53 protein-coding genes and 1 tRNA gene (2 of these 54 running past the window's edge) are annotated in these 57,671 nt (G+C 70.5%); 35 read left to right on the top strand and 19 right to left on the bottom strand.

Translation table 11 applies throughout. From position 1 onward, the window contains the following. Together ABZ904_RS01590 and ABZ904_RS01585 are read left to right on the top strand one after the other, a co-directional pair. Window positions 1-375 carry the end of a phosphoribosyltransferase family protein gene (locus ABZ904_RS01590; protein WP_359391748.1) on the top strand. It extends 927 nt beyond the left edge of the window, so 375 of the gene's 1,302 nt are visible here — the last part of the coding sequence; the start codon falls outside the window, past its left edge; it ends in the stop codon at window positions 373-375. A 139-nt stretch (window positions 376-514) separates the two neighbouring features. Further along, the gene (locus ABZ904_RS01585) at window positions 515-1,645 is read left to right on the top strand and encodes a CapA family protein (protein WP_361820492.1); all 1,131 of its coding nucleotides are present in this window, start codon (window positions 515-517) and stop codon (window positions 1,643-1,645) included. Between the two features lie 13 nt (window positions 1,646-1,658). Here the strand turns inward: ABZ904_RS01585 and ABZ904_RS01580 are convergent, their stop codons facing one another. From ABZ904_RS01580 to ABZ904_RS01570, 3 genes are all read right to left on the bottom strand, one after another. Beyond that, the gene (locus ABZ904_RS01580; protein ID WP_360994349.1) at window positions 1,659-2,129 is read right to left on the bottom strand and encodes a DUF5709 domain-containing protein; all 471 of its coding nucleotides are present in this window, start codon (window positions 2,127-2,129) and stop codon (window positions 1,659-1,661) included. Between the two features lie 138 nt (window positions 2,130-2,267). Then, window positions 2,268-3,995, bottom strand: a complete 1,728-nt coding sequence (polX, locus tag ABZ904_RS01575) for a DNA polymerase/3'-5' exonuclease PolX (RefSeq protein WP_361820488.1) — start codon at window positions 3,993-3,995, stop codon at window positions 2,268-2,270. 83 nt (window positions 3,996-4,078) lie between these two features. After that, window positions 4,079-4,163 (bottom strand) — tRNA-Leu (locus ABZ904_RS01570). Between the two features lie 188 nt (window positions 4,164-4,351). Between ABZ904_RS01570 and ABZ904_RS01565 the strand changes: the two genes are divergently transcribed. The 3 genes from ABZ904_RS01565 (at window position 4,352) to ABZ904_RS01555 (ending at window position 7,010) form a co-directional block, all read left to right on the top strand. Further along, window positions 4,352-5,677, top strand: coding sequence for a M20/M25/M40 family metallo-hydrolase (locus tag ABZ904_RS01565; protein ID WP_361820485.1), 1,326 nt, complete (start codon window positions 4,352-4,354; stop codon window positions 5,675-5,677). A 190-nt stretch (window positions 5,678-5,867) separates the two neighbouring features. Then, window positions 5,868-6,101 (top strand): chaplin ChpH, encoded by a 234-nt coding sequence (gene chpH / locus ABZ904_RS01560; protein WP_359391753.1) that lies wholly within the window; start codon window positions 5,868-5,870, stop codon window positions 6,099-6,101. Window positions 6,102-6,272: 171 nt separating this feature from the next. Next, complete coding sequence (locus ABZ904_RS01555) at window positions 6,273-7,010, top strand: chaplin (protein WP_359391754.1); 738 nt, start codon at window positions 6,273-6,275, stop codon at window positions 7,008-7,010. 219 nt (window positions 7,011-7,229) lie between these two features. On the opposite strand, the gene ABZ904_RS01550 is transcribed toward ABZ904_RS01555, so the two are convergent. Next, entirely contained in the window at window positions 7,230-7,418 is a 189-nt protein-coding gene (locus tag ABZ904_RS01550) for a DUF5703 family protein (protein ID WP_250077660.1), read from the bottom strand. A gap of 47 nt (window positions 7,419-7,465) precedes the next feature. On the opposite strand from ABZ904_RS01550, the gene ABZ904_RS01545 reads away from it, so the two are divergent. Continuing rightward, window positions 7,466-8,155: a hypothetical protein gene (locus ABZ904_RS01545; protein ID WP_359389564.1), complete on the top strand. Its 690-nt coding sequence runs from the start codon at window positions 7,466-7,468 to the stop codon at window positions 8,153-8,155. Between the two features lie 426 nt (window positions 8,156-8,581). On the opposite strand, the gene ABZ904_RS01540 is transcribed toward ABZ904_RS01545, so the two are convergent. Continuing rightward, window positions 8,582-10,789, bottom strand: a complete 2,208-nt coding sequence (locus ABZ904_RS01540; protein ID WP_361820481.1) for an ATP-dependent RecD-like DNA helicase — start codon at window positions 10,787-10,789, stop codon at window positions 8,582-8,584. After that, complete coding sequence (locus ABZ904_RS01535; RefSeq protein ID WP_360994360.1) at window positions 10,786-11,769, bottom strand: aldo/keto reductase; 984 nt, start codon at window positions 11,767-11,769, stop codon at window positions 10,786-10,788. Before ABZ904_RS01535 ends, ABZ904_RS01540 begins: the two co-directional genes overlap by 4 nt. Window positions 11,770-11,929: 160 nt before the next feature. On the opposite strand from ABZ904_RS01535, the gene ABZ904_RS01530 reads away from it, so the two are divergent. After that, entirely contained in the window at window positions 11,930-12,985 is a 1,056-nt protein-coding gene (locus ABZ904_RS01530) for an LLM class F420-dependent oxidoreductase (RefSeq protein ID WP_360994363.1), read from the top strand. Between the two features lie 213 nt (window positions 12,986-13,198). Continuing rightward, complete coding sequence (locus tag ABZ904_RS01525) at window positions 13,199-13,987, top strand: ferritin-like domain-containing protein (protein ID WP_359389575.1); 789 nt, start codon at window positions 13,199-13,201, stop codon at window positions 13,985-13,987. A gap of 34 nt (window positions 13,988-14,021) precedes the next feature. Here the strand turns inward: ABZ904_RS01525 and corA are convergent, their stop codons facing one another. Further along, complete coding sequence (corA, locus tag ABZ904_RS01520) at window positions 14,022-15,020, bottom strand: magnesium/cobalt transporter CorA (protein WP_360994366.1); 999 nt, start codon at window positions 15,018-15,020, stop codon at window positions 14,022-14,024. Between the two features lie 167 nt (window positions 15,021-15,187). Here corA and ABZ904_RS01515 point away from each other — a divergent pair, with 167 nt between their 5' ends. The 4 genes from ABZ904_RS01515 to mshC all read left to right on the top strand — a co-directional run bounded on the left by ABZ904_RS01515 (window position 15,188) and on the right by mshC (window position 18,705). Continuing rightward, window positions 15,188-15,874 carry a histidine phosphatase family protein gene (locus ABZ904_RS01515; protein ID WP_359389582.1) on the top strand — a complete coding sequence of 229 codons (687 nt, stop codon included), beginning with the start codon at window positions 15,188-15,190 and terminating at the stop codon, window positions 15,872-15,874. A gap of 109 nt (window positions 15,875-15,983) precedes the next feature. Continuing rightward, window positions 15,984-16,574 carry a DUF3090 domain-containing protein gene (locus tag ABZ904_RS01510; RefSeq protein WP_359389585.1) on the top strand — a complete coding sequence of 197 codons (591 nt, stop codon included), beginning with the start codon at window positions 15,984-15,986 and terminating at the stop codon, window positions 16,572-16,574. After that, window positions 16,538-17,356, top strand: coding sequence for an SCO1664 family protein (locus ABZ904_RS01505; protein ID WP_360994371.1), 819 nt, complete (start codon window positions 16,538-16,540; stop codon window positions 17,354-17,356). The genes ABZ904_RS01510 and ABZ904_RS01505 overlap by 37 nt, the downstream gene beginning before the upstream one ends. A 119-nt stretch (window positions 17,357-17,475) precedes the next feature. Continuing rightward, complete coding sequence (gene mshC / locus ABZ904_RS01500) at window positions 17,476-18,705, top strand: cysteine--1-D-myo-inosityl 2-amino-2-deoxy-alpha-D-glucopyranoside ligase (protein WP_359389590.1); 1,230 nt, start codon at window positions 17,476-17,478, stop codon at window positions 18,703-18,705. Window positions 18,706-18,887: 182 nt separating this feature from the next. On the opposite strand, the gene ABZ904_RS01495 is transcribed toward mshC, so the two are convergent. The 8 genes from ABZ904_RS01495 to ABZ904_RS01460 all read right to left on the bottom strand — a co-directional run bounded on the left by ABZ904_RS01495 (window position 18,888) and on the right by ABZ904_RS01460 (window position 28,390). Further along, complete coding sequence (locus ABZ904_RS01495) at window positions 18,888-19,859, bottom strand: PAC2 family protein (protein ID WP_359389593.1); 972 nt, start codon at window positions 19,857-19,859, stop codon at window positions 18,888-18,890. A 177-nt stretch (window positions 19,860-20,036) separates the two neighbouring features. Continuing rightward, on the bottom strand, window positions 20,037-20,708 hold the full coding sequence (locus ABZ904_RS01490; protein WP_359389596.1) for a FadR/GntR family transcriptional regulator: 672 nt from the start codon (window positions 20,706-20,708) through the stop codon (window positions 20,037-20,039). A gap of 120 nt (window positions 20,709-20,828) precedes the next feature. After that, on the bottom strand, window positions 20,829-22,172 hold the full coding sequence (locus ABZ904_RS01485) for an amidohydrolase (protein ID WP_359389599.1): 1,344 nt from the start codon (window positions 22,170-22,172) through the stop codon (window positions 20,829-20,831). Continuing rightward, a complete protein-coding gene (locus tag ABZ904_RS01480; RefSeq protein WP_360994377.1) occupies window positions 22,169-22,930 on the bottom strand; it encodes a nucleoside phosphorylase in 762 nt (253 codons plus the stop codon). The genes ABZ904_RS01485 and ABZ904_RS01480 overlap by 4 nt, the downstream gene beginning before the upstream one ends. Before the next feature lie 273 nt (window positions 22,931-23,203). Then, window positions 23,204-24,811, bottom strand: coding sequence for a glycerol-3-phosphate dehydrogenase/oxidase (locus ABZ904_RS01475; RefSeq protein ID WP_359389605.1), 1,608 nt, complete (start codon window positions 24,809-24,811; stop codon window positions 23,204-23,206). Window positions 24,812-24,817: 6 nt separating this feature from the next. Next, entirely contained in the window at window positions 24,818-26,356 is a 1,539-nt protein-coding gene (gene glpK, locus ABZ904_RS01470; RefSeq protein WP_359389608.1) for a glycerol kinase GlpK, read from the bottom strand. 97 nt (window positions 26,357-26,453) lie between these two features. Continuing rightward, window positions 26,454-27,242 (bottom strand): MIP/aquaporin family protein, encoded by a 789-nt coding sequence (locus ABZ904_RS01465; RefSeq protein WP_359389611.1) that lies wholly within the window; start codon window positions 27,240-27,242, stop codon window positions 26,454-26,456. A 383-nt stretch (window positions 27,243-27,625) separates the two neighbouring features. Then, window positions 27,626-28,390, bottom strand: a complete 765-nt coding sequence (locus tag ABZ904_RS01460; RefSeq protein WP_359389614.1) for an IclR family transcriptional regulator — start codon at window positions 28,388-28,390, stop codon at window positions 27,626-27,628. Between the two features lie 270 nt (window positions 28,391-28,660). Here ABZ904_RS01460 and metH point away from each other — a divergent pair, with 270 nt between their 5' ends. The 3 genes from metH to ABZ904_RS01445 all read left to right on the top strand — a co-directional run bounded on the left by metH (window position 28,661) and on the right by ABZ904_RS01445 (window position 35,231). Beyond that, window positions 28,661-32,185 (top strand): methionine synthase, encoded by a 3,525-nt coding sequence (gene metH, locus ABZ904_RS01455; protein WP_359389617.1) that lies wholly within the window; start codon window positions 28,661-28,663, stop codon window positions 32,183-32,185. Window positions 32,186-32,503: 318 nt separating this feature from the next. Beyond that, entirely contained in the window at window positions 32,504-33,205 is a 702-nt protein-coding gene (locus ABZ904_RS01450; protein ID WP_359389620.1) for an HAD family phosphatase, read from the top strand. A 421-nt stretch (window positions 33,206-33,626) separates the two neighbouring features. Continuing rightward, entirely contained in the window at window positions 33,627-35,231 is a 1,605-nt protein-coding gene (locus ABZ904_RS01445) for an ABC transporter substrate-binding protein (protein ID WP_359389623.1), read from the top strand. 222 nt (window positions 35,232-35,453) lie between these two features. On the opposite strand, the gene ABZ904_RS01440 is transcribed toward ABZ904_RS01445, so the two are convergent. Continuing rightward, window positions 35,454-36,125: a response regulator transcription factor gene (locus ABZ904_RS01440; RefSeq protein WP_220294710.1), complete on the bottom strand. Its 672-nt coding sequence runs from the start codon at window positions 36,123-36,125 to the stop codon at window positions 35,454-35,456. A gap of 14 nt (window positions 36,126-36,139) precedes the next feature. Further along, window positions 36,140-37,096 carry a RecB family exonuclease gene (locus tag ABZ904_RS01435; protein WP_361820469.1) on the bottom strand — a complete coding sequence of 319 codons (957 nt, stop codon included), beginning with the start codon at window positions 37,094-37,096 and terminating at the stop codon, window positions 36,140-36,142. A 257-nt stretch (window positions 37,097-37,353) separates the two neighbouring features. Between ABZ904_RS01435 and ABZ904_RS01430 the strand changes: the two genes are divergently transcribed. From ABZ904_RS01430 to ABZ904_RS01420, 3 genes are all read left to right on the top strand, one after another. Next, window positions 37,354-38,853, top strand: a complete 1,500-nt coding sequence (locus ABZ904_RS01430) for a site-2 protease family protein (protein ID WP_361820466.1) — start codon at window positions 37,354-37,356, stop codon at window positions 38,851-38,853. Window positions 38,854-38,962: 109 nt separating this feature from the next. Next, entirely contained in the window at window positions 38,963-39,865 is a 903-nt protein-coding gene (locus tag ABZ904_RS01425) for a tRNA (adenine-N1)-methyltransferase (protein WP_359389633.1), read from the top strand. 219 nt (window positions 39,866-40,084) lie between these two features. Next, on the top strand, window positions 40,085-40,660 hold the full coding sequence (locus ABZ904_RS01420) for a hypothetical protein (RefSeq protein WP_361820463.1): 576 nt from the start codon (window positions 40,085-40,087) through the stop codon (window positions 40,658-40,660). Between the two features lie 118 nt (window positions 40,661-40,778). Here ABZ904_RS01420 and ABZ904_RS01415 read toward each other — a convergent pair whose 3' ends face one another. Then, window positions 40,779-41,081 (bottom strand): ferredoxin, encoded by a 303-nt coding sequence (locus ABZ904_RS01415; protein ID WP_359389639.1) that lies wholly within the window; start codon window positions 41,079-41,081, stop codon window positions 40,779-40,781. A gap of 248 nt (window positions 41,082-41,329) precedes the next feature. On the opposite strand from ABZ904_RS01415, the gene arc reads away from it, so the two are divergent. The 6 genes from arc to prcA all read left to right on the top strand — a co-directional run bounded on the left by arc (window position 41,330) and on the right by prcA (window position 47,436). Continuing rightward, window positions 41,330-43,096 carry a proteasome ATPase gene (gene arc, locus ABZ904_RS01410; RefSeq protein WP_359389642.1) on the top strand — a complete coding sequence of 589 codons (1,767 nt, stop codon included), beginning with the start codon at window positions 41,330-41,332 and terminating at the stop codon, window positions 43,094-43,096. Between the two features lie 232 nt (window positions 43,097-43,328). Then, window positions 43,329-44,840: a depupylase/deamidase Dop gene (gene dop / locus ABZ904_RS01405; RefSeq protein WP_359389645.1), complete on the top strand. Its 1,512-nt coding sequence runs from the start codon at window positions 43,329-43,331 to the stop codon at window positions 44,838-44,840. Window positions 44,841-45,022: 182 nt separating this feature from the next. Next, window positions 45,023-45,241, top strand: coding sequence for a ubiquitin-like protein Pup (locus ABZ904_RS01400; protein ID WP_020939002.1), 219 nt, complete (start codon window positions 45,023-45,025; stop codon window positions 45,239-45,241). A 275-nt stretch (window positions 45,242-45,516) separates the two neighbouring features. After that, the gene (locus tag ABZ904_RS01395) at window positions 45,517-45,825 is read left to right on the top strand and encodes an endonuclease VII domain-containing protein (RefSeq protein ID WP_361820616.1); all 309 of its coding nucleotides are present in this window, start codon (window positions 45,517-45,519) and stop codon (window positions 45,823-45,825) included. Beyond that, a complete protein-coding gene (gene prcB, locus ABZ904_RS01390) occupies window positions 45,777-46,622 on the top strand; it encodes a proteasome subunit beta (protein ID WP_359389649.1) in 846 nt (281 codons plus the stop codon). The genes ABZ904_RS01395 and prcB overlap by 49 nt, the downstream gene beginning before the upstream one ends. Window positions 46,623-46,683: 61 nt before the next feature. Next, window positions 46,684-47,436 carry a proteasome subunit alpha gene (gene prcA / locus ABZ904_RS01385; protein ID WP_359389652.1) on the top strand — a complete coding sequence of 251 codons (753 nt, stop codon included), beginning with the start codon at window positions 46,684-46,686 and terminating at the stop codon, window positions 47,434-47,436. Window positions 47,437-47,526: 90 nt separating this feature from the next. Here prcA and ABZ904_RS01380 read toward each other — a convergent pair whose 3' ends face one another. After that, the gene (locus tag ABZ904_RS01380) at window positions 47,527-48,540 is read right to left on the bottom strand and encodes a LacI family DNA-binding transcriptional regulator (RefSeq protein ID WP_361820457.1); all 1,014 of its coding nucleotides are present in this window, start codon (window positions 48,538-48,540) and stop codon (window positions 47,527-47,529) included. 150 nt (window positions 48,541-48,690) lie between these two features. Between ABZ904_RS01380 and ABZ904_RS01375 the strand changes: the two genes are divergently transcribed. The 11 genes from ABZ904_RS01375 to ABZ904_RS01325 all read left to right on the top strand — a co-directional run. Further along, complete coding sequence (locus ABZ904_RS01375; RefSeq protein WP_361820454.1) at window positions 48,691-49,950, top strand: MFS transporter; 1,260 nt, start codon at window positions 48,691-48,693, stop codon at window positions 49,948-49,950. A 9-nt stretch (window positions 49,951-49,959) separates the two neighbouring features. Then, a complete protein-coding gene (pafA, locus tag ABZ904_RS01370; RefSeq protein WP_359389661.1) occupies window positions 49,960-51,321 on the top strand; it encodes a Pup--protein ligase in 1,362 nt (453 codons plus the stop codon). Between the two features lie 127 nt (window positions 51,322-51,448). Further along, window positions 51,449-52,450 (top strand): FKBP-type peptidyl-prolyl cis-trans isomerase, encoded by a 1,002-nt coding sequence (locus ABZ904_RS01365; protein ID WP_359389664.1) that lies wholly within the window; start codon window positions 51,449-51,451, stop codon window positions 52,448-52,450. A gap of 70 nt (window positions 52,451-52,520) precedes the next feature. Continuing rightward, window positions 52,521-52,892, top strand: coding sequence for an FKBP-type peptidyl-prolyl cis-trans isomerase (locus ABZ904_RS01360; RefSeq protein ID WP_359389668.1), 372 nt, complete (start codon window positions 52,521-52,523; stop codon window positions 52,890-52,892). Window positions 52,893-53,248: 356 nt separating this feature from the next. After that, the gene (locus tag ABZ904_RS01355; RefSeq protein WP_359389671.1) at window positions 53,249-54,226 is read left to right on the top strand and encodes a WYL domain-containing protein; all 978 of its coding nucleotides are present in this window, start codon (window positions 53,249-53,251) and stop codon (window positions 54,224-54,226) included. Window positions 54,227-54,243: 17 nt separating this feature from the next. Further along, a complete protein-coding gene (locus ABZ904_RS01350; RefSeq protein WP_359389674.1) occupies window positions 54,244-55,272 on the top strand; it encodes a WYL domain-containing protein in 1,029 nt (342 codons plus the stop codon). A gap of 107 nt (window positions 55,273-55,379) precedes the next feature. Then, window positions 55,380-55,613, top strand: a complete 234-nt coding sequence (locus ABZ904_RS01345; protein ID WP_359390225.1) for a hypothetical protein — start codon at window positions 55,380-55,382, stop codon at window positions 55,611-55,613. 10 nt (window positions 55,614-55,623) lie between these two features. Then, window positions 55,624-55,818, top strand: coding sequence for a hypothetical protein (locus ABZ904_RS01340; protein WP_361003082.1), 195 nt, complete (start codon window positions 55,624-55,626; stop codon window positions 55,816-55,818). Window positions 55,819-56,156: 338 nt separating this feature from the next. After that, window positions 56,157-56,435 carry a Sec-independent protein translocase subunit TatA gene (tatA, locus tag ABZ904_RS01335; protein ID WP_361003085.1) on the top strand — a complete coding sequence of 93 codons (279 nt, stop codon included), beginning with the start codon at window positions 56,157-56,159 and terminating at the stop codon, window positions 56,433-56,435. 46 nt (window positions 56,436-56,481) lie between these two features. Beyond that, window positions 56,482-57,426: a twin-arginine translocase subunit TatC gene (gene tatC, locus ABZ904_RS01330; RefSeq protein WP_359389683.1), complete on the top strand. Its 945-nt coding sequence runs from the start codon at window positions 56,482-56,484 to the stop codon at window positions 57,424-57,426. A gap of 152 nt (window positions 57,427-57,578) precedes the next feature. After that, on the top strand, window positions 57,579-57,671 hold the 5' end (the start) of the coding sequence (locus ABZ904_RS01325; protein WP_361003089.1) for a DEAD/DEAH box helicase. Its footprint extends 2,715 nt past the window's final position; only the first 93 of its 2,808 coding nucleotides appear in the window; it begins with the start codon at window positions 57,579-57,581; its stop codon lies off the right edge, out of view.

Raw genomic sequence — 57,671 nt, 5'->3', positions numbered from 1 at the left:
TGGCTGCGCGGACGGCCCCCGGCCGAGGGGCTCGCCATCGGCTACTTCGGCGCCAGCACCGGTGCGGCCGCCGCGCTGTGGGCCGCCGCCGAGCCCGGTGCGCGCATCGCGGCGGTCGTCTCCCGAGGCGGCCGGCCCGATCTCGCCGGGCCGCGGCTGCCCGAGGTGACGGCCGCCACCCTGCTGGTCGTCGGGGGTGCCGACCCGACGGTGCTGGACCTCAACCGGCAGGCGCAGGCCCGGTTGCACTGCGAGAACCGGCTCGCGGTGGTTCCCGGTGCCACGCACCTGTTCGAGGAGCCCGGCGCGCTGGAGGCGGTGACCGACCTGGCCCGCGACTGGTTCACCGACCACATGGCACCCGCGCACGTGTAGCGGGGAGCGCTGTCTCTCGCACGGCGACCGTGAGCGCCATGGCGGGGAGGCACGTCGGCCTGATCACCCTCACACGTGTACCGGGGACCAGGGAGGCCGGTCCCTCGCACGGTGACCGCGAGCGCCATAGCGTGGGAGCGTGCACGAGGGCCCGGTCACCCTGTTCCTCGCCGGTGACGTGATGCTCGGCCGGGGCGTCGACCAGATCCTCCCGCACCCCGGGGACCCGGCGCTGCGGGAGTCGTACATCCATGACGCCCGGGCCTACGTCGAGCTGGCCGAGGCGGCCAACGGGCCGATCCCGCGGCCGGTCGGGTTCCCCTGGCCCTGGGGCGAGGCGCTGCCGGTCCTGGAGGCCGCCGCGCCCGACGTGCGGGTGCTGAACCTGGAGACCTCGGTGACCCAGGACGGGGAGTTCGCGCCCGGCAAGGGCGTCCACTACCGCATGAACCCGGCCAACCTGCCGTGTCTGGCGGCGGCCCGCCCGGACGTCTGCGTGCTGGCCAACAACCATGTGCTCGACTTCGGCAGGCGCGGCCTGGACGAGACGCTCGACTCCCTGGCGGGGGCGGGCCTGCGCACGGCGGGAGCCGGCCGGGACGCGGCCGCGGCCGGGCGGCCGGCGGTCGTCCCCCTGGGCACCGGCGGGCGCGTGCTCGTGATCTCCCTCGGGATGGCGTCCAGCGGCGTCCCTTACGACTGGGCCGCCACCGGTGACCGGTCCGGTGTGGAGTTCGCCGAGGGCCCCTCTGCCGCGGTCGCCGCCGCGCTCGCCGACCGTCTGCGGCAGCTGAAGCGCCCGGGCGACATCGCGGTCGCCTCCATCCACTGGGGCTCCAACTGGGGATACGGCGTCTCCCGCACCGAGGTGCGCTTCGCCCACACGCTCGTCGACGCGGGCGTGGACATCGTGCACGGGCACTCCTCCCACCATCCGCGGCCGCTCGAGGCGTACCGGGGCCGACTCGTCCTGTACGGCTGCGGCGACCTCGTGGACGACTACGAGGGCATCGGCGGCTACGAGCGGTACCGCGACGACCTCCGGCTGCTGTACCTGGTGTCGGTGGATCCGGACACCGGCCGGCTGGACGGTGTCCGGATGGTGCCGCTCCAGGCCCGCAGAATGCGGCTGGAACACGCCTCGGCCGAGGACACCGAGTGGCTGCGCGCCGTCCTCGACCGGTGCGGCCGGGAGTTCGGCACCCACGTCGACCGTGACCACGACGGCACGCTGACCCTCCGTCTCCCACCCGCGGAGCGGCCCGGGTGACGGTGATCGCCCGTCACAGCTGTGTCGCGTCGCCGCCCGGCACGTCGTCCTCGTCGACGATGTGCACGGCGGCCTCCTCCGCCGTCCGGGCACCGCCGTCGATCCCGGCGTCCTGTCCGACAAGGCCCGCACCGGAACCGGAACGGGCACCCTCGTCCGGCGCGACGAGCCGCCCGGCATCCCGGCCGCCGGCCCCCTCGCCCCACGCTTCCCCCGCACCGTCGGCCATGTCCTCGACCCCGTCGCCCTGTTGGCCCGGCGCATCGGGCACTTCCCGGGCCAGCCGCTCGTCCAGCGTCTCGCTCCGCCGCTGCTCGGCGGCCGTGGTACCCCGCTGGTTCACCGCCAGAGGCTTCTCGGGCGGCGAGAAGCCCTCCTCCATGGGCTCCACACCGCGGTCGTCCAGGGTGTCCGCGGAGTCGAGCAGGCCGCTGTCCGCCACCACGTCCTCGTCGTCCTGCGGCTGGTAGACCTCGTCACCCATGCTGTACTCCGTCACTTCCACACCGCCTCACACATTGCGTCCCACGAGTACCGCGACCCCTGTCGGGTCTCCGGTCTGCCGTACAGCAAACGCGCACCCGCTGCCTCCGGCCTCGGCGGTCGCCGCCCGGTCCCGCCGTCAACTCGCCCTGCCCTTGCGCAGGAACCGGCGAAGGCTGCGCAACGGCCAGGTGTTGATCACATCGTCGGGCGTGAGCCAGCCGCGCTGCGCGGTGCCGACGCCGTAGCGCAGGAGGCCGAGGTGCAGAACGGAGTGGGCGTCGGAGTTCACGGCGAACTTCGCGCCCAGTTCCCGCGCGCGCAGGATGTCCTCGTCGCACAGGTCCAGGCGGTCCGGCTGCGCGTTGATCTCCAGCGCGGTTCCGGTGCGGGCGCAGACGGCGAACACCTCGTCCCAGTCGGCGTCCACCCCGGACCGTTTGCCGATCAGCCGGGTGGTCGGGTGGCCGAGGACGTTGACATACGGGTTCTCGCAGGCTCGTATCAGCCTGCGGGTCATCTCCTTGCGGCCCAGGTCGAAGTGGGAGTGCAGGGAGGCGACGCAGACGTCGAAGCCGGCGAGGAACTCGTCGGGCCAGTCCAGATCTCCCTCGGGGCCGATGTTGAGCTCGGTACCGTGCAGCAGCCGCATCCGGCGGCGGGTGCCGTCCAGTGCCCGCACCTGCTCCCGCTGGGCGAGCATCTTCTCGTCCGTCATCCGCTGCATGTACAGATTGGGCGCGTGGTCGGTGATCGCGTAGTACGCGTAACCGCGTTCGGCGGCGGCCGCCACCATCTCCTCCAGCGGCGCGAGACCGTCGGTGAGATCGGTGTGGGTGTGCAGATCGCCGCGGATGGTCCGCTCGGTCACTAGGTCCGGCAACTCGCCGCGCAGGGCCGCCTCGATCTCACCCCGGTCCTCACGAAGCGTGGGCGGTATCCAGGGCAGGCCCAGCCGGGCGTACACCTCCTCCTCGGAGCGGGAGGCGACCGACCGCCCGCTGTCCACCTCGAACAGGCCGTATTCGGAGAGCTTCAGACCCTGGCGCACGGCGATGGTCCGGGTGCGGATGTTGTGCGCCTTGGACCCGGTGAAGTACTGCTGCCCGGCGCCCCACGAGTCCGGCGGCAGCACCCGCAGGTCCACCTGGACGCCCTTGGTGGTGCGGACCGATGTCTTCTTCGAGCCGTGCGCGATGACCTCGGCGGTGGACGGCAGCCCGGCGAGCGCGTCCATGAACGGCGCGGACCGCCCGGCCGCGACGAGGACGTCGATGTCGCCGATGGTCTCCTTCATACGGCGCAGGGACCCCGCGTACGCGCAGCGCTTGCAGCCGGTCACCGCGGAGAGCTCCGCGACGATCTCCTCGGCCGTCTCCAGGGCCAGATGCAGCGGGATACGGCCGCCCGCCTGCTGCATCAGGGAGATGCCGTGCAGGATGTTCTCCTGCGTCTTCTCGCCGAAGCCCTTGAGGTCGCGCAGTGCGTCCGCGTCGATCGCGGCGGCCAGCTCGTTCACCGAGGAGATGTGCAGGTCCTCGTAGAGTCTCAGCGCCTTCTTCGGGCCCAGCGTGGGGATGGTGATCAGCTCCCGCACCCCGGCGGGGATCCGCGCCCGGCGCTCCTCGACCACCGCCATGGTGCCCGTGCGCAGGTATTCGGCCACCTTCTCGGCGATCGACCGGCCCACGTTCGGAATGTCCCGAAGTGCGTCGGGGTCCAGCCGGGAGATGTCCGCGGGGTGGCCGCCGATCGCCCGCGCGGCCTTCTCGTAGGCGCGCACCTTGAAGGCGTCGCCTCCCGTGATCGAGATGAGGTCCGCGTACTCCTGAAGGAGCGCCTCGACCTCTTCGTTGGGCCGGGCCACACTTCAGAGTCTAGGAACCGGCCGGGCGCCGGCCAAACGCGAAGGGCGTCGACCTGAGACAGGTCGGCGCCCTTCGCCATGTGTGTCCGAGGGGGGACTTGAACCCCCACGCCCGATAAAGGGCACTAGCACCTCAAGCTAGCGCGTCTGCCATTCCGCCACCCGGACAAGGTGTCTGTCGTGCGGGCCCCGCCCGCGGCGACGAAGGAAACATTACCAGGCTTTCGGGGGCGTTCGATCACACCCCGTTCCGTCGTGAACGGGGTGTGACGGACCTCCCGCCGCCTTGGGGTGCGGCGGGGGTCGGAGAGAGGATGTGGGGGACCACCAGCAGCTGTGAAGTGGGAGGAAGCAGCGTGACCGACACGGACACGGCCAGGAGCGTCACAGGCGAGGACGAGGTCGTGGACCTCTGCCGTGAGCTGATCCGGATCGACACCAGCAACTACGGCGACCACGACGGCCCCGGCGAGCGCGGGGCGGCGGAATACGTGGCCGAGAAGCTCGCCGAGGTGGGCCTCGAACCGCAGATCTTCGAGTCACACCCGGGCCGTGCCTCCACGGTGGCCCGCATCGAGGGAGAGGACCGCTCGCGGCCCGCACTGCTGATCCACGGCCACACCGACGTGGTACCGGCCAACGCGGTGGACTGGACGCACGATCCGTTCTCCGGCGAGATCGCCGACGGGTGCGTATGGGGACGCGGCGCGGTCGACATGAAGGACATGGACGCCATGACGCTGGCGGTCGTGCGCGACCGGCTGCGCAGCGGGCGCAAGCCGCCGCGGGACATCGTCCTCGCCTTCCTCGCCGACGAGGAGGCCGGCGGGACCTACGGCGCCCGGTACCTCGTGGACAAGCACCCCGGTCTCTTCGAGGGCGTCACCGAGGCGATCGGCGAGGTCGGCGGGTTCTCCTTCACGGTCAACGAGAAGCTGCGGCTCTACCTCGTGGAGACCGCGCAGAAGGGCATGCACTGGATGAAGCTCACCGTGGACGGCACCGCCGGCCACGGTTCGATGATCCACAAGGACAACGCCATCACGGAGCTGTCCGAGGCCGTCGGGCGCCTCGGCCGCTACTCGTTCCCGGTGCGCGTGACCAAGACGCTGCGGCACTTCCTCGACGAACTCGGCGACGCGCTCGGCACCGAACTCGACCCCGAGAACATGGACGACACGCTCGCCAAGCTCGGTGGGATCGCCAAGCTGATCGGCGCCTCGTTGCAGAACACCGCCAACCCGACCCAGCTGGGCGCCGGCTACAAGGTCAACGTGATCCCGGGCCAGGCCACCGCGCATGTCGACGGGCGTTATCTGCCGGGCTACGAGAGGGAGTTCCTCGCCGACCTCGACCGCATCCTCGGCCCGCGGGTCAGGCGCGAGGACGTGCACACGGACAAGGCCCTGGAGACCACGTTCGACGGCGCGCTGGTCGACGCCATGCAGACCGCGCTGTCGGCCGAGGACCCCATCGCCCGCGCCGTGCCGTACATGCTCTCGGCCGGCACCGACGCCAAGTCCTTCGCCGATCTCGGCATTCGCTGTTTCGGCTTCGCGCCGCTGAAGCTGCCGCCCGAGCTGGACTTCGCGGGCATGTTCCACGGCGTCGACGAGCGCGTCCCGGTGGACGCGCTGAAGTTCGGTGTGCGGGTCCTCGACCGATTCATCGACGCGTCCTGAAGCAGACTGCCCAACTGCCTTGGTTCCGTCCCGGTTTGCGTGCTGAAACGAGACTGCACTATTCGCCCGTGCGTACGGACGCCGACCGGGACGGGTGAATGCGACCATAAGCTCGTAGCTCCATTACTCCCTCCTCGTTACTCGTGGTGTGGTCCGAGGCTTGGATCGCATTTGCCAACAAGGAGGAATAATGATCAAGAAGGTCGTCGCTGCTGCGGCTGCCACCGGTGGTCTGGTTCTCGCGGGTGCGGGTCTGGCCGTCGCCGACTCGGGTGCCCAGGGTGCCGCCGTGCACTCCCCGGGCGTTCTGTCGGGCAATGTCGTCCAGGTCCCGGTGCACGTCCCGGTGAACGTCTGCGGCAACACGATCTCGGTGATCGGGCTGCTGAACTCCGCCTTCGGCAACACCTGCGTCAACAAGTGACGTTGTGCCCCCACCCCATGAGGGGTCTCACCCCGTGAGGGGCTGAGCCCGTCGGCCCCGGAGTGCCTGCCATGCGCTCCGGGGCCGGCCGGTTCCTCCGCGTCCGCGCCCTGCAGCCGCGCGGCCGCGTTCCACAAGGTCCATGACTAGGTCGAAGACAGGGAATCAGCAATGCGACAGGTCACCCGCAAGGGCCTGATGACCGTGGCCGCGGCGACCGGCCTCCTCGCCGTCACCGGCGGTTACGCGCACGCCGACTCGGGAGCGCACGGATCGGCCAGCGACTCGCCCGGCCTGCTGTCGGGCAACACCGTGCAGGCGCCGGTGCACATTCCGGTCAACGTCTGCGGCAACACCGTGAACGTGATCGGGCTCCTCAACCCGGCGGCCGGCAACGCCTGCGCCAACACGGGCGGCAGCGGCCACACCGGTGGCTCCCACGCGAGCGGGCGCACCAGCGGCTCGCCCGGTGTCGGCTCCGGCAACACGGTGCAGGCCCCGGTGGACGTCCCGGTGAACGTCTGCGGCAACACCGTGAACGTGGGCGGGCTCGGCAACCCGGCCGCCGGGAACGGCTGTGCCCACACGGGCGGCGGTCACAGGGCCACCCCGCCCGGCCACAGCACGCTGCCGCCCTGCGGCTGTGAGGGGACGACTCCTCCCGGCGGCGGTACGACGCCTCCGGGCGGCACCACCACCCCTCCCGTCACGCCCACCCAGCCGACCCAGCCCGGCACACCGCAGCAGCCGGGCGGCGGGCATGTCAGCCACCCCGGTACGCAGACCGGCGGTACCGCGCAGCTCGCCCACACCGGTAGCGACCTCCCGCTCGGCGTGCTCGCTCCCCTCGGCGCGGGCGCGCTGCTCGGCGGCGCGCTGCTCTACCGCCGGGCGCGCGCCGGCATGTAAGACCGGCGCCACGTGCATCGCGGGCGTGCCGAGCGTGCTGGGCACGCCCGCGATGCCGTCTCACGGCGCGGTCCGGGTGATCGACACCGGGCGCGCCGCCTGGGCGGGCCACGGCCCGCCGAAGCCGCACACCACGGATCGCACCTATCCTCCCCGGCGGTCCGTGCAACGAAGCGGGCCCTGCATCCGCGGGGCCCGCTGCGTTTCAGCTGCCTCCGCTCACCACGTGGCCCGCGCCTGGCGGATGATCCGCCGACGCAGCCTTACCCTGCGGCTGCCGTCGCGCAGCAGGCTCAGGCGGTCCAATTCCCAGTGCCCGTACTCGGCATGGTCCGTCAGCAGACGCGTGGCATCCTTGCGTGAGACCCCGCGCGGTACGTACACGTCGACAAATTCGTATTCCGGCATCGCATCTATTGTGCGGGCTGGGGCCCGGTACGGATAGCGTCTGCACTATGTCTGATGCTGCGCAGCCCACCGCTGCCGAGGTACGCGCCGCCGCCGAGGCGGTCAAGACCGCGCTCGATCGCCACCTGGCCGCGGTCGAACGCAGGACGGGTGAGGACGACCCGGCCGTCTACGAGGCGTTCAACGAGCTGGCCGCGGCGGCCGAGGAGTACGACGAACTGCTGTATGACCGTTATGACGAGGTCACGCCATTCGAGATCCCCGGTGCGGAGGATGCGCTGCCCCCGTACACGGGCCCCGAGGAGCCGAACGCGCTGAGCGTGCTGATCCGCCGGGACTACTCGGTGGCGGAACCGCAGCGGCTGCTGGCCCAGGCACAGCGCGTGGAGGACGCGGACGCGGCGAGCGGGCTCGAATCCTCCGCCCGCACCGTCCATGGCGCCCTCGGAGTCCTGTTCGGCGAGTACGAACCGGACGAGATCGCCTCACGGCACAAGGAGTTCGGCCTGGAGGAGGGCGACTCCACGCTGTGGGTGCTGGCCGCGGACGATCCCGCGGAGGCGGGGGAGTGGCTGGAGACTCCCTTCGAGCAGGTCGATCCGCAGCGGGTCGTCTGCCGCTTCGACGTCAGCTCGGTCTTCGACGAGGAGTCGGACGACGACCTCGAGGAGGAGCTCGAACTCGACCGCGAGCTGGACGACGACGAGGACCTGGAACCGCTGGACGCGGAGCGCTAGCGCGGACCCGACCGGGCCGCGGGACTTCGCGGCCCGGTGGGGGCGCTTGCGGGCCGGAGGGGCGGCGCCGGTCGGAGGACCTTGTCGGCCGGGGGCGCGGAACCGGGCGGCGGTGCCACCGCGGTCGGCGGTAGCCCGGAGGCGCGGCGTCGGCCAGCCGTATCAAGCAGACCGGAGGCGCGGCGTCGGCCGGCCGTGCCACGTAGAACCGGAGGCTGACACGACACACGTCGGCCTCCTACCGCCGTGATCCCTCCCCGTCGCGCGCCAAGCCACGGAGCACAGCCGCCGGTCGCGCGAGGCAACGCCGCGACGGCCGCCGTGGGTCCACTGCGGGAGCAGCCGCGGTCAGTCCGTCGCCGCAGCGCCCGGGCTCAGGTCGTCGCGGCAGCAGCCGCGCTCAGCTCGTCGCCGCAGCGCCCGTGCTCAGCCCGCCGTAGGGATCTGGGCCCGCAGCAGCGGGGTCAGGCGGGTTGTGCGCGGCTTGGCCGGGACCTCGGCCACGGCGCGGGGAAGCGCTTGCTCCGCCCCGTGGACGACGGACAGATGGCGGACAGCCCGGCCGAACGCCGTGTACACCCAGGGCCGGCTGAGTGCCTGTACGGCGTCCTTGGGCAGCACCACGACCACCGCGGGCCACCGCAGCCCCACCGCCTGGTGCGCGGTCAGCGCCCAGCCGTGCCGTACCGCCTGCTCCACCCGCTCCTTCGGTACGACGACGGGGACGCCCTCGCAGTCCAGGTGCAGTCCCTCGGCGTCGGCCGTCACGACGCGACCCGGCAGCGTACGGCCCGGTGCGGGGGAGTAGGCGATCCGGTCGCCGGGGTCGAAGCCCCCGAAGCGGCCGGGGCCCGGATTGAACCGCTCCTTGAGTGCCGCGTTGAGCGCGCGGGTCCCCACCGCCCCGCCGTGGCCCGGTGTGATCACCTGGGTCTCCTCCGACGGCACGCCGATCGCCCGCGGCACGGAGTCCGCGACCAGCTGGACGGTACGGTGCACCGCCTCCCCGGCGTCCCGCACCGGCACGATCACGACCTCCTTGCCGGGTGCGTCGATCTGCGGGAGCTCGCCGATGCCGATCGCGGACACCAGCTCGCCGAGCGGGCCGGGGTCGGGGGTCCGCGAGGCGATCTGCGGGCACACCCGGGCGGCCAGGAGATCGGCGAACACCCGGCCCGGACCGGCCGACCACAACACTCCCGGGTCACCGCTCAGCACCAGGCGGGCCCCGTCGGGCAGTGACTCGGTGAGCAGCGCGGCCGTCTCGACGTCCAGCTGGGGTGCGTCCAGCACGATGAGCAGATCGAGGTCCAGCGCGCCGTCCGCGTCCCGGCCCGGTCCCTCGGCTCCGGACAGCAGACCCGCCACCGTGGCGAGCGCCGGATCCGGCTCCGGCGCGCCGACGTCCGGCTGGTCGAGCCGCGCGAGCACAGCGGCGAACTGATCGCGACCGGCCGGGCTGTGGGTGGCGGCCCAGGCCCGCACCCCGAGCCTGCGCGCCTCGGACAACAGTGTGGCCGACTCGATGTGCGAGGCCGTGCCGCCGGTGTGCACCACCAGGCCATGACCGGCCACCGCGCGGATCAGCTCACCCGTGGAGCCGCGAGCGGACCCGGCCGCCTGCTCCCACTCCTCGGCCGAACCGTCCTCCTTCGGCGCGGAGTTGATCAGCCGGGCGAGTCCGTCGGCCAGGCTCTCCTCCGCGAGCGCGTACCGCTCCAGGCCGATCAGCACACGGACCGGGCGTTCGGCGTCCTCTTCCTCTTCCCCGTCCTGCGCGCCGCCGGCCGCGGACGTCTCCAGGGCGTCCTGGAACACAAGGGCCTCGCCCTCGGCGATCGTGCTCTGCACGGCCGCGTCGGGGTCCGGCACCGAGCTCTGGGCGAGCGCGGTCTCGAGGGCCGCGACCTCCAGTGCGGTGTGCCCGGCCAGGGCTGCCTGCTCCAGCAGCCAGACCGTGACCGCGCGGGTCCGTCGCTCGTCGTCCGGGCGGCACTCGGCACCGAGCAGCGCGCGGGCGAAGCCGTCGGCCTGCTCGGGGCGCACCCCGGCGACCCGCAGCAACTGCCAGGGGTCCGCACGCAGGTGTGCGTCCGCGCCCTCGCCGAGGGTCTCCGCGACCTGGGGCGCCAGTGTCCCGGGGGCGCCTCCCTCGCTCAGGACGGCGCCGACCGCCGCGACGGTCTCCGTCGCGGGGGCCGCCGGGGAGGCCGGCGGTGCGACAGGCCGGCTGGGGCGCGCGGGTTCGGGGGCGGGCCGGCGTGGGGAGGGGGCCGGCTCGGCGAAGGCGCTCGGCAACGGCTGCTCTCCGCGCTCCACCGCCCGCACGGCCGCGAGCAGGTCGGCGGCCTGCCCGCTGAGCTTTGCACCGGCCTCGACAGGGCCCTGCTTCTCCGCCTTGCGCCGCTCGATCCGCTCCCGCTCGATCCGCTGGGCGGCCAGTTCCGCCTCGGCCTCCGACGGCCCGGTCGCAGCGGCGTCGTCCTCGGCGCCGGAGGACGATCCCTCGGCCCGGTCCTCGCCCTGCCCGGCGGCCGCCGCCGGCTCCTCGGCACCGTCCGCCCCGGTCACGGCCCCGTCCTCCTGCTTCTGCGGCCGGGGGGCCGACTCCGTGGTCTCCGGGTCCGTGCTCACAGCGTGCTCCAGTCGTGATCGGGATAGCGGTGCACCGGGGCCGACACATCGTCCAGCGCCCGGCAGATCTCGTCCGGAAGACTAAGCGCCTCCACTGACAACGCGGCCGTGAGCTGCTGTGCGTTGCGCGCGCCCACGATCGGCGCGACGACACCCGACCGGTCGCGGACCCAGGCCAGCGCCACCTGGAGCGGCGTCGCGGACAGCCCGTCGGCGGCCGTCTGCAGCGCGTCGACGATGCTGCTCGCCGTGTCGTCGAGGTAGGGCGCGACGAAGGGCGCCATGTGCTCGGAGGCCCCGCGTGAGTCGGCCGGCGTCGACTGCCGGTACTTGCCGGTGAGTACACCCCGGCCCAGAGGAGAGGACGGCAGCAGCCCGACCCCGAGGTCCAGTGCGGCCGGCAGCACCTCGCGTTCCACGCCGCGCTGCAGCAGGGAGTACTCCATCTGGGTGCTGGCGATGCGGGTCCGTATGCCCGGCACCGCGAGCTGCCATGTCGCCGCCTTCGCCAGCTGCCAGCCGCAGAAGTTGGACACGCCCGCGTACCGTGCGCGCCCGCTGCTGACCGCCAGGTCGAGCGCCTGCAGCGTCTCCTCCAGCGGGGTGTCGGGATCGAAGGCGTGGATGTGCCACAGGTCGACGTAGTCCGTGCCGAGACGGGCGAGCGAGGCGTCCAGCGCGGCGAGCAGATGGCCGCGCGAGCCGTCGAACCGGCGGTCGGGGTCCGGCACGCTGCCCGCCTTGGTGGAGATGACAAGGTCGCGGCGTGGCACGAGCCCGTCCATGAGTTGCCCGAGCAGATACTCGGCCTCCCCGTCGCCGTACACGTCCGCCGTGTCGACGAGGGTGCCGCCGGCCTCCCAGAACACCTTCAACTGCTCCGCGGCGTCGTGCTCGTCCGTGTCGCGTCCCCAGGTCAGGGTGCCGAGTCCGATCCGGGACACACGAAGGCCGGTACGGCCGAGATGCCTCTGCTCCATGAACGCCGAGATTACGGCCTGAACTCGGCCCGTGGGGGGCCTGTGGACAACCGATTTCCCCTGCCTCCCGGCGAGTGATGAGTCGGTCTGCCTTGCGGGGCGGACACCGCGCTAAGGTCTGCCTCCAAGGGACGTTACTGATCGGTAAGGGGAATCGGGCATGCAGCTCGGGATCAACCTCGGCTACTGGGGCGCCGGAATGGACGCCGACAATCTCGCCGTGGCCCAGGAGGCCGACCGGCTCGGCTACGCGGTGTGCTGGGCCGCGGAGGCCTACGGCTCCGACGCGGCCACCGTGCTCACCTGGGTAGCCGCCCAGACCGAGCGCATCGACGTCGGTTCGGCGATCTTCCAGATCCCGGCCCGCCAGCCGGCGATGACAGCGATGACCGCCGCCACCCTCGACTCGCTCTCCGGCGGCCGCTTCCGCCTCGGCCTCGGCGTCTCGGGACCGCAGGTCTCCGAGGGCTGGTACGGAGTCAAGTTCGACAAGCCGCTCTCCCGCACCCGGGAGTACGTGGAGATCGTACGGAAGGCGATGACGCGCGAGCGGCTGTCGTACGAGGGCGAGCACTGGACCCTCCCGCTGCCCGGCGGCCCCGGCAAGCCGATCAAGCTGACCGTGCACCCCCAGCGCGAGCACATCCCGCTCTACATCGCCGCCATCGGCCCGAAGAACCTGGAGCAGACCGGCGAGATCGCCGACGGGGCCCTGCTCATCTTCCCCTCGGCCGACCACCTCGAGGAGACCGCGGTCAAGCACCTGCGCGCCGGGCGCGAGAAGGCCGGCAAGACCCTCGAGGGCTTCGACATCTGCCCCACGCTCCCGCTCGCGGTCGGCGACGACAAGGACGTGGACGCGCTCGCCGACACCTTCCGTCCCTACACCGCCCTGTACGTCGGGGGCATGGGCAGCCGCAAGCAGAACTTCTACAACCAGCTCGCCCAGCGCATGGGCTACGAGCAGGCGGCCGCCGAGATCCAGGACAAGTACCTGTCCGGCGACAAGCAGGGTGCCGCGGCCGCGGTCCCGCACGAGCTGATCGACCGGACCACCCTGCTGGGCTCCGTGGACCGCATCGCCGACCGGATGAAGGCCTACGCCGAAGCCGGCGTCACCACCCTCACCCTGGCGCCCGCGGGGTTCGCCCTCGAGGAGCGGATCGCCTCGCTGCGGGCCGGGTCCGAGGCCCTGGAGCGGGCCGGGCTCGCGTAGCGGGGCGGACGTCTCAGCGGCCGTGGTGGGGGCTCGGGGGTCTTCCCCGCCACGGCCGTCACCCGGAACAACGCGCTGGGCCCCGTACGGTTACGGCACCGGCCCGAGCCGGGCCGTGCTCCGTTCGGCCGAGTCGCCCCGTACAGCTGTTGCAGCACCCTCACGACCGCATTTGACTCGTTCTTTGCGGAGTCCTGCAGAGAGGTGCGCGCGATGCTTTCGGCCAAGAGTCTGTTCCAGGAGATTCTCGACGACGACGAGTCCTTCCGGCTGTTCTGCTCCATCGCGGCCAGCGGGGAGGCACAAGGCGGCTGGGAGAACGGGCGCATCGCCGCACTCGTACCGGCGAGCGAGCGGGGACTCGCCCCCAAGATCGCCCGCCACGGCAGGGACGAGGACAAGCACGGGCGGATCTTCGGCGCGCTGCTGCGCAAGCGCGGTCTGACACTCATGCCGGTGCCCGCGGAGACCGACTACACGATGCTGCTGGAACGGCGGGGCATCGGCCTCGCGCACGAGAAGCTCAAGGCCGACGAGCCGCTCGGCGTCCCGGACGTCATCACCTATCTGGCGCACAGCAGGGTCACCGAGCAGCGTGCCGCGGAACAGATGGCGTTGCTGCGCAGGCACTTCTCGGACGACCCCGACATCGGCAGAGCCGTCCGCGTGATCGCGCGCGACGAGGACAACCATCTCGCGTACTCCCACGAGGAACTGCTGCGCTTCGAGGCCGCCGGACACGGCCCCTTCATCCGGCGGACGCTGCGCGAGTGCGCGCTCGCCGAGATCCGCGTCCACCGGGACGTCACCCTCGCCGTCATGGCCCACATGGGGCGCGTCCTCGGCTGGTCCCCGGCCAGGTCGGCGCTGCTCACGGCCGCCGTCCACGCGATGTACGCCTACGAGCGGCTCGGCGGCTGGAGGCGCATGGTGAGCCTTCGGATGCCCGAGCGACGGGACCCGCTCGGCGAGCCCGCCGCCCCCGCGCCCGAGTTCGCCTGAGCGGTCCGCCACGCGCGCGTGGGGCGGGCCCGCGTCACATCCAGCCCCGCCGTTTGAACAGCCGGTAGAGCAGGACCTCGAATCCTCCCATCACCAGGATCACCGTCGGGTACGACCAGATCCAGTGCAGTTCCGGCATGTGTTCGAAGTTCATTCCGTAGATCCCCGCGATCATGGTGGGGACCGCGGCCATCGCCGCCCACGCCGAGATCTTCCGCATGTCGTCGTTCTGCCGGACGCTCATCTGCGCCAGATGCGCGGCGAGGACGTCGGAGACGAGCCGGTCAAGGGCCTCCACCGACTCGTTCACCCGCGTCAAGTGGTCCAGGACGTCACGGAAGAAGGGCCGCGACTTCTCCTGCACGAACGGCACCGTCGCACCATGGGTGCTCTGCCCCGCCAGCCGGGCCAGCGGCGGCGCCAGCGGGACCGTCGCCCGCCGGAACTCCACGATCTGCCGTTTGAAGGTGTAGATCCGCGACGCCGTGTGCCGCGACCCGCCGACGACCGGTGAGAACACCCCCGTCTCCAGCTCCTCCAGGTCGGTCTGCAGTTCGGTCGCGACGTCCAGGTAGTGGTCGACGACCGAGTCCGCGATCGAGTAGAGGACGCCCGTCGGTCCGTGCCGCAGCATGTCGGGCTGCTCCTCGAGGTGCCGCCGCACCGAGCCGAGCGGCACGGGATCGCCGTGGCGCACGGTCACCACGAAGGCGTCGCCCAGGAAGACCATCAGCTCACCCGTGGAGACGGTGTCGCTGCGGGGCTCGTACGCCACCGGCTTGAGCACCACGAACAGCGAGTCGTCGTACACCTCGAGCTTCGGCCGCTGGTGCGCCGTCAACGCGTCCTCGACCGCCAGCGGATGCAGTCCGAACTCCTCGGCGACCAGGTCGAACTCTTTCTCCGTCGGTTCGTACAGACCGATCCACAAGAAGGCGTCCGTACAGGCGCGCGCCTCGGCCAGGGCGTCGGAGAGGTCTTCGGGGCCCCCGATCCGCCGTCCGTCACGGTAGATGGCGCAGTCGATGATCACAGAGCGTATTCTCCCGTCCGGTCGTTGCCGCCGCATGCCGATGTCTCTTGGCCCACCCGCCTCGGGAAACCCGGCGGTGCCGTGCCCCCTGCGCGCCCCTGCCTCACACCCCGGGGCCGGCACCGCGGCCGGTCCGGTTCGTGAGGCCTCCCTTTAGGCTGGGCGTCATGCCCACGTTGATCCTCGTCCGGCACGGACGCTCCACCGCCAACACCTCTGGACTCCTCGCCGGCTGGACACCCGGCGTCGCCCTGGACGAGCGGGGCGCCGCGCAGGCCGCGGCCCTGCCCGGGCGGCTCGCCGAACTTCCGGTCGCGGAGGTCGTCACGAGCCCCCTGCAGCGCTGCCAGGAGACCGTCCGGCCACTGCTCGACGCCCGCCCCGGACTGCGCGCGCACACCGAGGACCGGATCGGGGAGTGCCACTACGGCGACTGGTCCGGCCGCAAGCTCGCCGAGTTGAAGGACGAGCCGCTGATGGAGGTCGTGCAGGCGCATCCCTCGGCGGCCGCGTTCCCCGGCGGCGAGTCGATGCGGGCCATGCAGGCCCGGGCCGCGGAGGCGGTACGGGAGTGGAACGCGCGCGTGGAGCGCGATCACGGCCCCGACGCCGTGTACCTCATGTGCTCGCACGGGGACATCATCAAATCGCTTGTCGCGGACGCACTCGGGCTTCATCTCGACCTCTTCCAGCGGATCTCCGTGGAACCGTGTTCCATCACCGCGATCCGTTACACCCGTCTGAGGCCATTTCTCGTTCGCCTCGGGGACACCGGCGATTTCACCTCCCTCGTGCCCCGTGAGGAGGCCTCCGGGTCGGACGCCACGGTCGGAGGCGGTGCGGGCGCACCGTGATCGTCCGCCGCAGTAGGGTGAAGCGATCGCACCAGCGCAGTAGTTGTCAGTAAACGAAGCGGGCCGGCGCGGTCAGCCGGTCCCGATCCCGATCCAATGGAGACAGGACGTGTCCCGTCAGGTGTTCCTCTACGACCCCCCGGACCGTTTCGTGGCCGGTACGGTCGGGCTGCCCGGGCGCCGTACCTTCTTCCTGCAGGCCTCGGCCGGACCCCGGGTGACCAGCGTGGCCCTGGAGAAGACCCAGGTCGCGGCGCTCGCCGAGCGCATGGACGAGCTTCTCGACGAGGTCGTGCGCCGCAGTGGCGGCAGCGCGGCCGTACCCGCCATGGCTCCCACGGAGGTCTCGGACACGGCACCGCTGGAGACCCCCATCGAGGAGGAGTTCCGCGTCGGCACCATGGCCCTGGCCTGGGACGGCGAGGAACAGCGCATGATCGTCGAGGCCCAGGCCCTGGTCGAGCTGGACGCCGAATCCGAGGAGGACCTCGCCGAGGCCGAGGAGCGACTGCTCCAGGACGAGGAGAACGGCCCGCCGATGCTCCGGGTCCGGCTCACCGGCGCGCAGGCCAGGGCCTTCGCCAAGCGCGCCCTCGATGTCGTCAACGCGGGGCGGCCACCCTGCCCGCTGTGCAGCCTCCCGCTCGACCCGGAAGGACACGTATGTCCGCGCCAGAACGGATACCGCCGCGGAGCGTGACCACGCCCGAACTCCTCGCCGAGGGCGAGCTGACCGTGGTCGGGCAGATCCGCGACGCGTCCAACGCGGCCCTGTACTGCACGGTCTCCTACGACGGCCGCGAAGCCGCCTGCATCTACAAGCCGATCGCCGGCGAGCAGCCCCTGTGGGACTTCCCGGACGGCACGCTGGCAGAGCGCGAGGTCGCCGCGTACGTGGTGTCCGAGGCGACCGGCTGGGGGCTCGTGCCGCCCACCGTGCTCCGTGACGGGCCGTACGGCCAGGGCATGTGCCAGCTGTGGATCGACGGGCAGCCGGGTGCCGAGTTGCTCGCCCTGATGGACGGCGAGGAGCCGGAGGACGGCTGGAAGGCCATCGGCCTGGCGGACGCCGGTGACGGCAGGACGGCCCTGCTGGTGCACGCGGACGACGAGCGGCTGCGGCGCCTTGCCGTGCTCGACGCGGTCATCAACAACGCCGACCGCAAGGGCGGCCATCTGCTGCCGGCCGCCGAGGGGCGTCTGTACGGCATCGACCACGGGGTGACATTCAACACCGAGAACAAGCTGCGCACCCTGTTGTGGGGCTGGGCAGGGGAGCCGCTGACGGGGGAAGCCGTCGAGGTGCTCAAGGGCCTGAAGGACGCGCTCGACGAGGGCGCGGCACTGGCCGTGAGGCTCTCCGAACTGCTCACCGGGGCAGAGGTGCAGGCGACGCGCGCACGGGTGACGGCGCTGCTGGAGTCGGGCAGGCATCCCGAGCCGAGCGGGGAGTGGCCGGCGATCCCGTGGCCGCCGGTGTGAGCCGAGGGCGGTGCGGACCACCGCCCTGCACATTCTCGGGTGTTGCGCAAGGACGCCTTCCCGGCCATCCGGCCCGGTCCGGTTCGTATACGCAACTTCGGGCCGGTTAGGCTCATGACATGCATGCCTGGCCCGCTCCCGAGGTCCCCGCCCTGCCTGGTCAGGGCCGCGACCTGAGGATCCACGACACCGCGACCGGCGGCCTCGTCACCCTCGACCCCGGTCCCGTCGCCCGTATCTACGTCTGCGGCATCACCCCGTACGACGCGACCCATATGGGTCACGCGGCGACCTACAACGCGTTCGACCTCGTGCAGCGCGTGTGGCTGGACACCAAGCGCCAGGTCCATTACGTCCAGAACGTGACCGATGTCGACGATCCCCTCCTCGAGCGGGCGCAGCGCGACGGCGTCGACTGGGTCGGCCTCGCCGAGCAGGAGACGGCGCTCTTCCGCGAGGACATGACCGCCCTGCGCATGCTCTCCCCGAAGCACTACATAGGCGCCGTGGAGGCGATACCGGGGATCGTGCCGCTCGTCGAGCGTCTGAGGGACGCCGGAGCGGCCTACGAACTCGAAGGCGACGTCTACTTCTCCGTGGAGTCCGACCCCAACTTCGGCAAGGTGTCCAACCTGGACGCCGCCGCGATGCGCCTGCTGTCCGCGGAACGCGGCGGCGACCCGGACCGCCCGGGCAAGAAGAACCCGCTCGACCCGATGCTCTGGATGGCCGCGCGCGAGGGCGAGCCCAGCTGGGACGGCGCCTCGCTGGGCCCCGGCAGGCCCGGCTGGCACATCGAGTGCGTGGCCATCTCCCTCGACCACCTGGGCATGGGCTTCGATGTGCAGGGCGGCGGCTCCGACCTCGCCTTCCCGCACCACGAGATGGGTGCCTCGCACGCGCAGGTGCTGACCGGCGAATACCCGATGGCCAAGGCGTACGTCCACGCCGGCATGGTGGCGCTGGACGGCGAGAAGATGTCGAAGTCCAAGGGCAACCTGGTCTTCGTGTCCCGGCTGCGGCGCGACGGCGTCGACCCGGCCGCGATCCGGCTCGCGCTGCTCGCGCACCACTACCGGTCCGACTGGGAGTGGACCGACCAGGTGCTGGGGGACGCCGAGGCGCGGCTGGAGCGCTGGCGCGCCGCCGTCTCCCGGCCAGACGGCCCGCCCGCCGACGCGCTCGTGGACGAGATCCGCGAGGCCCTCGCGAACGACCTGGACGCACCGGCCGCGCTCGCCGCGGTCGACCGCTGGGCGGGGCTCCAGGAGCAGAGCGGCGGTACGGACACGGGTGCGCCCGGTGTCGTCTCACGTGCCGTGGACGCGCTGCTGGGCGTGGCCCTCTGAGCCCTTGAGGCAACGGCAGACCGGCGCCGGGACGGGACGTACCCGCCCGGCGCCGCTCGGCTTCCGTCCGGCCGGTTCACCGGCGGACCGGGCGTCGCCCGTGACAAGGAGAGGGACCGGCGGCGGCGAGCCGCCCGTCATGCGGAACGGACCAGGGCGGTGCGCCGGTGCGCACCGCCCTGTCAGTCCTCCTGGGTGTCCTCGTCGTCGCCACCCGGCCGCGGCGGCTTCGGCGGCCGCGTCCGGCCGCCCGGGTTGTCCAGCCGGAACGGACCGGTTTCGCCGCTGTCCGTGGCGTGCCCGCCCGGCGGGCTGACGTCCCGTCGGCGCAGATACCGCTCGAACTCGCGGGCGATCGCCTCACCCGACGCCTCCGGCAGCTCGGCCGTGTCCCGGGCCTCCTCGAGCGTCTGCACATACTCGGCGACCTCGCTGTCCTCGGCGGCCAGCTGATCCACGCCGAGTTGCCAGGCGCGTGCGTCCTCCGGCAGTTCGCCGAGCGGAATACGCAGGTCGAGCAGGTCTTCCAGACGGTTGAGCAGGGCCAGCGTGGCCTTCGGGTTCGGCGGCTGCGACACATAGTGCGGGACCGCCGCCCACAGCGAGACGGCCGGGACGCCCGCGTGCGTGCACGCTTCCTGCAGCACGCCCACGATCCCCGTCGGCCCCTCGTACTTGGTCTCCTCCAGATCCATCCGGCGGGCCAGGTCCGAATCGGAGGTGGTCCCGCTGATCGGGACCGGACGCGTGTGCGGGGTGTCGCCCAGCAGCGCGCCCAGGATCACCACCAGCTCCACGCCCAGCTCATGGGCGAAGCCCAGCAGCTCGTTGCAGAACGAGCGCCAGCGCATCGACGGTTCGATGCCACGGACCAGTACCAGGTCCCGCGGCTTCTCGCCGCCCACACGGACCACCGAGAGCCGGGTCGTGGGCCAGGTGATCTTGCGAACACCGGCCTCCATGAACACTGTGGGGCGGTTCACCTGGAAGTCGTAGTAGTCCTCGGCGTCCAGCGCCGCGAACACATCGCCCTTCCATTCCCTGTCCAGATGCGCGACCGCGGTGGAGGCGGCGTCGCCGGCATCGTTCCAGCCCTCGAACGCGGCCACCATGACCGGGTCGATCAGCTCGGGAACCCCCTCGAGCTCGATCACCCAGTGCCTCCTTCCGACGTCTCCTCACGTACGTCCCAACCTTACGGCGTTCGGCGGGGGCGCCCGCAGCCCCCTTGCACGGGGGAGTGAACGGATGACTGCCCCGTCGGGGGCCGTCGAACACCATGATCGCCGATCCCGGGCCAGGTGAAGGGAGGTGTTCACACCTCCGATGGATCAGAGCGTCGAACGCAGCCATTGCTCCACGGACGCGATGTGCACGGTCGCCCAGGAGCGGGCCGCCTCCGCGTCGCGGTCGCGCAGGGCGCCGAGGATCGCGCGGTGCTCGTGCAAGGTGCGGCTGACCGCGTCCTCCTGGGTCAGACCACGCCAGATCCGGGCCCGGGTGGTGGGCCCGGACAGCCCGTCGAGCAGCGAGCACAGCACCGAGTTGCCGGAGCTCTGCACGATGCCCCGGTGGAACTCCAGGTCGCAGGCGACCAGTTCCTCCACCGAAGGGTCCGAGCCCAGCTTGTCCAACTGAGCCGTCAGAGTGTCCAGTTGCTGCTCGCTGATGCGTACGGACGCCATCGCCGTCGCCGCCGGCTCCAGTATGCGGCGCACCGCGAGGAACTCCAGCACGGTGTCGTCGCGGTGGAAGTCGACGACGAAGCTCAGCGCCTCCAGCAGCAACTGGGGGTCCAGGCTCGTCACATAGGTGCCGTCGCCCTGCCGTACATCCAGGATCCGGATCAGCGACAGGGCGCGCACCGCCTCGCGCAGGGAGTTGCGGGACAGCCCGAGATCGGCGGCGAGTTCGCTCTCCTTGGGGAGGCGGTCGCCTGGGCGCAGCGCGCCGGAGACGATCATTCCCTTGATCTTCTCGATCGCCTCGTCGGTGACCGCCATGGCGGGCCTCCCTGTTCGCTCAGACATCCGATGTCTCAGCTCATTATGGGGTCCAGTCGGCTGAACGGTGACGATAATCCCCATGTCACCTCGGGAAACCGCCGCCGGACCCCGGCCCGCTCACTGCGCCGGACCACCCGGGGGCCGGCTCGCCGCGGCACCGGGCGCCGGCGCTTCCAGCTCCGCCAGCGCCGCCGCCTCGTCTAGCGTCGTCAGCACCCGGTCCCGCATCAGGACCCGGCCGTCGACGACGGTGTCCCGTACGTCCGCGGACTGCGCCGCGTAGGCGAGCGTCGCCCACGCGTCGTGCCGGGGGTGCAGATGCGGCCGGTCCAGGTCGAGCACGATCAAGTCGGCCCGCTTGCCCGCCTCCAGTGAGCCGAGCCGGTCACCGAGGCCGAGCGCACGGGCACCTTCGATGGTCGCCATCCGCACCACCTGCTCGGCGCCGACCGCGGTGGGGTCGCCGGCCGCCTTGTGCACCAGCGCCGCCTGCCGCACCGCGCCCAGCACATCGAGCGTGTTCGAACTGACCGCCCCGTCCGTGCCGAGCCCGACCGTCACCCCCGCGTCCAGCAGCTGCGGCACCGGCGCGATCCCGCAGCCCAGCTTGAGGTTGGACACCGGACAGTGCGCCACCGAGGTGCCGGTACGGGCCAGTGCGGCCACCTCCGGGCCGGTCAGCTCGACGGCGTGGGCCAGCAGCAGATCGGGGCCGAGCAGCCCGAGCGAGTCGAGCAGCTCCACCGGGCGCTTGCCGTAGCGCTCCTCGACGGTGGCGACCTCCGCCGCGTTCTCCGCGGCGTGGATGTGCAGCAGCGCCCCGAACTCCTGTGCCAGCGCGGCGATCTCGACGAGCTGCTCGGGGGCCAGTGTGTAGGCCGAGTGCGCGAACACCACGGGCCGCGTCCCGGGCAGGTGCGCGGTCCGGGCCGCGAGGTCCCGGCGCGCCCACTCCATCCGGTCCTCGTACACCCGGCCGTCGGGGGAGTCCGGGACGTCCATGAAGGTGGGCCCCGCGAACAGCCGCCAGCCCGCCTCCCGCGCGACCCGCTCCGCCTCCTCGTGGTACCAGTACATGTCCAGCGCCGAGGTCACCCCGGCCCGTACGCTCTCGGCGATCGCGACCCGGACCGCCGACGCCACGTTCCGCGGCGACAGCAACTCCGCCTCCCAGCGCAGGACGCGCTCCAGGAATCCCTGGAGGGTGACGTCGTCGGCGCGGCCGCGCAGCAGCGTCATCGCCAGGTGCGTATGGGTGTTGACGAAACCCGGCAGTACGAGACAGCCCGTGGCGTCGATGGAGGTGTCCGCCGTGAACCGGTTCCGCAAGGGCTCGGCCGCGCCCACCGCGACGATCGCACCGTCGCGCACGGCGACGGCCCCACCGGGTACGACGGTCCCGGCGTCATCGACGGTCAGCACCTCGCCGCCGTGCACCAGTAGATCGATGCGCTCATTCATTCCGCGTTCTCCTCGGCCAGCATGCGCAGTGCCTCCAGTGCGACCAGCGCGCCGCGTTCGACTCCCCGGGCGACGACCTCTCGGTGCGGGTCGTAGGCGCCCGTCGAGAAAGCCGCGTCCTTGTCGACCAGTTCGTCCGCGTTGGCGCCGTCCACCACGAGCACACCGCCCGCGACCAGTCCGCGCAGTGAGGCGGTCACCAGCAGAGCGGACAGCTCCATCTCGATCGCCGCGAGCCCCGCACCGTCGTACGCGTTCAAAGGGATCAGCCCCGGCTGGAACGCGGCCCGGGTCCACACGATCCCCCGATGGTGCGGCGCATCCGCCTCCCTGGCCGCCCGTTGCAGCGCGAACACCGCCTCGGGCGCGCAGACAGCGGGGTACTCGGGCGGCAGCAGTTGCTGGGTCACCCCGTCGTCGCGCACAGCGGCCTCGGCGATCACCAGATCGCCGTCGCCGATCCCCGGCTTCATCGCGCCCGCCGTACCGAACCGCAGGAATGTGCGGACCCCCGCGTCCGCGAGCTCCTGGAACAGCAGGATCGCGCCCGGCGCGCCCACCCCGTGCGAGGCGACCGTCACCGGCAGGCCCTTCCAGCTCCCCCGGAACACCCGGTACTCGCGGTGGTACGAGATCTCTTCGGCCCCGTCGAGCAGCGCGGCGACGGTCGCGGCGCGGGCCGGGTCGCCGACCACGACGGCGTGGGGAGGCAGCCCGCTGCGGGGGATGCGGGTGACGGGCGACAGGTTCTGCGTCATGAGGCGACTCCAGTGGGCCGGCGAATCCGGAGTGCGGCGCGCGGCGGACGCGCAGGGCACACCGGCTACCGTACGCAGCCGCTGCCCGCTCCGGATCACCGCCCGTGGTCGAGCGCCGGGCGGCCCGCGGCGTGCCCGGCGTTTCCCGGCGCGCGATCGACATCGCGCACGTAGGCAGGCGGTGCGGCAGCACAGACGGAAAGAGCGGCTCCCTGCCGGAAGCCGCCCCCGCGTCATCGGGCCCCGCAGGGTGCACAGGACCGGTTCGACGTCCTACTCCTTGTCGAGCAGGTCCTGCACCTTGCTGCGCACCTCGTCGGTGGCAAGACCGCGGATCGTCAGCGTCGTACGGCGGCGCAGCACGTCGTCCGCCGTCCGGGCCCACTCGTGGTCCCGGGCGTAGACGACCTGCGCCCAGATCTCCGGGGCGTCCGGGTGGACGCGCTCGGCCAGTTCCGGGTTCTCGTTCGCCAGCCGCGCGATGTCGAAGGCCAGCGAGCCGTAGTGGGTCGCCAGGTGCTTGGCGGTGTCGGGCGCCATGCGCGGCCCGGGCGCCGGGCCGTCCACCACCAGCCGGTGGGCCACCGCGCGCGGGTTGGCGATGCCGGGCAGCGGCAGCCGCTTCGGCAGTGTGGAGATCGGCTCGAAGTCGTCGCCGAGCGGGCGGCCCGGAAGCGACTCCAGCTTCTTCATGACCGTACGGCCGATGTGCCGGAACGTGGTCCACTTGCCGCCCGCCACGGACAGCATGCCGCCCCTGCCCTCGGTGACGACGGTCTCGCGCTTGGCCTTGGCGGTGTCGCCGGGGCCGCCCGGCAGCACCCGCAGACCGGCGAAGGAGTAGGTGATCAGCTCACGTCGCAGCTGCTGGTCGCGGACGGAGAACGCCGCCTCGTCGAGGATCTGCGCGATGTCCTTCTCGGCGACCCCGACCTCGGCCGGGTCGCCCTCGAACTCCTCGTCCGTGGTGCCGAGCAGCAGCATGTCCTCCCAGGGGAGGGCGAAGGTGATGCGGTACTTGTCGATCGGCGTCGCCAGCGCCGCCCGCCAGGGTGAGGTGCGCTTGAGCACCAGGTGCACGCCCTTGGACAGACGTATGGAGGGCGCCGCCTTCGGGTCCTCCAGCCGGCGCAGGTGGTCGACCCACGGCCCGGTGGCGTTCAGCACCAGCCGCGCGTCCACCCCGAACGCGTCGCCGGACAGCCGGTCCTTCAGTTCGGCACCGGTGACCCGGCCCCGGGTGAAGCGCAGTCCGGTGACCTCGGCGTGGTTGAGGACGACCGCGCCCGCGTCGACGGCGCCGCGGACCGTCATCAGCGCCATGCGGGCGTCGTTCATCTGGTCGTCGCCATAGACGGCCACGGCCTTGAGGTTCTCGGTGCGCAGCTCCGGCACGTCCTGCTGCGCCCTGGCCGGCGAGAGCAGGTGACCGACGCCGTCACCGAACGCCGACAGCGCGGAGTAGGCGAAGACGCCCGCCCCGAGCTTCGCCGCGCCGTGCGGCCCGCCCTTGTACACGGGGAGGTAGAACGTGAGCGGGTTCGCCAGGTGGGGGGCCACCTGACGGGAGACCGCACGGCGCTCGAAGTGGTTCTCCGCCACCAGCTTCACCGCGCCGGTCTGCAGATAGCGCAGACCGCCGTGGAGCAGCTTGGAGGAGGCGGAGGAGGTGGCGCCGGCGAAGTCGCCGGCGTCCACCAGCGCCACCCGCAGGCCCGACTGCGCGGCATGCCAGGCCGTGGAGATGCCCAGGATCCCGCCGCCGATCACCAGGAGGTCGAATGTCGCCCTGGACAACTGCTCCCGAGTTTCGGCGCGGCTCGGCCCCGAGCCGTAGGCCGGGTGAGTCCCCAGAGCCGGGACCCTCTGCAGGGTGGTCATCGCTTCTTACTCCTCGTGTTCGATCCAGCCCATGGTCCGCTCGACGGCCTTGAGCCAGTTCTTGTACTCACGGTCGCGGGTCTCCGCGTCCATGTGGGGCGTCCACTCGGCGGCCCGGCGCCAGTTGGCGCGCAGGTCGTCGGTGTTGGTCCAGAAGCCGACGGCGAGACCGGCGGCGTAGGCGGCGCCGAGGCAGGTGGTCTCGGCGACCATCGGGCGCACCACCGGCGCGTCCAGGACGTCCGAGAGCGTCTGCATCAGCAGGTTGTTGGAGGTCATGCCGCCGTCGACCTTCAGCGTCGCCAGCTCCACGCCCGAGTCCTTGGTCATGGCGTCCGCGATCTCACGGGTCTGCCAGGCGGTGGCCTCGAGGACGGCGCGGGCGAGGTGCGCCTTGGTGACGTACCGGGTCAGGCCGGCGATCACACCGCGGGCGTCGGAGCGCCAGTACGGCGCGAACAGGCCGGAGAAGGCCGGCACGAAGTAGGCGCCGCCGTTGTCCTCGACCGTGAGCGCGAGGGTCTCGATCTCGGCGGCGGTCTTGATCAGGCCCATCTGGTCGCGCATCCACTGCACCAGGGAGCCGGTGACGGCGATGGAGCCCTCCAGGGCGTAGACCGGCTTCTGGTCACCGATCTGGTAGCCGACCGTGGTCAGCAGGCCCGAGTAGGAGTTGATGATCTTGTCACCGGTGTTCATCACCATGAAGGTGCCGGTGCCGTAGGTGGACTTGGTCTCGCCCTCGGAGAAGCAGGTCTGGCCGAACAGGGCCGCCTGCTGGTCGCCGAGCGCGGAGGCGACGGGGATGCCGCCGAGCAGGTCGCCGAGGCGTCCGCCGGTGATCTCGCCGTACACTTCGGCGGAGGAGCGGATCTCGGGCAGCATCGCCAGCGGGACGCCGATGGACTCCGCGATCTTCTCGTCCCACTGCATGGTGTGCAGGTTCATCAGCAGGGTGCGGGAGGCGTTGGTCACGTCGGTGACGTGGTGGCCGCCGTCGACACCGCCGGTCAGGTTCCAGACGACCCAGGTGTCCATGGTGCCGAAGAGGATGTCGCCCGCCTCGGCGCGCTCGCGCAGGCCCTCGACGTTGTCGAGCAGCCAGCGGGCCTTCGGGCCGGCGAAGTAGGAGGCCAGCGGCAGACCGGTCTCGCGGCGGAAGCGGTCCTGGCCGACGTTGCGGCCGAGCTCCTTGCAGAGCGCGTCGGTGCGGGTGTCCTGCCAGACGATGGCGTTGTGGACGGGCTCACCGGTGTTCTTGTCCCACAGCACGGTGGTCTCGCGCTGGTTGGTGATGCCGATGGCCTTGATGTCGTCGCGGGTGATCCCGGCCTTCTCGATGGCTCCGGCGACGACGTCCTGGACGTTGGTCCAGATCTCGGTCGCGTTGTGCTCCACCCAGCCCGGCTTCGGGAAGATCTGGTCGTGCTCCTTCTGGTCGACGGAGACGATGCGGCCGTCCCGGTCGAAGACGATGCAGCGCGAGGACGTGGTGCCCTGGTCGATGGCGGCGATGAAGGGGCCGGCGGTGTGTGCGTCGGTCACGGTGTGCTCCTGGAATTCCGTGGATAAGTGGGGCGGTCTTTACGGCGCGGTGCTGAGAGCGGTACTGAGGGGCAAGTTTCGGAGAAGCTCAGTTTTCTCAAGCAAAGGCGACGTTGTATATGCCTGCGGCGATCGCGCCGCCGACCAGCGGGCCGACGACCGGGATCCAGGCGTAGCCCCAGTCGGAGCCGCCCTTGTTGGGCAGGGGGAGGAGAGCGTGCACGATGCGGGGACCGAGGTCGCGGGCCGGGTTGATGGCGTAGCCGGTCGGGCCGCCGAGCGAGAGACCGATGGAGACGACCACCAGCGCGGTGATCAGGGCGCCCAGGGGGCCGAGGCCGTTGCCCTTGTCGTTGAGGCCCTGCGTGAGGACGGCGAGGACCAGCACGACCGTGCCGATGATCTCCGTGGCGAGGTTCATCACTGCGTTACGGATTTCGGGACCGGTGGAGAAGACGCCGAGGACCGGACCCGCCTGGGCCTCCTGGGCCTCGACCGCCTTGGTGTCCTGCGCCCCCGGGCCGCCGACGACCTCTCTGTCGGTCAGGTGGACCTGGAACTGGCCGTAGTAGGCGACCCAGACCAGGGTCGCGCCGATCATGGCGCCGAGCAGCTGGCCGGCCCAGTAGACCGGGACGTTGCTCCAGTCGCCGTCCTTGATGGCGAGCGCGAGCGTCACCGCCGGGTTGAGGTGGGCACCCGAGAGCGGTGCCGAGGTGTAGACCGCCGTCAGAACGGCGAAGCCCCACCCGAATGCGATGGCGAGCCAGCCGGCGTTACGGGCCTTGGAGGCCTTCAGCGTCACTGCGGCGCAGACGCCACCGCCGAGCAGGATGAGTATGGCGGTACCGATGGTCTCGCCGATGAAGATGTCGGAGCTGGACACCCGCGACTCCTTTGTCCTTCGTCCAGGGGAAGGCGAACCCCGGGTCCCTCCGGTGGTCCGCGCCCTCGGGGGTGAGAGCGATGCCGGCCCTTGGCGTTGTCACACTCTAGCGCGTATTGCCGTTTGGTGTTCGACAATGCCGACCGGTGGACGGGAGTCTTGTCTCCGGTTCGCCGAGCGTCAAGAGTTCGGTAATCGAAAACAGGATCGTTATTGATCGCCTGCAGCGATCAGTCCCGGCGTGGCTGCGCACCGCTGACGCACGGGCACGTGGAGTGGTCGCGCACGACCCCCGCGGAGCCTCGCCAGGGAGGTCCCCCACGGTGCGCGGGCACGCCGAAGGGCCGTCACGGCGTCGCCGTGACGGCCCGGGAACACGAGGTTCAGAACCTCCCGGCACCCAGATCCCGCGACACCGCGCGGCTGCAGTCACGGACCGCCGCGATCAGCTCGGGGCGCACCTCCCCGTCCGGGCACACACGCTCGACCGCGCCCGTGATGCCGACCGCGCCGACGGGCATGCGCCTGCGGTCGTGGATGGGTGCGGCGATCGAGGCGACACCGGTCCAGGTCTCCTCCACGTCGGCCGCGTAGCCGCGCGCCCGTGCGAGGTCGAGGACGTGCTCGAATGCGTCGAGCTCGCACACGGTGCGGTCGGTGAACGCCTTCCGGTCCGCCTCCACCGCCTCGGTGTGCGCGACCGGGTCGTACGCCGACAGCACCTTGCCGAGGGCCGTGGAGTGCAGCGGCTGCATGGCCCCGATCTCCAGGACCTGCCGGCTGTCGTCGGGCCGGAACACGTGGTGCACGATCAGCACGCCCTGCTGGTGCAGCACCCCCAGATAGACGCTCTCCCCGCTGGAGCGGGCCAGGTCGTCGGTCCACACCAGGGCGCGCGCCCGCAGTTCATGGACGTCGAGGTAGGTGGTGCCGAGGCGCAGCAGCTCGGCCCCCAGCTGGTAGCGGCCCGAGGCCGCTTCCTGTTCGACGAAACCCTCCTGCTGGAGCGTGCGGAGTATGCCGTGGGCCGTGCCCTTGGCCAGGCCGAGCGAGGAGGCGATGTCGGACAGGCCGAGCCGCCGTTCACCGCCCGCGAGCAGCCGCAGCATCGCGGCCGCCCGTTCGAGCGACTGGATGTTCCGTGCCATCGCCGTTCTGCCCTCCGTCACCTTCAACCGCCGACCGTCATTCGTTTACTAACGTTCGGCAATGCCGAACATTACCGGTCGGGGACTTCCTCTCGCTAATAGGCGGTCGTCATCCGTTCGGGCGTAATCCCCCCACGGGTCACGTCCAGCACGCCCGTCCGCCCGCTGGACGCCCCTGACCGTATGGCGTGCCGCGGGCTACCCTGACGGCGTGCGCGTCCCGTGTGAAGCGCAAAGCCGACAGCCGTCGCATTCCAGGGAGCATCTTCCATGGCCTCGTTGCCGAACCCGTCCCTTTCGTCCGCCTCCACCGACAGCCGGACCCGAACCGAAGCCCTCCGGGAAGCCCTCGCCACCCGTGTGGTGGTGGCCGACGGAGCGATGGGCACGATGCTCCAGGCCCAGGACCCCACCCTGGAGGACTTCCAGGGTCTCGAGGGCTGCAACGAGATCCTCAACCTGACCCGCCCCGACATCGTCCGCTCCGTCCACGAGGCGTACTTCGCGGTGGGCGTCGACTGCGTCGAGACGAACACCTTCGGGGCCAACCACGCCGCCATGGCCGAGTACGAGATCGCCGACCGCGTGTACGAGCTGTCCGAGGCCGGCGCCCGGATCGCCCGGGAGGTCGCGGACGGCTTCGCCGCCGACGACGGCCGCCCCCGGTGGGTCCTCGGCTCGATCGGTCCCGGCACCAAGCTGCCCACCCTCGGTCACGTCGCCTACACCACCCTCCGCGACGGCTTCCAGGCCAACGCGGAGGGCCTGCTCGCCGGCGGCGCGGACGCCCTCATCGTCGAGACCACCCAGGACCTGCTGCAGACCAAGGCATCGGTCCTGGGCGCCCGGCGCGCGATGGAGGCGACCGGCATCGAGGTGCCCCTGCTGTGCTCCATGGCGTTCGAGACCACCGGCACCATGCTGCTGGGCTCGGAGATCGGCGCCGCGCTGACCGCGCTCGAGCCGCTCGGCATCGACATGATCGGCCTGAACTGCTCGACCGGCCCCGCCGAGATGAGCGAGCACCTGCGCTATCTGACGCGCCACTCCCGTATCCCGCTGCTGTGCATGCCGAACGCCGGCCTGCCGGTGCTCACCAAGGACGGCGCGCACTTCCCGCTCGGTCCCGAGGGTCTGGCCGACGCCCAGGAGAACTTCGTCCGCGACTACGGCCTCTCCCTGATCGGCGGCTGCTGCGGCACCACCCCCGAGCACCTGCGCCAGGTCGTCGAACGCGTCCGCGACCTCGCCCCGGTCGAGCGCGCCCCGCAGCCCGAGCCGGGTGCCGCCTCCCTCTACCAGAGCGTGCCGTTCCGTCAGGACACCTCGTACCTGGCCATCGGCGAGCGGACGAACGCCAACGGCTCCAAGAAGTTCCGCGAGGCCATGCTGGACGGCCGCTGGGACGACTGCGTCGAGATGGCCCGCGAGCAGATCCGCGAGGGCGCCCACATGCTCGACCTCTGCGTCGACTACGTGGGCCGCGACGGCGTCGCCGACATGGAGGAGCTGGCCGGCCGCTTCGCCACCGCCTCCACCCTGCCGATCGTCCTCGACTCCACCGAAGTGGACGTCCTCGAGGCGGGTCTGGAGAAGCTCGGCGGCCGCGCCGTCATCAACTCGGTCAACTACGAGGACGGCGACGGGCCTGAGTCGCGCTTCGCGAAGGTCACCCGGCTCGCCCGGGAACACGGCGCCGCGCTCATCGCCCTGACCATCGACGAGGAGGGCCAGGCCCGGACCCCCGAGAAGAAGGTCGAGATCGCCCAACGGCTGATCGCCGACCTCACCGGGAACTGGGGCATCCGTGAGGAGGACATCCTCGTCGACACCCTGACCTTCACCATCTGCACCGGCCAGGAGGAGTCCCGCAAGGACGGCATCGCCACCATCGAGGCGATCCGCGAGCTGAAGAAGCGCCACCCGGACGTGCAGACCACGCTCGGTCTGTCGAACATCTCCTTCGGCCTCAACCCGGCCGCGCGCATCCTGCTCAACTCCGTCTTCCTCGACGAATGCGTCAAGGCGGGGCTCGACTCGGCCATCGTGCACGCCTCGAAGATCCTGCCCATCGCGCGCTTCGACGAGGAGCAGGTCACCACCGCCCTCGACCTGATCTACGACCGCCGCGCCGACGGCTACGACCCCTTGCAGAAGCTGATGGCGCTGTTCGAGGGTGCCACCGCCAAGTCGCTCAGGGCCGGCAAGGCCGAGGAACTGGCCGCGCTGCCGCTGGAGGAGCGCCTCAAGCGGCGGATCATCGACGGCGACAAGAACGGTCTGGAGGCCGACCTGGACGAGGCCCTGACCGGCCGGTCCGCCCTCGACATCGTCAACGAGACACTCCTGGACGGCATGAAGGTCGTCGGCGAGCTGTTCGGCTCCGGCCAGATGCAGCTGCCGTTCGTGCTCCAGTCCGCTGAGGTCATGAAGTCCGCGGTCGCCTACCTCGAACCCCACATGGAGAAGACCGACGAGGCCGGCAAGGGCACCATCGTGCTGGCCACCGTGCGCGGCGACGTCCACGACATCGGCAAGAACCTCGTCGACATCATCCTGTCCAACAACGGCTACAACGTCGTCAACCTCGGCATCAAGCAGCCGGTCTCCGCGATCCTGGAGGCCGCAGAAGAACACCGGGCCGACGTCATCGGCATGTCCGGGCTCCTGGTCAAGTCCACGGTGATCATGAAGGAGAACCTGGAGGAGCTCAACCAGCGCGGGCTCGCCGCCGCCTACCCGGTCATCCTCGGCGGCGCGGCGCTCACCCGCGCGTACGTCGAGCAGGACCTGTACGAGCTGTACGAGGGCGAGGTCCGCTACGCCCGCGACGCGTTCGAGGGCCTTCGCCTGATGGACGCGCTGATCGGGGTCAAGCGGGGCGTGCCGGGGGCGAAGCTGCCCGAGCTGAGGCAGCGCCGGGTGCGGGCCGCCACGGTGGAGATCGAGGAGCGGCCCGAGGAAGGCCACGTGCGCTCCGACGTCGCGACCGACAACCGCGTCCCCGCGCCGCCCTTCTGGGGGACCCGCGTCATCAAGGGCATCCCGCTCAAGGAGTACTCCTCCTGGCTGGACGAGGGCGCGCTGTTCAAGGGCCAGTGGGGCCTGAAGCAGGCCCGCACCGGCGAGGGACCGACCTACGAGGAGCTCGTCGATACCGAGGGACGGCCCCGGCTGCGCGGCCTGCTCGACCGGCTGCAGACGGACAACCTCCTCGAAGCGGCCGTCGTCTACGGCTACTTCCCCTGCGTGTCCAAGGACGACGACCTGATCATCCTCGACGAACAGGGCAATGAGCGCACCCGGTTCACCTTCCCGCGCCAGCGTCGCGGCCGGCGGCTGTGCCTGGCCGACTTCTTCCGTCCCGAGGAGTCGGGCGAGACGGACGTCGTCGGGCTCCAGGTCGTCACCGTCGGTTCCCGGATCGGCGAGGAGACCGCGCGGCTCTTCGAGGCGAACTCCTACCGTGACTATCTCGAACTGCACGGTTTGTCCGTGCAGTTGGCGGAGGCGCTCGCGGAGTACTGGCACGCGCGGGTGCGCTCCGAGCTGGGCTTCGCGGGTGAGGACCCGGACGAGATGGAGGACATGTTCGCCCTCAAGTACCGCGGTGCCCGTTTCTCGCTGGGCTACGGAGCCTGTCCCGACCTGGAGGACCGCGCCAAGATCGCCGAGCTGCTCGAGCCGGAGCGGATCGGCGTCCAGCTCTCCGAGGAGTTCCAGCTCCACCCGGAGCAGTCCACGGACGCGATCGTGATCCACCACCCGGAGGCGAAGTACTTCAACGCGCGGTGACGACCCGCGCGGAACCGCACCCGAAGGGCGTGCCCTCGTACCCCGCGGTGTCCCGGCCGACGCAGGCGCGGCCTGCGCCCTCGCCCCGGGACTACCGCGGGGCCCCCGCGGTACCGCACACCCGTGTACGGGACCGCGGTCCCCGGGCTTCCGCGGCACACGCGGGCCGCTCCTCTCGCCCGTGTGTGTGACCACACACGGGGCCGCTCCCGCGTCGATCGGCACTTTTCTCACGGCCGTCGTAGACTGGCAGGTCCATCGCAGGCCGGTTCCCTCCGTGGGAACCGGCCTGGTCGTCCCTTGAAGGAGGTACGCCGGATGACCACCACGGTCCCCGCCCTCGGAACCCGTACGGCCGAAGGCTCCGCACTGCAGGCCGTGCTCCTCGACATGGACGGAACCCTGGTGGACACCGAGGGTTTCTGGTGGGAGGTCGAGGTCGACGTCTTCGCCACCCTCGGACACCGGCTCGACGAGGCATGGCGCCACGTCGTCGTGGGCGGCCCCATGACGCGCAGCGCGGGCTTCCTGATCGAGGCTACGGGCGCGAACATCACCCTCGACGAGCTCACCGTGCTGCTCAACGACGGGTTCGAGAACCGCATCGACCACAGGCTGCCGCTGATGCCCGGGGCCGCACGGCTGCTGGCCGAACTGGCGGCCCACGAGATCCCCACCGCCCTGGTCTCCGCGTCCCATCGGCGCATCATCGACCGCATCCTGGCCTCCCTCGGCCCCCAGTACTTCGCGCTGACCGTGGCGGGCGACGAGGTGGAGCGGACCAAGCCGTTCCCGGACCCGTATCTGCTGGCCGCCAAGGGCCTCGGGGCGGAGCCCGCGCGCTGCGCGGTCATCGAGGACACGGCGACCGGGGTGGCGGCCGCCGAGGCCGCCGGCTGCCGGGTCGTCGCCGTCCCGTCGGTCGCCCCCATCGCCCCTGCCGCCGGCCGCACCGTCGTGACCTCGCTCGAAGAGGTCGACCTGACATTCCTGCGCGGTTTGATGACGGAAATGCGCTGACCGTTCACGCAGCGTGCACTACGAATGGACGGAATACCGGGGACCGTCCAGCAGAATGAATTAATACCCGGTCGCGCGCCCGAATTCGGCCGCGTACCGCCCGAGTCGGTAGGTGTGACGTTCACCACGTGCGCGGGGGTCGACAGGGGGACCGGCGTATGCTGTTCCATCCCATTCGTGCCCCCGCGACGCGCCTTTGTGTCCCGATTGATGAGACGCTGCACCAATCCTTCCATGACCGGTTTTCCGGTGCGTCCACAGGCGGTTTCGCAGCGTGATGAGGCCTCAACTCCGGTAGCTGTCAGCGCTCGTGCGTGTGCGGACTAATCTCATCGCGAGAACATGCCACAACCCCCGTGATCCGTAGCGCCACCCTTGCTTGCCGGGTACACGGACTCGACAGCTCTGGAGAAACACGAGCATGAACCGTAAGACTTTGGTGCTGCCGGCGGTCGCTGGTCTGCTCACCCCTGTCCTCGCCGCCTGCGGCGGGTCCAGCAGCGGGGGCAAAAGCGGTGACGCCATCGTCGTCGGTACCACCGACCGGTTCACCGCCTCCAGCGACGCCCCTGCGCCCATCGACCCGGCGTACGCGTACGACGTGGGCACCTGGAACGTTCTCCGGCAGACTGTGCAGACGCTGATGGTGCAGCCCCGCGGCGACGGTGAGCCCGAGCCCGAGGCCGCCGAGAGCTGCGGCTTCACCGACACCGGGAACGAGCGCTACGCCTGCAAGCTGCGCAAGGACCTGAAGTTCTCCAACGGCGACCCGGTGACCGCGGCCGATGTGAAGTTCTCCATCGACCGTGCCCGCGCCATCAAGGCCGAGAGTGGCGTCTTCGCGCTGTTGTCCACCATCGACACCGTCGAGACGCAGGGCGACAGGGACGTCATCTTCCACCTCAAGGTCGCGGACGCCACCTTCCCGTTCAAGCTGTCGACGCCGGTCGCGGGCATCGTCAACCCCAAGGACTACGAGAAGAACAAGCTGCGCAACGGGTTCTCCGTCGACGGCTCCGGCCCGTACACGCTGCAGTCCGAGGTCCAGAACAACGAGATGGTGAAGGCCACCTTCACCAAGAACCCCAACTACAAGGGCCTGCTCACCCCGAAGAACGACAAGGTCGTGCTGCAGCCCTTCAAGGACGCCGACAGCATGGGCAACGCCCTTGCCAAGGGCGACATCGACGTCATGACCCGCACCATGGCGCCGGACCAGATCCGCAAGCTGCAGAACGACACGGCGGGCAATGTCAACCTGGTCGAGATGCCAGGCCTGGAAATCCGCTACCTGGCCTTCAACACCAACGCCCCCTCGGTCAAGAGCACGGCCGTCCGCCAGGCCATGGCGCAGGTCATCGACCGCGGCGCGCTGGTGTCCAAGGTGTACGGCACAGAGGCGCAGCCCCTGTACTCGCTCGTCCCGGCCACCATCACCGGCCACTCCAACGCCTTCTTCAACAAGTACGGCGACCCGAGCGTGGCCAAGGCCCGTGCCCTGCTGACCAAGGCGAACATCACCACCCCGGTGAAGTTGACGCTGCATTACACGACCGACCACTACGGCCCGGCCACCGTCAAGGAGTTCGAGGTGCTCAAGGAGCAGCTCAACGCCAGTGGGCTGTTCGACGTCAGCGTCCAGGGCACGGACTGGGAGCACTTCGTGCCGGCCCAGCGCAAGCTCGCCTACGACGTCTGGGGCATGGGCTGGTTCCCCGACTTCGCGGACGCCGACAACTACCTCGCGCCGTTCCTCGACAAGGACAACTTCCTCAACCTGCCCTACGACAACGGCTTGATCCGCAACAACCTGATCCCGGCGTCCCGCCGCCAGGCCGACCGGCTGAGCGCGTCGAAGAGCTTCACCGAGATCCAGGACATCGTCGCCAACGACGTGCCGATCCTCCCGCTGTGGCAGGGCAAGCAGTACGTCGCCACCCGTGACGACATCTCGGGCAGCGAGTACGCGATGAACTCCTCCTCCACCCTGCAGCTGTGGGAGCTCTCCCGCGGCTCCGGCAGCTGACCTGCTCATGTGAAAGGCCCCCGGGCATCTGCCCGGGGGCCTTCGCTGTGTCCGGAGGCCCTCGCAGTGTCCGGAGGCCGCCACCGGAGGACGGGAAGCACTGAGGGCGCCCCTTGTCGCGCAAGGGGCGCCCTCAGTGTGCAGCTGAAGTCCCGGCATCCGACCCACGACGTCCGGCAGTTGTCGCCGGACGTCCGCGGCCGCTCCGGGAAGTCCGGGCGGCTACTGCGCGCCGGGGCGCACCAGTCCGCTCTCGTACGCGTACACCGCCGCCTGCACCCGGTCCCGCAGACCCAGCTTGGTCAGCACATGACCCACGTGCGTCTTGACCGTGGTCTCGCTGACGAACAGATCGGCCGCGATCTCGGCATTGGACAGCCCGCGCGCCACCAGCTTCAGCACCTCCACCTCGCGTTCGGTGAGGGTGTGCAGCGTGTCCGGGACCGGCTCGTCCCCGGACGGAAGATGCCCCGCGTACTTGTCGAGCAGCCGGCGCGTGATACTCGGAGCCAGCATCGCCTCGCCGGCCGCCACCACCCGGATCGCCTGCACCAGCTCATGGGCCGGAGCGTCCTTGAGGAGGAATCCACTGGCACCGGCGCGCAGCGCCTCCACCACGTACTCGTCCAGATCGAAAGTGGTCAGCACCAGCACCTTCGCCGGGCCGTCCCGCCCCGGCCCGGTGATCTGCCGGGTCGCCTCCACCCCGTCCATCCGGGGCATCCGGATGTCCATCAGAACCACATCGGGCTGCAGGGCACGCACCTGGTCGAGCGCCTGGAGGCCGTCTCCGGCCTCGCCGACGACCGCGATGTCCTGCTCCGCCTCCAGGATCATCCGGAAGCCCGTACGCAGCAGCGGCTGGTCGTCGACCAGTAGGACGCGGATGGCCACGTGAGTCTCCTTCGCTAGTCCGGCCCCATTCTGCCCTGCTCGGTCTCGCCCGATTCGGCCACCCTGACCGGCGGCTGCGACCCGTCGGGGGCAGGCTCCCCGGCCGGCTGCTCGCCGGCCCGTGAAACCGGCAGCGGATAGGGCGGGGGAGTACCACCGAACTCCGGGCAGAAGGCCTGGTGGTCGCACCAGCCGCACAACTTGGTCGGCCGCGGGCGCCAGTCGCCCGTCTCCGTCGCGAGCCGGATCGCCTCCCACAGCGCGAGCAGCTTGCGCTCCACACGTTCGAGGTCGGCGAGCACCGGGTCGTACGTCAGCACGTCACCGCTGCCCAGATACACGAGCTGAAGCCGCCGAGGGACGACCCGCTTAAGGCGCCACACCACCAGGGCGTAGAACTTCATCTGGAACAGCGCACCCTCGGCATACTCGGGCCGGGGCGCCTTGCCCGTCTTGTAGTCGACGATCCGCACCTCACCGGTGGGCGCCACATCGACGCGGTCGATGATCCCGCGCAGCTTCAGCCCCGAATCCAGCTCCGCCTCCACGAACAGCTCGCGCTCGGCGGGCTCGAGCCGCGTCGGGTCCTCCAGCGCGAACCAGCGGTCCACGAGCTGCTCCGCCTCCGTCAGCCAGCGCGCCAGCCGCTCGCCGTCCGGATCGTCCACGAACAGCTCCTCGAGCTGCGGCCTGCTCTCCCGCAACCGGTCCCACTGACCGGGGACCAGCGCCTTGGCGCGCGGGGCGGTCCGCTCGGCGGCCGGCACATCGAACAGCCGCTCAAGCACCGCGTGCACCAACGTTCCCCGGGTGGCCGCCTCACTCGGCTTCTCGGGCAGCTTGTCGATCACCCGGAACCGGTAGAGCAGGGGGCACTGCATGAAATCACTGGCACGGGACGGCGACAGCGACTCCGGGGGCACGGCGGCCACGGCGGACGGCCCGGCGGCGCCGTCGGTGCTGGTTTCCATGACCACAGACCATACGGCCCGCCACTGACAGTGACCCAGCCCGTGCCGGCCGACGCGGGGCGGTCCGGCCGCCCCGGCCGGCAACCGGCCCCATCGCCCCAGGCACCTTTTGGCGAGGGCGGTTCGACCATGCGGCCAGGGGGACAACAGAGAGGGTGCCGGGGCGGAACACGAAGCGACGGCCGCATACCATCGACCACAGACCCTCTCACCCGGCACGACCGGGGCCGGGGAGACGATTCGATCGAGGGGACATCGTGGACGAGACCGGCGGGAGCGGACAGCCGCGCCCCGGCAACGACAGGGCGACCGAACCCGAGTCGAGCCCCACGGCGCACACCGCCGGTCCCGCACGCCCCGAGCAGGACCGGGACCCCGGAGCGAGCCCGGCCCCGGCGGCGGACCACTCCGACGGCCGAACCGCCCCCGAGTCACCCGACGCCCACGCCGACACACCGCCGGCGGACGACCAGCCCTCCGCGACACCGCAGCCCCTCGACTCCGCCGAGACCCCGCCCACCGGAAACCCCGCCGCGCCTTTCCCGGCCCGCAGCGAGGCGCACACCGGCGGCCCCGGCAAGGCCCGCCCGCCACAGCGGCCCAGGGAACCCGGCGGCGGCATCCTCATGGGCCGGCCCTTCGGCGTCCCCGTCTACGTCGCCCCCAGCTGGTTCCTGGTCGCGGCCCTGATCACCTGGGTGTTCGGCGGCCAGCTGGACCGCGTGCTGCCCGAACTCGGCGCCGCCCGCTACCTCGTCTCCCTCTTCTTCGCCGTCGCCTTCTACGCCTCCGTCCTCGTCCACGAACTGGCCCACACCGTCGCGGCCCTCCGCTTCCGGCTGCCGGTGCGCCGTATCCAGCTCCAGTTCTTCGGCGGCGTCTCCGAGATCGAGAAGGAGGCCGACAGCCCCGGCCGCGAATTCGTCCTCGCCTTCGTCGGCCCCCTGCTCTCCCTCGTCCTCGCGGGGATCTTCTACCTCGCCATGCAGCCCGTCCGGCCCGGCACCGTCCCCGGAGTCCTGCTGGCCGGCCTGATGATCTCCAACCTCATCGTGGCCGTCTTCAACCTGCTTCCCGGCCTGCCCCTCGACGGTGGCCGCATGCTGCGTGCCGTCGTCTGGAAGATCACCGGCAGGCCGATGAGCGGCACCGTCGCGGCCGCCTGGGTCGGCCGTGCCCTCGCGATCTCCGTCCTCATCGGACTGCCCCTGCTCACCCAGTCCGGCGCCCTCGGCTCCACCGCCGAGGACAACGTCGGCATGGACACCGTCACCGACGCCCTGCTCGCCGCCATCCTGGCCGCCATCATCTGGACCGGTGCCGGCAACAGCCTCCGCATGGCCCGCCTGCGCGAACACCTCCCCGAACTGCGCGCCCGCACCCTCACCCGCCGCGCGGTCCCCGTCCAGAGCGACACCCCTCTGTCCGAGGCCCTGCGCCGCGCCAACGCCGTCGGCGCCCGCGCCCTCGTCGTCGTGGACGCCTACGGCGAACCGCTCTCCCTCGTGCGGGAGGCCGCCATCGTCGGCGTACCCGAGCACCGCCGCCCCTGGGTCCCCGTCAGCGGCCTCGCCCAGGAGCTCACCGACGGCATGCGCGTCTCCGCGGACCTCGCCGGTGAAGACCTCCTCGACGCCCTGCGCGCGGCCCCCGCCACCGAATACCTCGTCGTCGAGGAGACCGGCGAGATCTACGGCGTCCTGTCCGCCGCCGACGTCGAGCGAGCCTTCGTCAAGGCGATGGCCCGCCCCAACTAAGGGTCCCCATTCCGGGCCTCGTTCCAGGCCACCGCACCCCAGCGGCCCCACCGCCCGGGCGCAGCCGCTCGTGGTCGGCCGCCCCTCCACGGACCGGTAGGCTGGTCACATGTCCGAACCGACCGGTGCCGCCCGCCGTCGCGGGCCCTTCAAGGTCGGGGACCAGGTACAGCTGACCGACCCCAAGGGCCGCCACTACACGTTCACGCTCGAAGCCGGGAAGAACTTCCACACCCACAAGGGTTCCTTCCCGCACGACGAGCTGATCGGTGCTCCCGAGGGCAGCGTTGTCCGCACCACCGGGAACGTCGCCTACCTCGCGCTGCGCCCCCTGCTCCCCGACTACGTCCTGTCCATGCCCCGCGGGGCGGCCGTCGTCTACCCCAAGGACGCGGGGCAGATCCTCGCCTTCGCCGACATCTTCCCCGGCGCACGCGTCGTGGAGGCCGGCGTCGGCTCCGGCTCGCTCAGCAGCTTCCTGCTGCGCGCCGTGGGCGACCAGGGCATGCTGCACAGCTACGAGCGCCGAGCGGACTTCGCCGAGATCGCCCAGCAGAACGTCGAGCGCTACTTCGGCGGCCCCCACCCCGCCTGGCAGCTCACCGTCGGCGATCTCCAGGACAACCTGAGCGACACCGACGTCGACCGCGTCATCCTCGACATGCTCGCCCCCTGGGAATGCCTGGAGGCCGTCTCCAAGGCACTGGTACCGGGCGGCATCCTCTGCTGCTACGTGGCCACCACCACCCAGCTCGCCAGGACCGTCGAGTCCATCCGCGAGATCGGCTCCTTCAACGAGCCGACCTCCTGGGAGACGATGATCCGCAACTGGCACATCGAGGGCCTGGCCGTGCGCCCCGACCACCGCATGATCGGCCACACCGGCTTCCTCCTCACCGCCCGCCGCCTCGCCGACGGCGTCGAGCCGCCCATGCGCCGCCGCCGGCCCGCCAAGGGCGCCTATGGCGAGGACTACGCGGGCCCCAACGCCGACGGAGGCGACGGCCGCTGATCCGGCCTTTGCCCAGGCCAACGGACGAGCGCCGTGGTCGAGTTACCGGAAAACTCCCGGAACTCGGCCACGGCGCTCGTCCGTTGAGGCCGCGGCGCCGCTCACCCCCCGGCCAGAGCCCCCGACGGAAGTGCTCCCCCGCCGTTCCCCCGCACTGTGACGTGTGGCACTATGCGGGACACCCCCACCGGCACAGCTCTCACAGGAGACACGTCTCGCGTGCAGCACTCCGTCGTTCCGGAACTCGCTCACACCTCGCCGCGCCCCATCCACTGGGTCGCCACGGCCACCGCGATATCCGGTGTCATCGCCATGTCCCCGGTGCTGCAGCCCGGCTCCGCGAGGGCGACTCCGCCTCACCCCGGGAGCACGACGGCCTCGGCCGGCATCGCGGCACCCGACCCGGCCAAAGCCGACTTCCCGCTCGACTGCGGCCCCGCCAGACTCCTCGTCCACAAGAAGGCCACCGGCGACCTCGACGGCGACGGCCGCCCGGAAACCGTCGCCGTCGTTCACTGCGACGCCGCCATGGGGACCCCGCCCGACGGCGTCTACGTCCTCACCCAGGCCGCCGACGCCACCAGCCCCCGCATCGTCGCGACTCTCGTCGACCCCAAGGACCGCTTCACGGTCACCGACTTCGCCGTCCGCGACGCCGCCGTCACCGCCACGCTCCTCGGCTACTCCGCGGCCGACATACCCAGTTGCTGCCCCGACGTGAAGACCCCCGCCAAGTGGCAGTGGAAGGGCGGCGCGTTCGTCCGCTCCACGCCCTCCGGCGCACGCAACGTGTGACGTCGCACTCCCGGCCGCCGACACACACCGTCGCGTGACCGTCAGGAGGCGGGCACGCGACGGGACGGCGAACCCGGTGTGAGAAGAAAGACATGAATGACGCTACGTCCTCATGGGGTCACTCCGCGTCAGGCCCGTAGATCTCCGCCTTGTCCGAAATTCGACGTACGTGAATGCACTCGCCCGGACACTCCCGTGCCGAGTCCACCACGTCGGTGAGAAGGGGCAGCGGCACGGGCGTTGCAGCCCCCCTGGCCTGCAAAAGCTCCTCGTCAGCGCCCTTCACGTAGGCCAGACCGTCGATGTCCAGCTCGAAGACCTCAGGCGCGTACTGGGCGCAGATCCCGTCACCGGTGCACAGATCCTGATCGATCCAGACCTCCAGCGCCTCGCCGTCGACTCCGGCCTGCTGCACGATCATCTCCCCTGCCGATTTCCTGCGCAGAGCCGTCCCCGGGAATCCGGCCAGCTCTGACGGGTGTTGAACACCGTGAGCCTACCTGCGGCGGCTTCCCAATCATGTTCGGTGGGTATTCCCCTGGCGTGAGGGAGAGCGCAAGGGTGAAGATCGGACACACCTCGACAGTCTTTGTGATCTAGGGGTTTCAATCGACACCCACCCAGGTAGGGTCTGGAAGCGTCCAGCTCCCCTTGGAGGAGGTGAGGACCGTGGCAGCCCACGACGACGACATGAACCGCGGCATCCGCCCGGGGCGAGGGTCCGACGACCCTGCCGGGCAGATCGCCTACCTTGAGCAGGAGATCGCCGTCCTGCGACGCAAGCTCGCCGACTCTCCGCGACACACGAGGATTCTCGAAGAGCGGATCGTCGAGCTGCAGACCAACCTGGCCGGCGTGTCCGCACAGAACGAACGACTCGCCAACACGCTCCGTGAGGCCCGCGACCAGATCGTGGCCCTCAAGGAGGAGGTCGACCGGCTCGCACAGCCGCCGGCCGGCTTCGGTGTGTTCCTGCAGGCGATCGAGGACGGCACGGCCGACATCTTCACCGGTGGCCGCAAGCTCCGGGTGAACGTCAGCCCCAGCGTGGAGCTCGACGAGCTCCGCCGCGGCCAGGAAGTGATGCTCAACGAAGCGCTCAACGTGGTCGAGGCCATGGAGTTCGAGCGGGTCGGGGACATCGTCACCCTCAAGGAAGTCCTCGAGGACGGCGAGCGCGCCCTGGTGCTCGGGCACACCGACGAGGAACGGGTGGTACGGCTCGCCGAGCCGCTGCTGGACGTCACCATCCGTCCCGGCGACGCCCTCCTGCTCGAACCCCGCTCCGGCTACGTCTACGAGGTCGTTCCGAAGAGCGAGGTCGAGGAACTCGTCCTCGAAGAAGTGCCCGACATCGGCTACGAGCAGATCGGCGGCCTCGCCGGTCAGATCGAAGCCATCCGGGACGCGGTCGAGCTCCCCTATCTCTACCCCGACCTGTTCAAGGAGCACGAACTGCGGCCGCCCAAGGGTGTCCTGCTGTACGGGCCCCCCGGATGCGGAAAGACGCTCATCGCCAAGGCCGTCGCGAACTCGCTGGCCAAGAAGGTCGCCGAGGTGACCGGCCAGGCCGCGGGCAAGAGCTTCTTCCTCAACATCAAGGGCCCCGAGCTGCTGAACAAGTACGTCGGTGAGACCGAGCGGCAGATCCGCCTCGTCTTCCAGCGCGCCCGTGAGAAGGCCAGCGAGGGCACCCCCGTCATCGTCTTCTTCGACGAGATGGAGTCCCTCTTCCGCACCCGCGGCTCCGGTGTCAGCTCGGACGTGGAGAACACCATCGTCCCCCAGCTGCTCGCCGAGATCGACGGTGTGGAAGGCCTGCAGAACGTGGTGGTCATCGGCGCCTCCAACCGCGAGGACATGATCGACCCCGCCATCCTGCGGCCCGGCCGGCTCGATGTGAAGATCAAGATCGAACGTCCGGACGCCGAAGCGGCCAAGGACATCTTCGGGAAGTACCTCACCGAGAGGCTCCCGCTGCACGCCGAGGACGTCGGCGAGCACGGAGGCGACAAGTCGGCCACTGTCCACGGCATGATCCAGACCGCCGTGGAACAGATGTACGCCGAATCGGACGAGAACCGCTTCCTCGAGGTGACCTACGCCAACGGCGACAAGGAAGTCCTCTACTTCAAGGACTTCAACTCCGGCGCCATGATCGAGAACATCGTCGGACGCGCCAAGAAGATGGCGATCAAGGACTTCCTCGAACACAACCAGAAGGGCCTCAGGGTCTCCCACCTCCTCCAGGCGTGCGTGGACGAGTTCAAGGAGAACGAGGACCTGCCCAACACCACCAACCCCGACGACTGGGCCCGGATCTCCGGAAAGAAGGGCGAACGGATCGTCTACATCCGTACCCTCATCACCGGAAAGCAGGGCGCAGACACAGGACGCTCCATCGACACGGTGGCCAACACCGGTCAGTACCTGTAACAGCTGGGGCGGCTGCGGGTGCCCTCACCGGGTACCCGCAGCCGACTGCTTTTCGGGCACGGCTGGAGCAAGGCAATGACGCAAATGATCTCCCCACCAGCGCAAAGGCGTTCTAGGCTCTTCGTACCGCCGCGTCGCGCCGTGCGGGGACGGGCACCGCACGCGCACCGGAGCACCAGCGGTATCTGAGCGCCGCCCCCGACCGAGGGCGCCGCCGGGCAAGGAGGGCCGCATGACCGTACGGCGAGTAATGGGCATCGAGACGGAGTACGGCATCTCCGTCCCCGGGCACCCCAACGCCAATGCCATGCTCACCTCGTCCCAGATCGTCAACGCCTACGCGGCGGCGATGCACCGGGCCCGCCGGGCCCGCTGGGACTTCGAGGAGGAGAACCCGCTGCGGGACGCGCGAGGCTTCGACCTCGCACGCGAGGCCGCCGACGCCAGCCAGCTCACCGACGAGGACATCGGCCTCGCCAACGTGATCCTCACCAACGGGGCACGGCTCTACGTCGACCACGCGCACCCCGAGTACAGCGCCCCCGAGGTGACCAACCCCCGCGACGCCGTCCTCTGGGACAAGGCCGGCGAGCGGATCATGGCCGAAGCCGCGGAACGGGCAGCCCAGCTCCCCGGCGCCCAGCCGATCCACCTCTACAAGAACAACACCGACAACAAGGGCGCCTCCTACGGCACGCACGAGAACTACCTGATGAAGCGGGAAACCCCCTTCTCGGACATCGTGCGCCACCTCACCCCGTTCTTCGTCTCCCGCCAGGTCTTCGCCGGCGCCGGCCGCGTCGGCATCGGCCAGGACGGACACGAACACGGGTTCCAGCTCAGCCAGCGCGCCGACTACTTCGAAGTCGAAGTGGGCCTCGAGACGACCCTCAAGCGCCCCATCATCAACACCCGCGACGAACCGCACGCGGACGCCGAGAAGTACCGCCGCCTGCACGTCATCATCGGAGACGCCAACCTCTCCGAGATCTCGACCTACCTGAAGCTGGGCACCACCGCCCTGGTCCTGTCCATGATCGAGGACGGCTTCATCGCGGTCGACCTGGCCGTCGACCAGCCCGTACGCACCCTGCACCAGGTCTCGCACGACCCCACCCTCAAGCGCCTCGTCACCCTCCGCAGCGGCCGGACGCTCACCGCCGTCCAGCTCCAGATGGAGTACTACGAGCTCTCGCGCAAATACGTCGAGGAGCGCTTCGGTGGGGAGGCCGACGAGCAGACGAAGGACGTCCTCACCCGCTGGGAGGACACCCTCAACCGCCTGGAGCGGGACCCCATGAGCCTCGCCGGCGAACTCGACTGGGTCGCCAAACGGGAACTCATGGAGGGCTACCGGCGCCGTGACGGCCTCGACTGGGACGCCGCCCGGCTCCACCTGGTCGACCTCCAGTACGCCGACGTACGCCCCGAGAAGGGCCTCTACAACCGTCTGGCGGCGCGCGGCAAGATGAAGCGGCTGCTGTCCGAGGACGACGTCGAGCGGGCCCGTACGAAGCCCCCGGAGGACACCCGGGCCTACTTCCGCGGACGCTGCCTCGAGCAGTACGCGGACGACGTCGCGGCGGCCTCCTGGGACTCGGTCATCTTCGACCTGCCCGGCCGTGACTCCCTGCAGCGGGTGCCAACCCTGGAACCGCTTCGCGGAACGCGTAATCACGTCAAGGAGCTCCTCGACCGCTGCCGTACGGCGGAGGACCTGGTCAGGGTCCTGTCAGGCGGCTGACCGGCCCGCACGGGCGGTCCCGGCCGACCGGGGTGTAAATCCCGGCGGCCGGGAATCATCGAGGTGGCCCCCGTACGTTGGAGTAACTGCGGGGCCGATGTCGGACCGGGATTGTAGGGTCTGATCATCACCGATCGGCAGGAATGCCGACCATGTCGGGCGAACTGAGCGGGGTGACGGTTATGGCGACCAAGGACACCGGCGGCGGACAGCAGAAGGCGACGCGCTCCACGGAGGAGGTCGAGGAGCAGGCCCAGGACGCGCAGGCCTCGGAGGACCTCAAGGAGCGGCACGAGAAGCTGAGTGACGACGTGGACTCTGTCCTCGACGAAATCGATGATGTGCTCGAGGAGAACGCAGAGGACTTCGTTCGGTCATTTGTCCAAAAGGGTGGGGAATAGCACCACGTGTCCGATTTGGGTGCCGGGGAGAACTGCCCGGCATGCAAGCGGATTCTCCCCACCAGCGCATTCGCGGCGAACACGTCGAAGCTCGACGGGCTTGAGGACCGTTGCCGCGAATGCGGGGCAGTGGCGTACCGGCGCCGCCGTGAGGCTCAGGGCAGGACGGCGCGTGGATCGGGCGTTCCCGCAAGGCACAAGCACCGCCTGGGGTGTGACGAGGGCAAGGAGCGAGTGGCATCGGAACGCAACCGCCGTTGTCCACGCGCTGCCAGGTGTTCAGGGCCGCGACGCGGCGCTCCGACCGTTCGAAGCGTCAGTACGGCATCACCGAAGCCGGACGCGACGAGTTGATCGCCTCCCGCAGAGGCGTCTGCTGCATATGTCCAACGGCCCTGGCAACGCATGTGGATCACCGTCACAACACGGGTAGGGTCCGTGGCGTACTGTGCTTCAGCTGCAATGCCGCACTGGGGCAGTTCAAGGGTCGGCCCGACGTCACACGGCGGGCTGCGACATACCTGGAAGGAAACGCGTGGAAGCCAATCCTCGTAGCACCGGGCGTCTACCAGCTGCCTTCCTGACGCCTGGGTCGTCGTCCTTCATGGACTTCCTGTCCGAGCACCAGCCCACGCTGCTGCCCGGCAACCGGCAGCTGCCACCGACTCAGGGCGTGATCGAGGCCCCGCACGGCACGACCATCGTATCCGTGACGTTCCCCGGCGGTGTGGTGCTCGCCGGTGACCGCAGGGCGACCATGGGCAATGTGATCGCGCAGCGCGACATCGAAAAGGTGTTCCCCGCGGACGAGTACTCGGCGGTCGGGATCGCCGGCACGGCGGGTCTGGCCGTGGAGATGGTGAAGCTGTTCCAGCTGGAGCTGGAGCACTTCGAGAAGGTCGAGGGTGCGCAGCTGTCCCTGGAGGGCAAGGCGAACCGCCTGTCGACCATGATCCGTTCCAACCTCGGTATGGCCATGCAGGGCCTGGCCGTGGTGCCGCTCTTCGCCGGTTACGACGTGGACCGGGAGAAGGGCCGTATTTTCTCGTACGACGTGACGGGCGGCCGCTCCGAGGAGCACGGATTCGCGGCCACGGGCTCCGGGTCGATCTTCGCGCGCGGCGCCATGAAGAAGCTTTTCCGTGACGAGCTGACCGAGGAGCAGGCCACCACCTTGGTGGTCCAGGCCTTGTACGACGCGGCGGACGACGACTCGGCGACGGGTGGTCCCGATGTCGCCCGCCGGATCTATCCGGTTATCACCGTGATCACCGAGGACGGTTTCCGCCGGCTCACCGAGGACGAGGCGGGTGACCTCGCCCGTGCGGTTCTGCAGCGTCGTCTGGAGGAGCCGGACGGTCCGAAGGCCGCCTTGCTCTGACGCCGGCCCTGGTTGTGGTGAAGGTGATCGTGTGACTTCGACAGAAAGGGACGGGTAACCGGTGTCGACGCCGTTCTATGTCTCCCCCCAGCAGGCCATGGCCGACCGGGCGGAGTACGCCCGCAAGGGCATCGCGCGGGGCCGCAGTCTGGTCGTGATGCAGTACGCCGACGGCATCGTGTTCGTCGGGGAGAACCCGTCCCGTGCGCTGCACAAGTTCAGTGAGATCTATGACCGGATCGGTTTTGCGGCGGCCGGTAAGTACAACGAGTACGAGAATCTGCGGATCGGCGGTGTCCGGTATGCCGATCTGCGGGGCTACACCTACGACCGTGACGATGTGACCGCTCGGGGCCTCGCCAACGTGTATGCCCAGACGCTGGGCACGATCTTCTCGAGTGCGGCGGAGAAGCCGTACGAGGTGGAACTGGTGGTCGCCGAGGTGGGGGAGACCCCGGAGGGCGATCAGATCTACCGTCTGCCGCATGACGGGTCGATCGTGGACGAGCACGGTTCGGTGGCGGTCGGTGGCAATGCGGAGCAGATCAGCAGCTTCCTGGATCAGCGTCATCGGGACGGTATGACGCTGGCGGAGGCGTTGAAGCTGGCCGTTCAGGCTCTGTCCCGTGACACGAACGGCAGCGAGCGGGAGATTCCCGCGGAGCGCCTGGAGGTTGCGGTGCTGGACCGTACGCGGCCGCAGGCGCGCAAGTTCAAGCGGATCGTGGGCCGTCAGCTCTCGCGTCTGCTGGCGGCGGACGGTGTGGCGACGGCTGCCGAAGCGGAGGAGGAGTCCTCCGAGGACGAGGAGTGATCGTCGGCGTCGCACTGTGAGGGTGCGGCGCGGCGTGGTGAGCCATGCAGTGCGCCCCGGCCGGGAACGGCCGGGGCGCACTGCTGTGTGTCAGGGGCGTGCAGGGGCGGTGGAGCCCCGTACTACGAGTTGGACGGGGATGTCGCCCTGTTCCGGGGTACGGCCTTCGAGGACGGCGAGGAGGGCTTGCATGCCGCGTTCCCCGAAGAGTTCCGCGTCGAGGCGGACGGTGGTGAGTTCGGGGTCGAGGGCGGTGGCGAGGGCGAGGTCGTCGAGGCCGGTGACGGAGAGGTCGTCGGGGATGCGCAGGCCGAGGCGGCGGGCGGCCTTGTAGGCGCCGGCGGCGAGTTTGTCGTCGTCGCAGACGAGCGCGGTGGGGCGGGGGCCGGGGGCGGCGAGGGCGGCTTCGGCGGCGGCGAGGGCGTCGTCGATGGAGATGGGTGCGCGGGCGGCGGCCAGGCTGGTGCCGGGGACCTTTGCGAGGCGTGCGGCCAGTTCGCGGGCTCGTACGTCGAAGGTCCAGGAGGGGATGTCGGCGGCGAGGTGGAGGAATCGCCGGTGGCCGAGGGCGAGCAGGTGGTCGGCGACCTGGCGTATGCCGTCGGCGATGTCGAGGTTGACGGTGGCGGCTCCCAGGCTGCCCCGGGGATCGCTGTCGAGCATGACGAGGGGGAGCTGGTCGCCGCGGATGACGCTGAGGGCGTCGGCGGCCATGGAGGAGGCGATGACGCCGTCCAGTGCGGCTTGTGCGGAGTGGAAGGGGTCTTTGGCGGGGCCGACGCCCTCGGGTGAGGGGTAGAGGACGACGCCGAATCCGTGTTCGGCGGCGACGCGGGCGGCGCCGGTGTAGACGCCGGCGAAGAATTCGGTGGTGAGGGCGGGGACGACGAGGAGGACGGTGCGGGTGCGGCCGAGGCGCAGGTTCCGGGCGGCGAGATTGGGGCGGTAGCCGAGTTCGCGTGCGGCTTCGCGTACTCGTTCGGCGGTGGTCTCGGAGACGCGGCCGCGCCATTTGTCGCCGAGGACGAGGGAGACGGCGGCCTGGGAGACGCCGGCGGCCTGGGCGACATCGCGGCTGGTGGGTCGCGTGCTACCTGGTGCCACCGTGGGCCTGCTCTTTCGTCTGGACTCCTGGACAGCGCACATGGTACGTATGGCGGAGGACGTTATACGTACAACGTCACGGGTCACCGGCACGGCGGAGCTCGCGGAAGTCCGGGGACGGCAGGCGATGGAGCAGGAGAAGGGGCGGGCATGACCGCGGGTTACCTCGAGATCCTCCGGGAGAGGCATGCCGCGCGCCTGCTGGTCGGGACGCTGGTGGGCCGGTTGCCGAACGCGACCGCGGCGATCGCGGTGGTGCTGTTCGTGCGGGCCGAGGGCGGCACCTACAGCCTCGCCGGTGCGCTCGCCGCGGTGTATGGGGTGGCGAACGCGGTGGGCCAGCCTCTGCTCGGCCGTCTCGTGGATCTGCGCGGGCAGCCACGGGTGCAGCTCCCGGCCGCGGTGGTCTCCGCCCTCGCGATGACCGGGTTCGCCCTGACGGGCGTCGAGCCACCCGGATGGGCGTATGCCGCCGTGGCGGTCGCCGGGCTGTTCACGCCCCCTCTGGAGGGCGGTCTGCGTGCTCTGTGGCCGGTCGTGCTGCGCCGCAAGGAGCAGGTGCCCACGGCGTACGCGATGGACGCCGTCGCCCAGGAGGTGATGTTCACCGTCGGCCCGCTGCTGGTGACCGTGTGCGCGGCCGTGTGGTCCGCCCGGGTGGCCCTGGTCGTACTCAACGTCATCGGCGTCCTGGGGGCGCTGTCGGTCGTCGTCTCGCCGCCGTCGCGCGGGTGGCGCTCGGCGCCCCGTGAGGCGCACTGGCTCGGTGCCCTGCGTTCGCGGGGGCTGCTGGCGCTGCTCGGCGCGTTCCTGTCCGTGGGGATCGCGCTGGGCTCCATCACGGTGGCGGCCGTCTCGTACGCCGACGGTCACGGCGGCGACGGGGTGTACGGCTGGCTGATGGCCGCTCTGGGGCTCGGGGCCCTGGTCGGAGGCACCGCGTACGGGGCGCGGCGCTGGTCGGGTGCGCCGGAGCGGCGACTGCGCGTGCTCGTGGGGCTTCTGGCGGTGTGTTATCTGCCGCTGATGCTGATGCCGGGTGTGGTGGCGATGGTGCTGCTCACGGCGCTCGCGGGGGTGTTTCTGGCGCCTTGTATCGCCTGTGCGTTCATCATCGTGGACCGGCATGCGCCGAGCGGGACGGTCACCGAGGCGTTCTCGTGGCTCGTGACGACGTTCACAGTGGGGGCGTCGGTCGGTACGGGGCTTGCGGGGCCGGTCGTGCAGGCGGGCGGCGCGCTGTGGGGGTTCGCGCTGCCGGGTGCCGCCGGGGCGGTGTCCTTGCTGGTGCTGCTGGCGGCGGGGCGGGTCCTCGCAGCTCCCGCTGGGGGTGCGGTGGTTGCAGCTTCACCGGAAAATGATCCAAACCGTGCTGTCGAACCTCGTTTCAGCTCGGGGGATCGGGCGTAATGTTCACTCATGGACCGCCGCATTTTCGGGCTGGAGAACGAGTACGGCGTCACGTGCACGTTCAGGGGACAGCGCCGCCTGTCGCCTGACGAGGTGGCGCGGTACCTCTTCCGCCGTGTCGTGTCATGGGGCCGCAGCAGCAATGTGTTTCTGCGGAATGGTGCCCGCCTGTATCTCGACGTGGGCTCACATCCGGAATATGCGACACCCGAATGTGACAACGTGATCGAACTGGTCACTCACGACAAGGCCGGTGAGCGCATTCTCGAAGGGCTCCTGGTCGATGCCGAACGCCGCCTGCACGAGGAGGGAATCGCGGGCGACGTCTATCTCTTCAAGAACAACACCGACTCGGCGGGCAACTCCTACGGTTGCCACGAGAACTACCTGGTGGCGCGGCACGGCGAGTTCTCGCGGCTGGCGGACATCCTGATCCCGTTCCTGGTCACGCGGCAGCTGCTGTGCGGCGCCGGCAAGGTGCTGCAGACGCCGCGGGGTGCCGTGTACTGCGTGAGCCAGCGCGCCGAGCACATCTGGGAGGGCGTCAGCTCGGCGACGACGCGTTCCCGGCCCATCATCAACACGCGTGACGAGCCGCACGCGGACGCCGAGCGCTACCGCCGCCTGCATGTCATCGTGGGCGACTCGAACATGTCCGAGACGACCATGCTGCTCAAGGTCGGCGCGACCGACCTGGTGCTGCGCATGATCGAGGCGGGCACGGTGATGCGGGATCTCACCCTGGAGAACCCGATCCGGGCGATCCGCGAGGTCAGCCACGACATCACGGGCCGCCGCAAGGTGCGCCTGGCGAGCGGTCGTGAGGCCTCCGCCCTGGAGGTGCAGCGCGAGTACTACGAGAAGGCCGTGGACTTCTGCGAGCGCCGCGGGATCCGTACGGGCATCGTGGAGCAGGTCCTGGAGCTGTGGGGCCGCACGCTGGACGCCATCGAGGCGGAGGACCTGGACCGGATCGGCACCGAGATCGACTGGGTGATGAAGTACAAGCTCATCGAGCGGTACCGGGCCAAGCACAACATGACGATGTCGCATCCGCGGGTCGCTCAGATAGACCTCGCCTACCACGACATCCACCGTCGCCGCGGCCTGTACTACCTGCTGGAGAAGAAGGGCCAAGCCACCCGGATCTGCAACGACTTGAAGATCTTCGAGGGCAAGTCGGTTCCTCCGCAGACCACTCGGGCCCGGCTGCGCGGCGACTTCATCCGCCGGGCGCAGGAACAGCGCCGTGACTTCACGGTGGACTGGGTACATCTGAAGCTCAACGACCAGGCACAGCGCACCGTGTTGTGCAAGGACCCGTTCCGGTCGGTGGACGACCGGGTGGAGAAGCTGATCGCCGGAATGTGAGGAGGCGTTCCCCGGATATCGCCGGAACGCAACGCGGGCGTCGCACGTTTGCCGTGCGGCGCCCTCCTCACGTCGTAGAGTTGCGCGCACGCCATCAATCAAGATCGACCGATTACGAGGCCCCACCGTGCGCCGACGTTCACTCCTCCTTGCCGCCCTGCCCGCCGGACTGGTCACGCTCGCCGGATGCGGCGGCGGGTCCGGCAAGAGCAAGGCCAGCGCAAGTCCGTCCCCGACGGCGCCCGCCACCTCCGCCGCTCCCTCGCCGAAGATCGTCGAGGGGCCGATGCCGGCCATCACCTCGGGTACCAAGTTCGGCGAGAAACCGATCATCGCCAAGGGGCCCGGCGCCCCGCCGCAGGACCTGGCGGTCAGGACGGTGATCCCGGGCACCGGCCAGCCGGTCGCGGAGAACGACTACATCCAGGCGAACTACCTGGGCCAGATCTGGAGCACGGCCAAGGTCTTCGACAACTCCTACGACCGCAAGACGCCGCTGGTGATCCAGCTGGCCCCGGGCGGCATCATCGACGGATGGCGGTATGCGCTGCCGGGCAAGAAGGTCGGCAGCCGGGTGGAGATGGCCGTGCCCCCGACCTGGGGGTACGGCGCGCAGGGCAATACCCAGGCGGGTATCAAGGGCACCGACACGCTGGTCTTCGTGGTGGACATCGAGAACGCCTTCAACGGGAAGAGCTCCGCGAAGGGCACGGCGGTCCCGCAGAACAGGGCGGACCTGCCGAAGGTGGGCACGAACACCGACGGCAAGGCCCCCTCCATCGATGTGCCGAAGACGAAGGCCCCGACGGGCCTCGTGTCGAACTACGTGCTGGAGGGCGACGGCCCGGCGGTCACGGCGGACAGCACGGTGCTGGTGCAGTACAAGGGCGTGCTGTGGGACACCGGCAAGGAGTTCGACTCCACGTACAGCCGAGGCCAGCTCGCGTCGTTCTCGCTGCAGCAGGTCGTCAAGGGCTGGGCCGAGGGGCTGACCGGCAAGAAGGTGGGCAGCCGTGTCCTCATCGTCGTCCCGCCGAAGCTGGGGTACGGCGACAACCCGCCGCCCGGCAGCAGCATCAAGAAGGACTCCACCCTCGTCTTCTCGGTCGACATCCTGGCGAAGATGTAACGCCTTCAGGGATGTGAGAGTGTCGGAGGTGCCGCAATGGCCTCAACACGAACTAGCAGGAGCTATTGACGTGAGCATCGACAAGCCCGAGATCGACTTCCCGGGCGGCGAGCCCCCGGCCGACCTCGAGATCAAGGACATCTGGGAGGGTGACGGCCCGGAGGCCAAGGCGGGCGACACCGTCTCCGTCCACTACGTGGGCGTGGCCTTCTCCACAGGCGAGGAGTTCGACGCGTCCTGGAACCGCGGCACGCCGCTGAAGTTCCAGCTCGGTGTGGGTCAGGTCATCAAGGGCTGGGACCAGGGCGTGCAGGGCATGAAGGTCGGCGGCCGCCGCCAGCTGACCATTCCGGCACACCTCGCCTACGGCGACCGTGGCGCGGGCGGCCGGATCAAGCCCGGCGAGACTCTGATCTTCGTCTGCGACCTGGTCGCGGTCTGATCCGGGGCCCGGTCACCTTCCTGCGGTCACTCTCCTCCCGGATCCCCTGAGCGGTGATCCGGGGGCGGGTGACCGCCGCCCCACTGGGTGCGCCCGCCGCCGCGTCGGGCGTGTCGCGTCGGGCGCGGACCGGTCGCCGCGCGCCGGTGGTCAGGGTGCGGCCGATACGCCGGATCCGGCCGGGGCGGGCGTCGTCGGACCGGGGCCGGTCGCCGTACGACGGCGGCACGGTGCCCGACCGGAAACGATCATCTGAGGCCCAAGCCTGTGCGGGCATGGGCCTTCGGCTTTTGCCGGGGCACCCGCGAGCGGTACGGTCGTCGATCGTAAGCATCATGGGGAGGCGAAGGGCGTCGATGGCCATTGCCAAGGCCGAGCGGCTGATGAACCTGGCGCTGTGTCTGCTGGGGACGCGGCGGCCGCTCAGCAAGCGGGAGCTGCGCGAGTCCATCGAGGCGTATGTCGAGGCGTTCGGGCCGGAGAAGGGCACGGGCGGGTCCGACGACTCCTTCAACCGCATGTTCGAGCGCGACAAGGACGACCTGCGCGAGCTGGGCCTGGTCATCGAGACCGTGGAGAACCTGGACGGCGAGGTCGGCTACCTCGCCCGCCGTGACAGCAACCGCCTCCCGCCGATCACGCTGGACGCCGAGGAGGCCGCCGCGCTCGGTCTGGCCGCCAAGGTCTGGCAGCAGGCCCGCCTCGCCGGAGCCGCGAGCGGCGCGCTGCAGAAGCTCCGCGCGGCCGGACTTCCCGAGGACGTCGACCCCTACGAGGCCCACGGGGCGCTGGAGCCGCGCATCCCGGTGCACGAGGCCGCGTTCGAGCCGCTGATGCTCGCCTGCCGCGACCGCCGCCCGGTCGCCTTCGACTACCGCAAGGCCAACGCCGCCCGCCCCGAGACCCGGCAGGTCGAGCCCTGGGCGCTCGAGTGCTGGCGCGGCCACTGGTATCTGGCCGGCTGGGACCGCGACCGGGGTGCCGAGCGCGTCTTCCGGCTCTCCCGGATCACCGGCAAGGTGCGCAGCCGCGGCGGCGGCTTCACCGCGCAGGTGCCCGACGTGGTCACCGTCCGTGAGACCGTGGCGAGCTGGGCGGGGGAGACGGCCGACCGCACGGCCCGGATCCGGCTGCGCACGGACGCGGGGTACCCCCTTCGTGCGAAGGCCACCGCCGTGCGGGAACTCGGCGACGGCTGGGACGAGTTGGAGATTCCGTACGGGCACGGCCTGGACGCCTGGCTGGTCGAGTTCGGGCCGGACGTCGTCGTCCTGGAGCCGGCGGAGCTCCGTTCCGACGTCGTGGACCGGCTGCGCGCCGTGGCCAAGGGCTGAGGGGGAGAGGTACGACAGTGGCAGCCAAACCGGCCAGACCGGCCAACGCCATCGACCAGACCCGGCGGATGCTCTCCCTGGTGACCTATCTGCGCGAGCGCCCCGGCGCCCGGATCGAGGACGTCGCCCGGGCCTTCGGGATCACCGAGGACGAGCTGGTCTCGGACCTCGATGTGCTGCCGATGTGCGGCACCAGCTTCCGGGGCGGCGATCTGCTGGACATCGACACCGACGGCGAGCGCATCTGGTGGCACAACCCGGCCGCGCTCGGCGCGGAGGCCGCCGAGCCGCTGCGCCTGGCGGCCGACGAGGCGACCGCGCTGCTGGTGGCCGCGCGGGCCGTGGCCACCCTGCCGGGTCTGCGGGAGAGTGACCGGCAGGCGCTGCTGCGGGCCACCGCCAAGGTGGAGACCGCGGCCGGTGAGGCGGCGGGGGCCAGCTCGCGGCTCTCGGTGACCTTCGAGTCCGAGGGCGGGGTCTTCGCGGACGTCGACCGGGCCATCTCCGAGCGCCGCCGCCTGTGGATCCGCTACTACTCGCCGGCCCGGGACGAGGTCACCGAGCGCGAGATCGACCCGATCCGCCTGGTCAGCGTGGGCCACACCTATGTGGAGGCGTGGTGCCGCCGCTCGGAGGCGCGGCGCACCTTCCGGCTGGACCGGGTCGCCGAGATCAGGATTCTGGACGAACCCTCGGCGCCTCCGGAGGTCGAGCTGCGCGACCTCTCCGAGGGACTCGTCCAGCCCGCCGCCGAGGACCCCGAGGTGGTCGTCGAGGTCGGTCCGGGTGGTCGCTGGGTCGCCGAGTACTACCCGCACGACAGCGCGGATGAGTTGCCGGACGGCGGGCTGCGTATCACCTTGCGGACCCCGGATCCTGCGTCGCTGCGCCGGCTGGCACTGCGGCTCGGGCGCGACGGACGGATCGTGTCGCCGCAGGACCTCGCGGACAGCGCCCGCCGGGCGGCGGCCGAGGCGCTCGAGGCGTACGACAGGCCGGACGGGGTTCAGGACGGGCTGTACGACAGGCAGGAGCAGGGGCTGTGAGCACGTCGGCGAAGTCTGGAACTCCCGAGCGGCCCGAGGCTTTGGCCGATGCGGCGGCGCAGGCGGCCGAGGCCGCGGAGGTGTCGGTGCGGACGGCGTTCGCCGGTATGAGAAGGGTGGCGGACGTGGTCTTCAGGGCCGGCTGCCCGGACTGCCGGGCCCGCTTCGAGCTGGGGGCGAGCGCGCTGCGGCTGGCCATCGGTGCCACCAGCAAGACCACCTTCTACTCGTTCACCTGCCCCGAGTGCGGCGCCTCGGTCCGCAAGCCGGCGGGGGACCGCATCGTCGAACTGCTCACCGGGGGCGGGGTGCGGACCCTGCGGCTGCACTCCACCCTCTAGGCTCGACGTCATGTTCTGGCCGATGCTCGCGATCGCCCTCGGGTTCCTGGGGCTCGCCGTTCTGGGTGTGCTCGCCGTCCGCGTGTTCGTGGAGGCGGAGCGCCTCGGACGGCAGGTCGCGGACTCGACGCGCCGTATCAACCGCGCCGCGGAGGACCTGGAGCGGGTGTCCGTCGGCGCCGCCCGTGCCGCGGAACGGATATGAACAGGGTGTGAGTCCGCAGCGGGCACCGGTTCGGCCGACACCGCGTGCGGGAACGTTTCCGCAGACGCGCAGCCAGTTCAATGGGGTCTCCGTGTGCCGCACATCTGCCGCCCGCCGACAGGGGACGGCTTGCCGCAGCCTGTCTTCTTCCGTACGTGGACAGGTACGCTCTGATCGCGGCCCGCAGATCGAGGCTCGGACCGCAGACCGGGAGTACGCACAGGGATTGCCCCGCGTTCACCCCTGGGCGTTACGATCGCTGAACGGGCGTCGGACACATGTCCGACTGTTCGGACAGCACGCCCACCCATGCCGCCTCGGTGAGAAGGTAAAGACTTATGTTCGGAAGGCTCGGAGCTCCCGAGATCATTCTCATCCTCGTCGTCATCATCCTGCTGTTCGGCGCGAAGAAGCTTCCGGACATGGCGCGCTCCCTCGGCAAGTCCGCGCGCATCCTGAAGAGCGAGGCCAAGGCGATGAAGGACGAGGGCAAGCCGTCCGCCCCCGCCGGCCCGCCGAACGACGAGGCGTCCGCGCAGCGCACCATCCAGGCGGCCCCCGGTGACGTGACCAGCTCCCGCCCGGTCAACGAGCCCACGGACACCACCCAGCGCTGACGCAGGGCCGGATCCATCGGCCCGCCGCATGAGATGAGGACGTGGGTTGCCCAAGCCTGCCCGCAAGGAGAAGGACCCCGAGGGGCGGATGCCCCTTGCGGACCACCTTCGTGAGCTCCGCAACCGGCTCGCGAAGGCGATGTTGGCCATCATCCTGGTCACCATCGTCGCTGCCTTCTTCTACAACGACATCATCAACTTCCTCACCAAGCCGATCCTCGACTCGGTCGGCTGCGGGAAGACCTTCGCGGAACTGGCGAAGTCGACCGACCACACCCAGTGTGCGCGGATCACGATCAACGGCCTGCTCGCCCCCTTCACCCTGGCGCTGCAGGTCTCTCTCATGGCCGGTGTCGTGTTCGCCTCGCCGGTCTGGCTGTACCAGCTGTGGGCGTTCGTCGCGCCGGGCCTGCACCGGCACGAGCGGAAGTACGCCTACGCGTTCGTGGGCACCGGCGTTCCGCTCTTCCTCGGCGGCGCGTACTTCGCCTACCGGGTGCTGCCCACCACCGCGAAGGTGCTCATCGACTTCACGCCGACCGGCGTGGACAACCTGCTGCCGCTCGACGACCTGCTCCAGCTCGTCACGCGCATGGTCGTCGTCTTCGGGCTCTCCTTCGAGCTGCCCCTGCTGCTGATCATGCTCAACCTCACCGGGGTGCTCACCGGCCGGCGGATGCTCGGCTGGTGGCGGGCCATGATCCTGGGCATCACGGTCTTCGCGGCCGTGGCGACCCCGAGCACCGACCCGATCTCCATGCTGGCGCTGGCCGGGCCGATCTGGGTGCTCTACTTCGGCGCGGTCGCCTTCTCGCTGCTCAACGACCGGCGCAAGCGGATCCGCGACGCCGGAGGACCGGGCGACGACGAGGCCTCCGACCTGGACCTCACCCCCGAGGACATCGGCGAGGTCGAGTCGGTCTCGGCGGGCGGTGCCGCGGCCGAACCTTCCGGCACGGACCGGGTCAACGGCTACGACGACGTGACCTGACCGGCACGGTCGCGGAGCGTCCCGCCACCGTCGCAGTCAGCGGGCCCCACCGGTGTACCGGTCGGGGCCCTTGTCGTTCCCCCGCCGGTCACGGGCCCGATCCTGATAATGATCGTCCCGTTGTCAGTGGGGCCGGTACGCTCGAAAGTACGATGACACAGGACCTCTCACCGGCCGAGCGGTACGCGGCAGCCCGCAGGCGCGCTGCCGAGCAGGCCACCGCGCTCGCCTCCTTCCGCGAGATG

The sequence above is a fragment of the Streptomyces sp. NPDC046900 genome (genome assembly GCF_040644975.1).
Taxonomy (GTDB): Bacteria; Actinomycetota; Actinomycetes; order Streptomycetales; family Streptomycetaceae; genus Streptomyces.
Note: the sequence above shows the minus strand (reverse complement) of the source record. Positions and strands in the feature narration are given on the sequence as shown.

Coding starts and splice junctions, on each gene's coding strand:
- pafA (WP_359389661.1), top strand. CDS start 49,960: ATGGACCGCCGCATTTTCGGGCTGGAGAACGAGTACGGCGTCACGTGC.
- ABZ904_RS01505 (WP_360994371.1), top strand. CDS start 16,538: ATGTCCGCGCCAGAACGGATACCGCCGCGGAGCGTGACCACGCCCGAA.
- ABZ904_RS01355 (WP_359389671.1), top strand. CDS start 53,249: ATGGCCATTGCCAAGGCCGAGCGGCTGATGAACCTGGCGCTGTGTCTG.
- mshC (WP_359389590.1), top strand. CDS start 17,476: ATGCATGCCTGGCCCGCTCCCGAGGTCCCCGCCCTGCCTGGTCAGGGC.
- ABZ904_RS01545 (WP_359389564.1), top strand. CDS start 7,466: ATGTCTGATGCTGCGCAGCCCACCGCTGCCGAGGTACGCGCCGCCGCC.
- ABZ904_RS01580 (WP_360994349.1), bottom strand. CDS start 2,129: ATGGGTGACGAGGTCTACCAGCCGCAGGACGACGAGGACGTGGTGGCG.
- ABZ904_RS01550 (WP_250077660.1), bottom strand. CDS start 7,418: ATGCCGGAATACGAATTTGTCGACGTGTACGTACCGCGCGGGGTCTCA.
- ABZ904_RS01375 (WP_361820454.1), top strand. CDS start 48,691: ATGACCGCGGGTTACCTCGAGATCCTCCGGGAGAGGCATGCCGCGCGC.
- ABZ904_RS01345 (WP_359390225.1), top strand. CDS start 55,380: ATGAGAAGGGTGGCGGACGTGGTCTTCAGGGCCGGCTGCCCGGACTGC.
- ABZ904_RS01515 (WP_359389582.1), top strand. CDS start 15,188: ATGCCCACGTTGATCCTCGTCCGGCACGGACGCTCCACCGCCAACACC.
- ABZ904_RS01525 (WP_359389575.1), top strand. CDS start 13,199: ATGCTTTCGGCCAAGAGTCTGTTCCAGGAGATTCTCGACGACGACGAG.
- ABZ904_RS01530 (WP_360994363.1), top strand. CDS start 11,930: ATGCAGCTCGGGATCAACCTCGGCTACTGGGGCGCCGGAATGGACGCC.
- ABZ904_RS01435 (WP_361820469.1), bottom strand. CDS start 37,096: ATGGAAACCAGCACCGACGGCGCCGCCGGGCCGTCCGCCGTGGCCGCC.
- ABZ904_RS01340 (WP_361003082.1), top strand. CDS start 55,624: ATGTTCTGGCCGATGCTCGCGATCGCCCTCGGGTTCCTGGGGCTCGCC.
- ABZ904_RS01425 (WP_359389633.1), top strand. CDS start 38,963: ATGTCCGAACCGACCGGTGCCGCCCGCCGTCGCGGGCCCTTCAAGGTC.
- tatA (WP_361003085.1), top strand. CDS start 56,157: ATGTTCGGAAGGCTCGGAGCTCCCGAGATCATTCTCATCCTCGTCGTC.
- metH (WP_359389617.1), top strand. CDS start 28,661: ATGGCCTCGTTGCCGAACCCGTCCCTTTCGTCCGCCTCCACCGACAGC.
- ABZ904_RS01555 (WP_359391754.1), top strand. CDS start 6,273: ATGCGACAGGTCACCCGCAAGGGCCTGATGACCGTGGCCGCGGCGACC.
- ABZ904_RS01460 (WP_359389614.1), bottom strand. CDS start 28,390: ATGGCACGGAACATCCAGTCGCTCGAACGGGCGGCCGCGATGCTGCGG.
- ABZ904_RS01415 (WP_359389639.1), bottom strand. CDS start 41,081: ATGATCGTGCAGCAGGCCGGAGTCGACGGCGAGGCGCTGGAGGTCTGG.
- ABZ904_RS01475 (WP_359389605.1), bottom strand. CDS start 24,811: ATGACCACCCTGCAGAGGGTCCCGGCTCTGGGGACTCACCCGGCCTAC.
- ABZ904_RS01480 (WP_360994377.1), bottom strand. CDS start 22,930: ATGACGCAGAACCTGTCGCCCGTCACCCGCATCCCCCGCAGCGGGCTG.
- ABZ904_RS01445 (WP_359389623.1), top strand. CDS start 33,627: ATGAACCGTAAGACTTTGGTGCTGCCGGCGGTCGCTGGTCTGCTCACC.
- ABZ904_RS01485 (WP_359389599.1), bottom strand. CDS start 22,172: ATGAATGAGCGCATCGATCTACTGGTGCACGGCGGCGAGGTGCTGACC.
- ABZ904_RS01490 (WP_359389596.1), bottom strand. CDS start 20,708: ATGGCGGTCACCGACGAGGCGATCGAGAAGATCAAGGGAATGATCGTC.
- ABZ904_RS01450 (WP_359389620.1), top strand. CDS start 32,504: ATGACCACCACGGTCCCCGCCCTCGGAACCCGTACGGCCGAAGGCTCC.
- chpH (WP_359391753.1), top strand. CDS start 5,868: ATGATCAAGAAGGTCGTCGCTGCTGCGGCTGCCACCGGTGGTCTGGTT.
- ABZ904_RS01535 (WP_360994360.1), bottom strand. CDS start 11,769: ATGGAGCAGAGGCATCTCGGCCGTACCGGCCTTCGTGTGTCCCGGATC.
- dop (WP_359389645.1), top strand. CDS start 43,329: ATGACCGTACGGCGAGTAATGGGCATCGAGACGGAGTACGGCATCTCC.
- ABZ904_RS01400 (WP_020939002.1), top strand. CDS start 45,023: ATGGCGACCAAGGACACCGGCGGCGGACAGCAGAAGGCGACGCGCTCC.